We start from the raw sequence: 56,298 nt of genomic DNA, 5'->3' as shown, positions 1-56,298 counted from the left end.
GCCGGTCGGGACGCGGATCGGCTGGTTCTGCGTGTTCAGGACCGGATCGCCGTGCGCAGTGACCAGGCTTCCGTCTGCGGTGCGCTGAAACTGGCCGTCGCGGGTATAGCGGATGCCGGCTCCGGTCTGTATCGCGAAAAAGCCCTGGCCCTCGATGGCCAAGTCCAGAGGATTGCCTGTGGGCACGAGCGCACCCTGGCCGAGGTCCAGCCGATTGCCTCCCAGAACGCCGAAATCATTGATGGTGCGATTGAGCTGGGAGTTGAGGGCATCGGGTCCCATGATGGCGCTGCGAAAATATTCTCTCTCCGCACGAAAACCCTTCGTACCGGAGTTCGAGAGGTTGCTAGCCGCCGAGTCGAGCGCCTCGCTGCGCGCCAACAGGCCGGAAAAAGCTGCGTAATAGCCGCTGCCCATGGTTCACTCCGTTCGGTTGATAAAGAAGCAAGAGTCGAACCAAAGGAGCGGGATGAATCTTAAGAAACACTCAGGGTTGAATTGGTCAGGATTGGAGCAGCCAGGCATGAAGCGGCCAGGTATAAGACGACCAGAAGAGTGTGATCGGATTTAGCTTACGCAGGTCAAAATTGATTCCGGATTGATCTGTTTTCTACGTTGACCCGACTTAGGATGCGGCGGCAAAGGGCACGAGGGAGCAGACCACGTCTTCCGATGCGCTGCGGCGAAGCAGATTCGAAGATCGTATTCCCGCTACGGGCGCATGGGAAGGACCGTGGCTCGCGGGACGCCACATCTTGAGCCACAGGAATTGATGAACGCGGACCAACCTGCATTCGACCGGCTGCAGTTTCTCGACCAATCCTGCCAAGGCTGCGGCGAGGGCGTCCGCGCTGGCTGCCTCCATCAATCGAATGCGGGAAAAGTTGGCCACCAGCATGCGCTCCCGTTGACGGCAAAAGTCGGAGCCGCTCAGCAATCCCGCCTCCACTGTCTGCCCGGTCATCCGTTCCACGGCTAGAGACAGAACATGGTCGACCCGGTCTTCCCCGGCCAGATAAAGCGCTCCGCTGGTCGAGAAGCGCAACGGAATTACACCGAAAGCCTCGAGCAAAATGCGCGGAATGGGAGAGTTCTCAAACAGCCGCGGATCGGGCTCGCCGGAAAATACCGGACAGTTCCACTGCAGGCTCAGGGCCTGAGTAACATGCTGTTCGGACAGGCCGCAGTGCTGCATCAACCATTCTCCGATGCGCTGGGGATCGCCTTCTCTCTGGGCATGCAGCGCGCGCTTTAACTGCGCATGGTCAATCCAACCCTGGCGCAGCAGCATCAGCCCCAAAGGAACACGATGGGTGTGACTCGTAATACCCGCATGCCCCTGAAACTCGCGGCGCACGGCGGCCCGCATCCGGTCGAGGGCGCAAGCGGGGCTGCATACCCATCCGCCTTCAATGACCGGTGTGCGACGGTTGCGCCACAGGCGAAGCCGGCCGCCTGCACAGGCCAGGTTGGCGCACTCAGGGAAGAGCGGAGCAGGTCGACGCTCGGGTGATAGGCGGGGTACGGCCGCGGAACGTGGCGCGAAAGATGCGCCGTCTCTCCCGTCATTTCCGTCATAGTTGCGACCCGACCAATAACCGCCTAGAAGAGGCATCGGACACTCTCCAGGCGCATCTCGGCTTCGGCGACTTCAACCACGCTGAAGCCGAAGTTTCCGTTGACCAAAACCACTTCGCCGCGGGCGACAATCTTGTCTCCCACCAGCAAGTCGACGGGCTCGGCGATATGACGGTCGAGCTCGACCACGTCGCCCGGTCCCAGGTCGAGCACCTCGTTAAGCGACATTTCTCGAGAGCCGAAGCGCAACGAGGCCTCGAGCTCGACATCCATCAATAGCTCGACGCCGCGCGACGACTTGCCTGCTTCAGGAACCGGGTGCTGGCCTCCAGCAGGCCGCTCTGTCGGCGCTTCAGGCCAGTTCGCGGATTGAGTTGCGGAAGCCGCGGTGGCCCGATACGTCTGATCGGCAAATGCCATGAGCATCGTCGCCCGACCAAGAGTGAGCTGATAAGCCACGACGGGGATGCCCAGCCCCCATGTGGAGACCGTAAATGGCATCGCCTCCACTTCTCCCAGGGCGGAAGCCGCAGCATGAGCGATCTGATCGAATAGCCCTTGTAACATTTCGAACTCCCATGAAGCTTCTGCGCCCTCCTCCGCAACGTTCGCGGCAATCAGCAGCGAGTGCAGCGCGGCGCGATCGGCCAGGACGGCGAAGCTGCCTGTACACGCACCGGAGAGGGTGACAGTCAGGCTGATGGATCCAGCAGCTAGGGGCAATTGTTGGGCAGGAGTAAGCGTTGCGGAGAGCTCGCGTGTAAAGACCTGCTCCGCCTGCGATAACCAGCTTTCGAGAAATGTTTTCACTCCGCTGACCTCTTTCTGCGCCTGTCTATTCATTTGCAGGTAATCCCAACTTCGTCGATCCGTCCGGCTATTTATCTATCTACCGATCTATCTCATCCGATTCCCTCAGCCTCATTCGTATCCGGCCGGCCCACTGAGGCTGCCTGGTCTATTTGTGGAGCGTGGCCAGGTGCGCGCCGCGATGCTCCCCACGCCGTACCGGCGTGGCCCCGAAAAGAGGCACACCGGCCACGCGAAACTCGGCCGGACGGGAAGAAGCCAGGGGGAAGCGTAGAATCGCGCCGGGTTCCAGACCTTCGATCTCCCTAGCCAGAACACGAAAGGGAGGCAGCTGTAAGGCTCCTCCGACTGCCGCCTTGCCCACATTTTCCCGCATGCGCTTGCGGGTTTCCGGGTTATGGCTGCGCTGGCGGGTCCAGTCGCCGACCATGCGGTGCAGGATGGTGTTCGAGACGACGGCAGGAAAGGCCAGGTTCATCAGACCGCTGGCCTCTTCCATGCGCACCTCGAAATTGAGACACAGGGTCTTTTCAGAAACCGGCATGAGGTGGGCGATCTGGGTGTGCATCTGACGCTGCTCGTAGTGAAAGCTGAGGCCCACCGGCTCCCAGGCGGCGCTCAACTCGCGACATATCACCTCCACCACACTGGCCAGGATAGACTCCTCAATGTCGGTGAGTTCGCGCAGCTGTCCAGCCGCACCGGCGCCCCCCAACAGCAGGTCGATGATGGATGGAGCCGGCGCCATCTCCATCTGCAGAACGGAGACCGCACGCAACGGTTCTAGCCGGACGGAGCAGACGTAGGAGAGCTCGGGAATCCGCGCGATGAATTGGTTGAAGGGGATCTGTTCAGCCGAGACCAGAGTGACCTCGAAGGTGCTGCGCAGCCAGGCTCCCAGATTATGGGTCAGGTTGCGGGCGAAGATGTCATTCAACAGACTGATGGCCCGCATCTGCTCGTTGCTGATCTGGCCGGCGCGCGAGAAGCTGTAAGGCTGCGCCTTGCTGCGCGGGTCGGCAGGCGCGGCAGCTGCCGCGCCCTCGGCCTTGGGAGCCCGGGCGGCCTGAAAGAGGGCGTCGATTTCATCCTGCTTGAGCGTCTTGTCCTTCTTGTTGCCTGACATTTCCTGTCTCCCTGATTTGCCTGCCTGGCCGTTTCCCGGGCCCAGCTTTGTCATTTCGGTTTCGTCGGTTTGGCTTCGTCGTTCCAATCTGAATTGGCTATCGTCGAGTCGTCGGGTTATTACGGGTTCGCCCCGGCACTGCGCGACTACGTCTTTGTGTTCTTCCCGGTGTTCTTTCCGACTCCGCCTTCGTGGCGCAGAGCTCCCAGATGGCTGCGCAGATGGAGCACGGCCGAGGCGTGGATCTGCGAAACCCTCGACTCGACCACCCCTAAGGTCAAACCGATCTCTTTCATGGTCATCTCCTCGTAGTAATAGAGGGTCATCACCAGACGCTCGCGCTCCGGTAGCTGGTCGATGGCGTCCGCCAGACGGGCCTGCATCTCACCTTTTAGACAGCGGAAGAGCGGAACGTCCTCCGGCCGGTTGGGCACGTAGGCCAGCTCTTCCTCGCCCGAATCCTCGGAGCGCTCGGCGTGCAGCGTGCCGATCTCCAGCCCCTTGAGCTCGCCCAACAGCTGCTGGTATTCGCCCAGGCCCATGGCCAGCTCCGCGGCCACCTCGCTCTCGGCAGGAGCGCGCCCCATCCGCGTGGTCAGCAAGCGGATCGCCTCCTCGACGGCACGGCCCTTGCGGCGCAGATCGCGCGGGCTCCAATCCAAGGTGCGCAGGCTGTCGAGGATTGCCCCGCGAATACGGAACTGCGCGTAGCTGCGAAATTGGACCTTCTTCTCGGGATCGAACTTTTGCAGCGCGTCCATCAGTCCCAGGATGCCGGCGCTGACCAGATCTTCGATCTCCACATGCTGGGGCAGACGCTCGTGAATGCGCCGCGCCAGGAAACGCACTGTGGGTAGATGATCGATCATCATGCGCTCCTGTTCGAGGGTGATCGGCGGCGCGGAAGAAGAGCCGGCATAGGGCTCGGCGGCAGCCTCTCGCGGCTTGGTCTCGGAAGCTTGACCAGCCGTCGCGACGGAGCGCATCGCTCCCGCTTCCCGCCCTTCTGCCATCGTTTCCGGACTACGCCCGGTTCGCCCGGTCAGTCCGGTTGGCAGCTCCCGGTTTTCTTGGCTCCCCATGTCCTGCGTCACTGGCAACACCTCAAATCTTTTCCGGCAACGCCTAACGCACCACACCGATCGATCGCAGCCGCACATCGGAGGGAATCTCTGCAGGCGCAATCACCGCGACCCTGGGAAAGATGTCTTCGAGCCAGCGGTGCAGGTAATAGCGAGCCGGACTCTGGCATAGGAGCACGGGTGGGGCCGAGGAGGATGGGGGGCCGATTAGTTGTTTCAAAGAATCGGCGATGCGCCGCAGCTGCGGAGTGCTGTAAGCATGGCCATCAGAAAGCAGGCGAGCCGCGCTGGCCGGCTGCAGGCTGGATACCAGCTCTTCTTCAATGGCAGGGTCGAGGAGGATGACGCGGAGCGAGCCATCTGGATCGAGAAGCGGCTGAACCACGCGGCGGCCGAGCGCCTGGCGTGCGGTTTCTACCAGCGCAGGCAGGTTCTTGTGGACAGCAGAGGCTTCGACCAGGGCCTCGAGAATCGTGCCCAGGTCGCGGATCGATACCTGCTCGCGCAGCAGCTGCTGCAACACCTTTTGCACCTCGCCCAGGGTCATCATCTTGGGCACCAGTTCCTCGACCAGCTTGGGATGGGTATCGTTGAGCGCGTCTAGCAGCCGCTTGGTCTCGGCCCGGCTCAGCAGTTCATGGGCATGGCGGCGAATCAGCTCGCCCAGATGCGTGCTAATCACGGTAGCGGTATCGACAACGGAGTAGCCTGCCGCTGTGGCCTGATCCTCGAGCCCTGCTTGAATCCAGCGCGCCGGCACTCCGAAGGCCGGCTCCTGCGCTTCCTTCCCAGGTATGGGGCGGGTCTGCGCCTCGGCGCTAACTGCGAGCAGCGAATTCCCTTCTGTCTGCCAGCGGCCAATTTCAATGCCGCGGAGGGAGACAACGTACTCGCGGGGACGAAGGCGCAGATTATCCGAAATGTGAATCGGCGGAATCAGGAAACCAAGCTCGCCAGCCAGATGGCGGCGCAAGTTGCGCACCCGCGCCAGCATCTGTCCGCCCTGCTTCTCGTCAACCAGCGGGATGAGCTGAAAGCCGATTTCCAGGCTCAGGTCTTCCATCTTAAGAAGCGAGGCCAGGTTTTCACCCGATGCTTTGTCGATGGCTTTGCGCTCTTTTTCGACGGCCACGCCTTCCAGTGCGGTCGAAGCCGGGATGCGGCGGGCGCCCCAGGCCAGCAGTGCGGCGAGAGCAAGAAAGGCAGGCTTGGGCAAGCCCGGCACCAGGCAAAGCGCGGCCATGACGGCGCTTGCGACATAGAGCGTAGTCCTCTTGCGGAAGAGCTGAGTTCCCAGTTCGGAGCTGAGCGCGCCGGCCGAGGCGGCGCGAGTCAGAACCATGCCTCCGGCGACGGAGACCAGCAGCGAAGGGATCATGGTGACTAGCCCATCGCCGACGCTGAGAATGGTGTAGGTGCGGACCGCTTCGCCGATCGCGACTCCCTGCTGGATGGTCCCGATCAGCAGGCCGGCGACGATATTGATGGCAGTAATGAGGATCGTAGCCAAAGCGTCGCGCTGATTGAAGCGCGCGGCTCCGTCCATGGCCCCGTAGAACTCGGCCTCCTGGGCTACGGCCAGCCGCCGCGCCCGGGCCGAGGCTTCGTCGATGAGCCCGGCGTTCATATCGGCGTCGATGGCCATCTGCTTGCCGGGGAGGGCGTCGAGGGTGAAGCGCGCGGTGACCTCGGCGGTGCGCACCGCGCCGTGGCTGACGACCAAAAACTGGATGGCGATCAGGGCGAGAAAGAGGACGAAACCGACGACGTAGTTGCCCCCGACGACAAATTGTCCGAAGGATTCGATGACCTTTCCGGCTGCCGCCGTGCCCTCGCTTCCGTGCAGCAGGATGCGCCGGCTGGAGGCAATATTAAGGGAGAGACGAAAGAGAGTGAGGAGCAATAAGAGAGTGGGAAAGACGGAGAAGTCGACCGCCTTGCGCACCTGCACGGCCGAGAGAAAGACCAATACCGAGGCCGCCATCGATCCGGCCAGCAGCAGGTCCATCAGGGCGGCGGGGATGGGGATCAGCATGACGAAAATGACACTGATCGCACCCAGGGGCAGGGCCAGGTCTTTGGCCATCCTGAATGCTTTCTGGCGCGGCTTTTCTGCGGCACTCGCGTGCGAGGCGGCAGCGCGCGCGGTAGCCGGGGCGACGGCGATTGGGGTGCTCATATGGACTCCTGGCTGGACTGCTCGCCGGACGGCGGTGAAAGACTGGTCGCTGGTCTCATTGGTTTGCCGGATTTGCCAGTGCAGCAGCATCGATTCGGCGAGCGTTGGGGCTCAAACGTTCAAGATCGGGTTCTTCCTGTTTCTGCTTTTCGTGTTTTTGTTTTTCCGCGCGCAGCCGTTCCTCGACCTGCCGGCGATACAGATAGGCGAGGATGGCAGCGACGGCAGCGTAGAGGTCGTGGGGAATGGACTGCCCCGGCTCGAGATGGCGGTAGAGGGAACGGGCCAGAGGCGGGTTTTCGACAATCGGAACTCCCGCCCACCTGGCTTCGTCCTTGATCTGCGCCGCCAGCAGGTCGCGGCCCTTGGCCAGGAGGCGAGGCGGCTCCATGGTCTCGAAGCTGAAGCTCAGAGCCACGGCGTAGTGGGTGGGATTGGTGATCACTACCGAGGCCCGGCGGATGTCGGCCTTGAGCAGCCGCCGGCGCATCTGGCGGCGCAGGGACTTGATCTTGCCGCGAATCTGCGGGTTGCCCTCAGTCTGCTTCTGCTCCTCGCGCAGCTCCTGCTTGGACATCCGCTGCCGCGACTCCCAGCTGCGCCATTCGACCAGATAGTCAACTGCCGACCAGGCGAAGAGAATCCATGCGGTATCGAGCAGGATGTCGTAGGCAGCGGAAAACATGCCGGGGAGCTGCTCCACGCTCAACGGCGGGACGGTGCTCTGGTGCACGATCTTACGTATGGCGAGAATCGCTAGAATGGCCGCGGGCAGCAGCGATTTCAACAGCCGCGCCAGGCCGCGCAGGGAGAAGAGGTTTTGCAGATTCTGCACAGGATTGATGCGCTGCCACTTCCATTGCAGGGCCTCAGCATGGAAGGCCACGCCGCCGCCCTGACCCACGCCGGCCAGGAGCGCTCCCGCGGTGACGGCTCCGAACAGTAGCGCCAAGGGAGTCAGCATGACCAGAGCGACTTGGCGAATAGCACAGACTTCTTCGCCAACGCTATCGAGTTGCCCTGCGTGCGCCGATCCCATCGCCAGAAAACTCTGGAAGACCGCGCCCCACTGGCCGGCCCATCGACCGGTGAGCGCACCCAGCGCCAGCACTCCCGAGACCATGGCCGCCGCCGAGACCAATTCGCGGCTGCGGACCCGATCGCCTTTTTGGGCAGCCTGCTGGCGCCGCCGAGGCGAGGCCCGTTCGGTGCGCTCTCCACTCATGGCAGCCTCATGGCGTGGCGCATGAGGAGCTCGCCGCGGTCGAGAAAGAGCGAAAAGCGGCCTTCGAGAAAACGCGGCCACAAGGCCAGCGATCCGAGCAGGACGGTGTATCCGAGCAGGGTTTTGGCGGGGATGGCCACCATCATGACCGGCAGCTGCGGGGAGAGCTTGCCGAGAACGGAAACCGCGACTTCGACCAGCAGAGTGGCCGCGACCACCGGCGCGGCCAGCTGCAGGGCGGCAAAGAAGACTCCGCTGAGCATGCCCACAAGCGTGAGCGCAGCGGGGCCGCTGAGCCACACCGCACCCACTGGGGCTTCGTGAAAGCTGCGCAGCAGGGCGAGCAGCACATCGCGATACAGGCCGGAGCCGAGCAGCACGAGTGTGCCCAGAAGCGTGAACATCTGGCTGAGAAGCGGTGTCTGCAGCGGCGCGTTGGGGTCGAGAAGGTTGACCAGCGAAAAGCTGAACTGAAAGCCCAGCACCTGTCCAGCAAAGATCAGTATTTCGCTGAACATGGTGAGGGCGAAGCCGAAGACCAGACCGATACTCAACTCTCCGGCGATGGAGGGCAGGCCCAGCTCCGCATGGGCCAAGGGAAGCGCAGCCACCATGGGGGCGAGCAGGAGCGAGGTAATTAGCACAAAGACGGTTTTTACCCGTACCGGAATCGCTTCGGACGAAAAGACAGGAGCGAAGAGCATCAACCCGCTCAGCCGGATCATGACCAGGACCATGGCGGCAAGAAAGCGTGGCCAGTCGGGGGGAGCGCTTTTCAGCAGCGCGGAGAGGTTCATGGCGTTAACCGAGATACCGACGCAGGTCGGTAAAGAGCGTCACCGTGTACCAGACCAGCCGCTGAGCGAACCAAGGCAGCCCGGCCAGGATCAGGCCGACGACAATCAGCAGGCGCGGCACCGTAGTAAGGGTCTGCTCCTGAAGCGAGGTCAGGGTCTGCAGCAGGCTCAGCAAAAAGCTGGTCAGGCTGGCGGCGAGCAGGATCGGCGCGCTGATCAGCATGGCCTCGCGCAGCAGATGACGCATGATCTCGACCGCCTGATCGGTTCCCAACGGTGACCTCCTGTGATGACACCGACTTCGAAATGGCACCGGCCTCTGGTTGGTTCTCTGTCAACCCACTTCTGCCGGGTTCTCTTTAAAAACTTTTTAAGAGCGATCCCGCCAGCAGGTTCCAGCCATCGGCCATAACGAAGAGCAGGATCTTGAGTGGCGTCGAGATCACCACCGGCGGCAGCTGAAACATGCCGATCGAAGTGGTGATAGAGGCGACGATCATGTCCACCAGCAGAAAAGGCAGAAAAAGGACAGCCCCGATCTCAAATCCTGCCTTGAGCTCGGAGAGCATATAAGCGGGCGCGACCACGCGCAGCGGCAGGTCTTGAGGGCGGTTCGGCTTGGGGACCAGGGCCGCCGCAGTAAAGAGCGCCAAGTCTTTCTCCCGTGCATAACGCAGCATGTAGAGGCGGGGCGGATCGCAGCCGCGCTCGATGGCTTCGAGACCGGTGAGCTGTCCCTGCCGGAAAGGATCGACCGCCTGCTTCTCGACATCGGCCAGCACCGGCTGTATGAGAAACCAGGTCATCATCAGACCCAGGCCCATCAACACCTGGTTGCTGGGCGCGGTCTGTGTTCCGAGAGCCTGGCGGAGAAAGTGGAAGACCACCAGCAACCGCACCATTGGCGTCATGGACAGCACGATGGCCGGCAAGAGGGTCAGCAGCGTCAGCGTGAAGAGAATGGTCCAGGGAACGGAGCCGCTGTCGACGCCGCGCCCGAAAATATGCGGCAAAGGAGGCAAGGGCTTGGTGCTCAACAGAGCGAGGAGGATCACCGGGATATCTCCTCTTGCCGCCAAACGATGACTGGTACAGCGATGTCCCGAGATAGAGGCAGGACCTCGATGAGCGGAGCCATCGAATCACCAGAAGAAGCGAGAAGGAACCTGCGACCGTTGCAGGCGATGAGCATAATGGCTTTCTTGCCGCCTACGCCCAGCCGCTCTTCGATGCGCAGAGATCGCGCCGGTTGAAGACTCCAGCCTACCCGCTTCCAGAACCGGACAAGCCACGGTTGCAAAGTTGAACTGCGCGGCGCATGACCGCCGGGATGAGGACCGAATGCGGTCAGCTGGGGAGGCGGCGAGGATGAGGCGCTAAAGAACACGGGTCACCCTCACCGCCAGAACATCGTCGACAACCTCGAACTCAGTCCAGGTAAGCTGTGCGCCGCCGCACCAAATGGGCACGTCTTCGGCGTAGGGCCATGCAGTTTCGAGAACAGCACCTTTTTCGAGCGCCAGCAGATGACGGATACGGAAGTTAGGGATGGGCACCGACACGTTTAGCTGCAACGGCAGCCCGGCCAGCGCCGCATTCTGGCTGGGATCGGCCCAGCTTCGATTCTGCTCGCTCTGATCTTTCTCGCTGGCCGGCGTATGCAACAGAGCGGAGCCGATGCTTTGCGCCGGGTGCGGCGTCGGCGATGGGGCAGCTGGAGTATCGGCGGTCATGCCGGGAGGAAGTGCATTCGTGTGACCTGAAATAGGTCAGAGGGGATTAGAAGAATTTAAGAGAGCTATGAAAACGCCAAGACCTGTCACCACAGTTATCGAAAAAAACGCGGCTTCCGGTTGGGAAAGCCGCGCTAGCGAACCATAAACTCTGGGGCGATGAGTCCAGAACAATACCTTTCGAGGAGGGAGTTTTCTGCCCCGGACCATCCGTTAGTGAATCATGTTGATGGTGTCCTGAGAAACAGTGTCGAAGGTGGTGACGGCCTTCGAGCTGGCTTCATAGGCCTGCTGCGCGATGATCAGATTGGAGAATTCAGCCGAGATGTTGACGTTCGACTGTTCCAGAGCATCATCCTCGATAGTGCCCAGGCCGCCGGTTCCGGCCGTGGCCACAGAGGCCGAGCCCGATGCCAGCGTGGTTTCATAGTTATTGCCGCCGAGCAGTGTCAGGCCTTCCGGGTTGGTGACGTTGGCCACCGCCAGCTGCCCGATCGGCGAGGTTTGGCCATTCGAAAAAGTGGCCGAGATCTGACCGCTGGCGTCGACGGTGAAGCTCTGATACTGACCGCTGGTGAAGCCATCCTGGGAAGTTGCTGGAGCCGCCGAGGGCTGGGAAAACTGAGTGATCGTCGGCTGGCCATTCGCACCATAAAGATTCCAGTTGAAGGTTAAGTTGCTCGCTCCGTCGGAGAGCCCGGTAAAGCTGATTCCGGCGACATTGGCTGCGGGCGCGGTCAGATCGCCATTGCTATTGAAGGTTAGATTGCCGGTCAGGTTCGTTCCGCTGGTCGCAGCGCCTGCGGGCAGGGCGATGCTATAGCTCCAGGTATTCGTACCGGTATTGGTAAAGGTGACGGTGGCGAGCTGCGGGGTTCCCAGGGAGTCGTACAACTTAATCTGCGCGGGAAAGGTCGTTCCCACCGCCGCAGAGGAGTCGAGGTTCGCGGTAATCGACATGTTGGCGGTGGCCGCCGGCTGTTCGACCTGGCCCACCGGAATTTGCAGAGGAACCAGGGGAGAGTTGGTGTTGACCACGCCATTCGCGGCTGGATATCCCATCACCTGCAGGCCGCTCTGGGTGGTGAGAAAGCCGGTCGGACTCAGGGTAAAACTGCCGTCGCGGGTATATTCGCTGGTTCCGCCGTTTTGGAGGACGAAGAAGCCGTTGCCGCTGAGAGCCACGTCCGTCGGATTGCCGCTGACAGGGTTGATGCTGCCTCCGGAGAAATCGGTTGAGGTGGAGGCGATCTGTGTTCCCGCTCCTACTTCGAGCAGGTCCCCCGAGCCTGTCGTGCCGATCTGCTGGTAAAACAGGTCGCTGAAGCTGACGTTCTGGCTCTTGAAGGCAGTGGTGTTCATGTTGGAAAGGTTGTTGGCGATGGTGTTAAGGGCGGTCGACGAGCTCTCAAGACCGGTTAACGGGATGGAAAACGAGGACATAATCTCTCTCCTTAATTCGAAATTTGGATATACAGCTACTGCAGCCCGAGACCCTGGAACCGAGGAACATGGTTGATGTCGGCAGCTGGGGATGGATGTGCGGGGTCTCCGGCCTGCGGGGCCAGCGAGCCGGCGATCTCGTTGGCGGAGGCGGAGAAGCTCGGCGGATGGACGGGATTAGGGCTGAGGTTGCCATGCGCGGTAGTCCGTTGATGCACCGAGCCCGATCCTGAAGAGCCAGCCCCCGACGGACCCGCACCTGATGAACCCGCACCTGATGAACCAGATCCAGACGAGCCTGAGCCTGATGAAGAAGATGAGCTCCCTTCCGTGTTCTGGTCAATCTGGATCAGCTGTTGCAGGCTATTGACCTGGACCAGCTGATCGACATACTCGTTGGGATCTGTGTCGGCGGTGGGTCCTGATTTTGCAGCTCCGTGACCAGCAGTTGGAGAAAGTCATTGGCGGTGATGGTCGCCGTTGACGTTGGGCTCGAGTCCGACGAGCCGGACGAAGAATCTGTCGCACTGGATGCGGCCGCTCCTCTACCGGCACTCCCTGGACCTTTCGCCGAAGCGGTCATCGCGGAGGGCGTGGTCTGCAGTGGTTTCCAGGGCGAGGTCTGGGGTTGATGGGCTGCAATATGCATAAGGCTTCCTTTCTCTGCGTTGCTCAAGTACGAACATTGCCGGCCGGATAATGTGTTGGCCAGATTGGCCGGTCAGACACGAACGTTGATGTAGGACGGCAGCGGGCCGCTTTCACCTTCCTCAGCCCAGTCGGACTGAGACATTCGGGCGAGACCTGCGGAAAGAGGGGGGGCCGCGGGCGAACTTTCCGATGCCCTGCCTCCGGGGCTTTGTCCGCCCTCGCGCTGCGGCGCACTGCGATCGCCCTGCGGCATCTGTTGTTCCACTCCGAGATGGCTCAACCGCACCTGCTGGTCGCCTAGGTACTCGTGAAGGGATGGCAGCTGGGCGGCGAGGCTGGCATGGCTCAGAGCCGAGTTAGTTACGAGAGCGGCGGAGATCTGGCCGGCGGCGGAGTGAGCATCGATCTCGAGATATCCCAACGCCGGATCGTGGACGCCGACGGCGAATCGATTGGCAGTGGAGTGGAGGGTGACGGCCGGGGCCGCCTGATCGAGCCGCTGGTACGGATCGAGCCCCGCGACGGACGCCGAGCCATGAGCGACAGCGGAGGAAGCGGGACCTGTTGCAGCCGGACCTATTAGAGCCGGAACTGTTACGGTCGGACCAATGGTGGCCGAACCGGATATTGCCAAGTCCGACATTACTGGATCTGCCGTGAGTGGACCGTGCAATGCGGAGCCGGTTGTTCCGTCATGGGTGGCGATCGCGGCCATCCCTTCTGGGACAGGATGGCCAGCGAGCGCCCCCTTCCCGGGGATTGACTTCGAAGTGGCCGGGGGGATCTGGAGCGACATCTCTGCTCTGTCCTGCTGGGAAATCGGCATCGAGCCGGGCAAGCTCGATGCACCTCCTGCAATCGGAGCGTTGCGATCTGCGGATGACGAAAGCTGGGCGTCAGTAACCGGGACGTCAGCCGGGGCTTTGCTACCCGTTGTCTCATCCGCTCCGGCGATTTCGGGGACGGCTTGATCGTCCGGTGCAGAAATCGTGGAACTCTGAGGAGTCGACGCCAATCCGCTCTCCGCGGCCCGTTGGGCACCGTTGTCGACGCTATGCGTGGCTGCGGCAATCTGGGCGCCGTCCGGCCTCAAGAATGGCTCTGTATTCGTGAGCAGTACAGCAGAGCCTGTCGCTGTGACTGAGGCAGGAGGGTGGGGGGCCGTTGCCGCAAAAACAGAGTCCGACCCTGACACTTTAAGAGAGGCCAATTTGCCCACCGCAGAAGCGGATTCGAGTGACGCGGAAAGACTTGCCGAAGACGCTCCGGTTCGCGACGCAAGCGGGGTTTTCGACGGGGCATCGGCCTCTTGAGGCGCTCGCGCTTCGTCAGGAAGAAGCTGAGACGAAGCGTGTGCCGATTGCGCCGGTGACGGCGCGAGCCACGGACGGATGGCCGCAGCGCCACCGGAGTTCCCGTTCGCGATCGAGGGAAGGTTAAGGCCTGGAATCGCATTTGGGCTCACACTTCGGGTTGCGTCGCCCGCCAGCGCCGGAGCTTCGAGCGGAGAAGTTTCGAGTGACGCGCCTTTGAGTGACGCGTCTTTGTATGACAAATCCGGTGACAGATTCAGCCGCAGGTCGTGAAGAACAGAGTTAGCTTCCTTGCTATCCGGTGCAGCCTCGTCCGTCTTTTCCTGTTTGTCTTGTTTCTCCTGAACGAGTTGACTGCTTATTTGGCTGGCCAGCCGGGTCGATGGCAGGCTGGAGGCGGTATGGCCTGTCAGCAGCGTGGCGAAATTCGGGGCGGCGCCGGTTCGCGGAGTTGGGGACTGGGCTGAGAGAGCGCCCTCGTGGAACTCCAATGCAGCCGCGGGGTTCGATGCTGTGACGGGCTGCGGCCCGCTGGCCAGTCGCATTGCTTGCACCTCGATTGCGTGAAGTGCAGGAGAGGGACCGAAGGAGCGGGTGAGGAGATAAGAAAAATCTCATGATGGCGCGCCATAGGCGAGTTTAGTGATTGGCCGTTCCCTGCAATCATTTTCGAGTCAATTCCTACCTATTCGTCTCGACCAGTCTTGATCCATTCCCTTCCGGCGCATCCTCAGCGACGCGGACGCGATCGTGAAGCCGCGTACCAATCATCAAGCGCGCGCTGTTCGCGCCTCGCGGCTTCGAACCGGCGCTGTAAGGCCATGCCCTGCTCAATCTTCTCGACTTGCTGCCGCTCCTTGCGCCGGGCCAGGAACTCTTCGCGCAGAAGCAGCATGTGCTGTTCTTCCCAGCTGGCTATCCGCTCCAGTTGATGCCGCCGGACGAGAGAGGCCTCGCGTGCCCTCCCGGCGAGAGATCTTCGCTCGCTCTCTTCGAGCGTCTCCTGTACGAGAAGCTTTTGCGGTGCGAGCAGCGGAGCGATGCTCTCCCGTAGCAGCTTCTGCTCCGCTCCCGCTTGCCGCCTCCCGGCTTCCTCTATGATTTTGGTCCGGGCCACCTGTCTCTCCAGATCCGCGCGTGCGGCCTCCTCGAAGAGCGCACGCAGGCGCAACAGCCGCTGATAGGCGCCCGGCACGCTAGAGCCTGCCCGACAGCGCCAGCAGATCTTCGACCGCCTGCGGAAAGGTGATGCGCTCGGCGGCACCCTGCTCGAGGTAGGCGCGAATCGCGGAGCGGGAAGCGACCGCGGCATCGAGAGCGGCATCGGTCCCCGGCTTATAGGCGCCGATGCGAATCAAATCTTCTGATCGGGTGTAGACGGCGAGCATGCGGCGGACCGCTGCTGCGGACCGCCGGTGTTCGGGAGTAACCACGGCCGGCATCAGGCGGCTGATCGAATCCAGCACCTCGATGGGAGGATACCAACCCTCGGCGGCCAATCCGCGGGAGAGCACGATGTGCCCGTCGAGTAGGGATCGTACCGCGTCAATGAGCGGATCCTGCTGGTCGTCGCCCTCCATCAGCACGGTATAGAAAGCGGTGATACTGCCGCGGGAGAACTGGCCAGCCCGTTCGATGAGGCGGGCCAGTTTCTGAAAGACAGAAGGCGTGTAGCCCTTGGCAGTTGGAGGCTCGCCCGCAGCCAGCCCCACTTCCCGCGCCGCCATGGCGAAGCGGGTGAGCGAATCGAAGACCAGCAGCACGTGCCTTCCCTGCCCGGCAAAATATTCGGCCACGGCTGTGGCAGCCTGGGCTGCGCGCATGCGCAGGATGGGCGACTGGTCGGAGGTCGAAACGATCACCGCGGCGCGGCGTCGGCCTTCTTCGCCAAGACTCTCGTCCAAAAACTCGCCCACCTCGCGGCCCCTTTCTCCGACCAGCCCTACGACGATAATTTCGGCTTCGCTGTTGCGCGTCATCATCCCGATCAGAGTGCTCTTCCCTACGCCCGAGCCGCCGAAGATGCCGATGCGCTGGCCCCGGCCCACGGTCAGCAGGCCGTCAATGGCGCGCACCCCGGTGCCGATCGGGGTCCGGATGGCGACTCGATCGAGCGGTTGAGGCACGCTCCCCTCAAGGGGCAGCGCGATGGCCCGGCCCAGTCCGCCCTGGCGGTCGATGGGCCGGCCGAGAGCATTCAACACCCGCCCCACCAGCCGATCCCCGGCCTCGAAGCAGGGGATGGCGCCGAGGCTGCCGATCTCGTCCCCGAAACGAATTCCCTCGGAGGAGTCGACGGTCATCGATACCACGTTGCGGCCGTGAAAGCCGATGACCTCGGCCAGATGACGGCCTCCAGAGCCATCGACAATCTCACAGGAGTCGCCCAGCGAACAGGGTGGACCGGTCGACTCGATGGTCTGCCCCGAGGCCTCGCAGATTTGCCCCTTCCAGCGCAGCAACGGAAGATGCGGGAGGCGCGAAAAATAGGCCTCCAGCATAGGAAACTCTTCGGGCTGGCTAAGAAGTGCCGGCATATGAAGTCTGCGTTCCCTGTTCGGACATAGTGTGGGCCCCGGAGGTGGCGTGGGATCTGGATATCACGCTTGGACCGGCGATCACACGAGCGCCGGATAACGCGTGGAATTGCGGCCCCATCCGCCTGTCTCTAGCTTTACTGACTCCATCGGTTCTGTGGGTTTCATCGGAGCCGTGAGTTTCATGGGGACCAGGAACTGCATTGGCTCCACGCTGTTCCAAAAGATCGAAAAATCCTCGGTCAATCTCTTGCAACTGCGCACGTACGCCGAGGTCCACGCGGCCCAACTCGGTTTCGAGCCGGCAGTCTCCCGCCTGCATTTGGCTGTCGGAGATTACGGCGAGGCGTAGAAGCAGATCAGGCGTAAGATGCATTCTTTCGGTCCACAACTCCGCTTCTTCAGAGGGCACGCAAAGACGAACCTGGGTCGCCTCGGAGAGCTGTCCCAGAGCCACCCTCACCGCCCCGGCGAGGAGCAGCGGATCAATTTGGACCTCGCGATGGAGGACGTGCGCAGCGATGGATAGCGCCAGCTGCACGACCTCCCGCTCGACGCGGGCGAAATAGGATTTCTGCTCGCCCGCGAATGTGTCGACCGCTCGCACCAGAGCCCCAAAGGCGAGCCGGCGTTGATCGTCACTCCGCGATTCTTGCTCGGTACAGGCCGCCTCGTAGCCCTGGGCGCGGGCAGCCGCCAACTGCTGGTCGATACTGGCGGAGAGTGCGTCCTTCTCCGCCTGCAGACGCCCGATTCTGGTCAGCAACTCTACCTGGTCCGGGGGGATCCGCTCGATCTGTCCCATCTGCTCTAGAGAAAAATCTAGCACCGACGGCTCGCCGGGCAGAGCGCCCATCGGCGTGTACTCCAAGGGCACAATTTTGACGCTCTTCGTGATCAAGACTCTCTCCCTCTCAGCTGATGGCTGCTGTCTTTCCGCTTCCCATGCTCCGGCGAGGTTTATATCATCACGTCGTCGCCCTGCTCCAGCTTGAGGATGACCTTGCCTTCGGCCTCCAACTGGCGGGCGAGGTTCAGGATCTCCTGCTTGGCCGCCTGCACCTCGCGGGTGCGCACCGGCCCAAGGACTTCCATATCGTCCTTCAGCATATCGACGGCGCGCGAAGACATGGCGCGGAAGAAGTGGGCGCGGAGATCCTCAGCCGAGCCGCGCAGCGCCAAGGCCAGCTGCCGCTTATCCACGGCGGAGACTATTTCGCGCATGCTGACGGCGGGAATGGTGACCAGGTCGTCGAAGGTGAACATCAGGTTGCGGACCTTCAGCGCCATCTCCGGATTGTCGTCCTCGATCTGCTCCAGAACCTTCTTGGCTTGCTCGGCTTCGAGGCGATTGAGCAGGTCGGCCACGGCTTTGAATCCCGAATAGGCCTTGCGACTGCTGTCACCGACGTTTTCCAGCCGCTTGTGGAGGATGAGAGCGACCTTTTGCGCCATCTCCGGCGAGAACTGGCGCATGGCTCCCAGCCGCTTGATAGCCTCTACACGATTGGCTTCCGTCAGGCTGTTCAAGACCAGGGAGGCGCGCTTGGGATCGAGGTGCGCCAGCACCAGGGCCACGGTCTGCGGATGTTCGCCGTCGAGAAATTTGCCCAGCTGCAGTGGGTCGACCTTCTGCAGCATGGCCAAATTGCCGTGGCTGGCATCGTGCGCCCGCTTGACCATCTCCATGAGATCTTCGGCGCGCTGTTTGCCGAAAGAGTCGACGAGAAGTTTGGTGGCATAGTCGAGACCTCCGTGCATCATGTACTGCTGGGTCTCGAGCATCTCGTGAAACTCCTCGACCACGGCGTAGGAGAGGTCGGGAGTAATATTTCTGAGCTGCGAAAGCTCCGCTGTGAGCTTCTGTACATCTGGCTCGGGAAGGTTCTGGAGAACCTTTCTGCCCAACTCGTCGCCCATAGCCACCACCAGGATGGCGGCCTTGCGAATTCCCGGAAGACTGGCCACCCGCGTTCGCAACGTCGGATTGGGCGCGGTAAGGCCGGTCGGCGGAGGCGTCGGGGAGGTAGCGGGCGCTGTACTCATGGTTCCCTCACTCCGTATGAATCCAGCTCTGCAGGAGCCGGGTGCTTTGTGCTGGCTCACGACGCAGCCGCTCGGTCACCGATTCGAAGATTGCCTGGGCCTCCTCACGCTGCTTCTCCGCAGCCAATAATGCAGGATCCGGCGCCGGCATCGCGTGGGTTGCTGCCAGGGCCGAGTCAGCGGGTGATGGCAGCGCCTTTCCCGCAATCTGCAGATTGCGCATCACGGGCCGCACGACGAAGAACAGCAGCCCAAACATCCCCAACAGCACAACACCGAGTTTCAGCAATGGCTGGGAGGCGGTAGCACTCTGCAGAAGTCTCTCCACCAGCGGGGGCGACGGGGCTGCCTGGTCATCAAAATAAAGATTCTCGACGTTGACTATGTCGCCCCGCGCCGCGTCGTAGCCAACGGTGGCCTGGGCCAGCTCGGCCAGATGCTTCATCTCCTCGGCGGAGCGCGGCTGCCAGCTCACTTTCTTGCCATTGATAGCTTTCCGATAGTTGATGAGGATGGCGGCAGTGAGGCGGTGCAGCTTCCCTGCTCCCTGAGTTGTATGACGGACTCTCTTTGAGGCTCCATAGGTTCCACTCTCCTGTTTCTCGCTCTGCGTCTCGGGAGTGGTTTTCGGATAAAGGGGCGGCTGCACGTTGGGCGCGTTGCTGGCCGTGCCGGGCACCCCGGCAGGCGTCGCTGCGCCCGCGGTCTGCTCGGAGCGTTGCATGGATAGGGTGACAACGCCATTCGGATCGTATGTCTCGTCTACCTCGTCGGCGATCGAGGTGTCGTATTCGACGTTCACCGAGGCGTGGACATTTCCCGAGCCGGCCACTGGCTCCAGCGTCTCCACCAGCTTGGCAGCGAGCTGTTGCTCATAAGCCGCAATCTCTGCGCTGCCGCTGCTCTTTCCCAGCTGGCGTCCTTCCGCATCCACCAGGACGACATGCTCGGGGTGGAGATCGTCGACAGCGCTGGCCACCAGGTTGCGCACCGCCTCGGCTTCGTCCTGAGACAAGGTTCGATGACGCAACTTGAGCACTACTGAAGCCTTGGCGTCGCGCTGCTGCTCGTTGAAGAGCGAGTCGTGGGGCAGAACCAGATGGACGCGCGCGCTTTCGACATCGGCCAGGGTGCCGATGGTGTGTTCCAGCTCGCCCTCGAGGGCTCGTTGGTAATTGACCTTTTCGTCGAACTCGGAGCCCACCCAGTTGGGTTTGTCGAAGAGATCGAAACCCATGCGACCGCTGCGCGGGCCACCTTTGGCAGTAGTTGTCAGACGAGCTTTGTCGAGTGACTCGGCGGGAACGCGAAGCGCGGTGCCGTCGGAGGAGACATCGTAAGGGATAGACGCAGCGGTAAGCTCCGCAGCCATCTCACGGGCATCGCCGGCATCGAGCCCGGCGTATAGGGTGCGCCAGTCTGTACGCGTGGCATACCAGACGATGGCAGCAACGCACACCACGCTGAAGGCTACGGCGATGGCCAGCCACTTTCGCTGTGCGGGCGGAAGCTCTTTCAGACGAAGGCCAAGATGGGAGAAGAGCGTGAGGGCGCGCTCTTCCAGTCCCTTGTTTCCTGATGCTGCCGCCGGCTGTCGATTTTCGTCCATTTGTTGTCTTCCTGATTCTGCTGATTAACTTTTCCCAGAGCTCAAGGACTGAGAAAAGACTTTAAAACTGCATCTGCATCACCTGCTGATACGCCGTGACTGCCCGGTTGCGTACGGCCAACGCCATCTCGAAGGCCATCTGCGACTTTTGGGTGGCGATCATGGCCTGATGGACGTCGACTCCGGCTCCGCTCATCAATCCCTGCACGGCAGTGGTGGCCTGACTATCGAGCTGATTGACATTGGCGATCGCACTCTGGAGTAAATCGGAGAAGGGCGGGGCACCGGCCGCTCCCGAGCCCAGCGACGGCGAGGCCGAGAGTGGAGACTCAAGACCTGCGCTCAGCGTGGCCATAGCACTCGATAACGGATCGGCTTGCATGTCGAATTCCTCCTTAAATAAAAGATCAAGAAGCTTCTTCAAATAAAAGATCAAGAAGCTTCTTCAGAACGCCTCTCGGGAAGGCGTCCTACTTCAGAATGTCCAGCGAGGCGCTGATCATGCCTTTCGTCGCCTGCACGGCGGAGCTGTTGAGGCCGTAGGCGCGGGAGGCGCTGAGCAGATCGACCATCTCGGTGAGCGGATTGATGTCGGGATAAGAGACGTAGCCGTTTTCGTCAGCGTCCGGATGCTGGGGATCGTAGCGGCTCAAACCAGCAGCCTTGTCCGCGACTACCGCCGATATTTCGACTCCGCCAATATCGCCGTTGGCTTGCGAAGGAAAGGAGTCGGCAAAGCTTTTGAGCTGGGGAGCCTGCGATTGAAAGACCACATGCTGGCGCTGATAAGGACCACCCTCGGGGGTGCGCGTGGTTTCGGCGTTGGCCATGTTCGACGCCACGACTTCGGCCCGCAGCCGCTCGGCGGCGAGAGCGGTGCCGCTTACCTCCATCACTCCGAACAGATTCATGATTTTCCTCCTCGTGTCTTGCGATGAACCGGCTGGCTAAAAGCCGGTTAGCGGTTAGCCATGGTGACGGGAAAAGTCTTCTGTATCTGGCTCACTTGCTGTCGGCGTGGATGGCATCGAGGATGGTACTTACCTCGTGCTTCAAGAGTTCCACCCCGGCGCGGAACTGGAGCTGTGCCTCGGCCATCTTCATGCCCTCGCGGTCCATCGAAACGTTGTTGCCATCCGGGCGCTCAAGCAGGCCGTCGACCTTTTCGACCGCGGCGCGTTTGCTTGTGAGAGAAAGGTTTCCGGCCGAGTCCTCTTCCCGACGGCGTTCAGCAATCACTGCGGCGATCGACCGCTCCATCTCGGCTCCGAAGTCGATACCCATGGTGCGGTATCCCGGAGTATCGATGTTGGCCATATTCTGCGCGGTCAGCTTTAACTCCAGACTGGAGAGATCGAGATAGCTGGCCAGCTGGTCGGTCAATGACGTGGTGATCTGCATCGTTTCTCCTATCGTTGTCCGTGAATCGTGTTCGATCCCTGCCATTCCCACCGCTTTTGTCGTTTGCACCTTCTGTGATTTCAGCCTTTGGTATTTGGTGCGGGGCCGCCGCCGCAGAGTGTTGCATGAGGCGATCCCATGTTGGCGGGAGCAGCATTAAAAGATCCTCATTCGCCGCTCTGCTCCTTATTCGGTGACGTACTCCTCTCCGAACTCGATCTCGGCCGCGCCGATCCGAGGCCGGTCTTCGGCCAAGATCCATGCACGTTCGAGAACATGCTCGAGCTCCCTCACATTGCCTGGCCAACTATGGCCGAGAAGACGCGACTGCGCCTCTTCGGATAAGGATTTGGCGGGACTCTGCTGGCTCATCCGTTCCAGAAAGTGCGCGGTGAGCCGGGGCAGGTCATCAATATGCGCAGATAGAGACGGAGTATGGAGAAGAAATACGGAGAGCCGGAAATAAAGGTCGGAGCGGAAGGCGCCCTCGTTGGCCAGCCGGGCCAAGGAGCGATGGGTGGCGGCAATCAGCCTCACATCCACCTTGACCAGCTCGTTGTCGCCCACCCGCTGCAACTCTCCGCTTTCGACAAAGCGCAGCAGCTTGGCCTGGCAGGCGAGCGGCATCTCTCCGATCTCGTCCAGAAAGAGCGTTCCTCCGTGAGCGGCCTCGATCCGTCCCACACGGCCCTGCACCGCGCCCGTGAAGGCTCCGCGAGAGTGGCCGAAGAGCTCCGCTTCGAGCAGGGCCTCGGGGATGGCGGCGCAATTCAGAGCGACGAAAGGACGGACGGATCGGGGACTGAGCCGGTGCAACGCGCGAGCCACCAGTTCCTTGCCGCTGCCGGTCGGCCCCTGCACCAGCACAGAGGTCCGATGGCCTGCGACCAGGCGGATGCGCCGGCTGACTTCGAGCATGACCGGATGAGTGCCGATGAACTCCGGGAGACGGCAGGCGGAAGAGGGCCCGGACCTCAGAGGGGCAGCGGCGAAATCTGCGCCACTAAAATTTTCACTCTCGATCTGGCGACGGGTAGCAATGATGACGGGCGGGGCCAGCATGCGCACTGGCGCCGAGGGCTGCGCTTCTATCTCCCGCATTGGCATGACCGGAGCGCAGTTCGCGGATTCTCCGCTGGGTGATTCACAGCTTACAGACCCGCTATTCATAGCCTCATCACCTCCAAGAACTTCATCGCCTTCCTGGCCGTGGCGCAGGGCGAAGAGGACCTCATTCCGGCGAGGGCTGCGCATGCTTCGCGAAGATGCCGCGAGATCACCTAGCGCGACCAGATCGATACCCGGGTGCAGTTTTTCGAACTCGGCAATGAATTCGCCAATTTCAAGGTCGGGCAGCCAGGAGTCGAGGATCACGGCTTCGGCCGGCGCTGCGTCCAGACAGGCCAGAGTTTCGGCTCCGCCATCTGCTTCGCGAACCTGCCAGCGCAGCCCGGTCAAAGCGTCGCGCACTCTTTGGCGAAACGAGAGATCGGCACTGGTCAGAATTGCGGTGCGCGGCGGTGCGAGCGGCCGTGGCAAAGATTGCGCCCAGGAAGCTGTCATCTGTTTGCCTTTCTGTAATCAAAATGCGACACCGTTTCAGGCAGCGGGTTTCGCGATCGCGCCTTTAATTACGAAAACCGATGGCGTAGCCTTCGCCGCGCACGGTCTGAATGAGGGGTACATCTCCTCCGTCGCCCAGTTTGCGGCGGAGATAGTTCACGTACACGTCGACAACATTGGTGCTGGCGATGCGCATGTCCCAGACGTGCTCAAGCAACGTGGAACGGGAGACAGGCTGGCCGCGGTTGAGGAGCAGATATTCGAGCAGCGCGAATTCCTTGTTGGTGAGCACTACCGGCTGGCCGTCGCGGCGTACGCTCCGCTCCACGCGGTTTACCTCGAGATCTTTCTGACGGAGGATCAGATTCGGATCGCGCCTGCGACGCAGCAGTGCGCGACAGCGGGCACGCAGCTCGGCGATCGAAAAGGGCTTCAACAGGTAGTCATCGGCGCCGAAATCCAGACACTTTATGCGAGTTTCCATATCGCTGCGCGCGGTGAGGATGAGGATGGGTGTGTCATAGGTGATAGTGCGCATGGCGCGCAGCACTTCGACCCCATCTTTCCGGGGCAGGTCGAGATCGAGGATGGTGAAGTCCGGAAGCTGATCCACGAAGCTCTCGAGGGCCGCTAGGCCGTCCGCGGCAAGGCGTACGGAGTGACCGTCGGAGTTCAGGGTTCGTACCAGCAATGTGGCTAATGACCGGTCATCGTCGGCGATCAGAAAACGCATGGCATATGTCCTTGCCCTCACCTTCTCCTGTGCGGCTTTCGGACACAAGAAGCAAAGAGGGCAAAGATGAGGCCTCATTCCGAAATGAACTGGGCCGCATTTCGCTATCCCAAAATGGCTCTGAGAAGAAATAATTTGGCGTTGCCTATTGCGGTCGATGGCTGTTGCTGGTTCGGTTACTCACAACAGTTCGAGAGCCGAAATTTCTTCCAGATTCCCTCGTCGGTTCGCTTTTTATTCGCTACAATGCAAATATGGCCGTGACTCGACGACAGAAAGAAGTGCTGGACTTCATCTCCAGCTTCGTCCAACGCAACGGGTACTCCCCGTCCTTTGAAGAAATTGCGCACGGGCTGGACCTGCGCTCCCTGGCCACTGTCCATAAGCACATCACAAATCTGCAGAACAAAGGCTTGCTGCAGCGGGCTCATAACCGCAGCCGGTCGATCGATGTGCTGCCGCCGCGGGCGAAGAGCCGCCCCGGCGAGCGCTTCCCGCTGCTGGGGCGCATCGCTGCCGGCCTACCCATCGAAGCGGTCGAGAACCAGGATTCGATCTCGCTCAGCGATGTCGTCGGAAACCGCGAGGTCTTTGCGCTGCAGGTGCGGGGCGAATCGATGCGCGACGAGCATATCGTCGACGGCGATTTCGTCTTCGTCGAACGCACGGCCACGGCGAACGAGGGCGAGATCATTGTCGCTCTGGTAGGTGGCATTGAAACCACCCTGAAGCGCTACTACGTGGAGGGTTCCACGATCCGTCTGCAGCCTTCCAACTCCGAGATGGACCCGATCTACGTTCCGGCGGCACAGGTTGCGATTCAAGGGCGCGTGGTTGGGGTTTTGCGGAAGTATTAGGTCCTGTTTTCAGAACGACTCCCGCGAAGAGAGTTCGCTTAATGAGCACCGGCTGGAGCCTTCTTGCCGGGTTTTACTTTCTTGAAGAGCCAGACCAGCGCTACGCAGGCGAAGCACAGCAGCGACATCCAGCGAAAGACGTCTACGAAGGCCCAGAGCAGCGCCTGCTGCCCGAGTTCTCCGTAAAGCTGGCTCGCGGCCGCTGCTGCAGTATTCGGGGCATTGGTGAGATGGCTGAAATAACTTCTCAGATTGGCCGTCTGCTGCTCGAACCAATATCCCGAGATCGGCACCGAGTTAGTGATTTCGTTCTGATGCACGTCGGCGCGGCGGGTGAGCAGGGTCTGTGCGACCGAGATACCCACCGAACCTCCGATATTTCGCACCAGATTGAAGATGCCGCTGGCGTTCCCGATCTGCTCGTTGGGAAGCGTGCCGTAGGCCTGGGTGGTAATGGGAACGAAGACGAAGCTCAGCGCAAATCCGGTCACGACGATCGGCAGCAGCAGCGTCGTGGGACCGATGCTGAGGTCGATGTTGCCGAAGAAGAGCGACGTGATGCCAAAGACGATGAAGCCGAAGGTAAGCAGATAGCGGGCGTCGACTTTGCCGCCCAACCAGCCGATGACGGGCATCCCTAAAATCGATCCGATGCCGCGGGGACCGACCACCAATCCTGCCGTAAATGCCGTATAGCCGAGCAATTCCTGATAGAAGAGCGGCAGGACAGTGATCATCGAGTAAATACAGACACCGAACATCATGATGAGCGCGCAGCCGACGGCGAAGTTCCAGTTCTTCAGGGTGCGCAGGTTGACCAGCGGTTCTTTCTTGCGCCAGGAATGGACGAGGAACCAGACAAACGAGGTCACGAGGAAGAAGGCCGCCCAGCGGATCCAGACCGCTCCGAACCAGTCGTCTTCCTGGCCCTTGTCGAGAATCACCTGCAGGCAGCCGGTCCAGACGGCGAGCAGGCCGAAGCCCAGGTTGTCGAACTTTCCAACCTTGGCGTTCGCGATATAAGGCGGATCTTTGACGAAGCGGCTGATCATGAAGACGGCCAGCGCTCCGACCGGGATATTGATGTAGAAGGCATAACGCCAGCTGTAGGTATCGGTGAGCCAGCCGCCCAGTGTGGGTCCGAGAACCGGGGCTACGACCACCCCGAAGGCGAAGACGGCCATGGCGATGCCCCGCTTTTGCGGCGGAAAGCTCTCCAGCAGGATGGCCTGGGAGAGCGGCTGCAGGGCTCCTCCGCCGGCGCCCTGAACGATGCGGGCGACCAGCATCAGGGCCAGCGAGGGCGCTGCTCCGCAGAAAAAAGACGAAACCGTAAAGATGATGACGCAGGTGACCAGGAAATTCTTGCGTCCGAACTTGAGAGCAAACCAGTTGCTGGCGGGCAGGATGACGGCGTTGGCGACCAGGTAGCTGGTCAGGACCCAGGTGGCTTCATCGTTCGACGCGGAGAGCGAGCCGGCGATGTAGGGTAGCGCCACCGACGCAATTGCGGTGTCCAGTACCTCCATAAAGGTCGCGAGCATTACGGAAATGGCGATCAGCCAGGGATTGATCCCGGCGTTTTGCGCCTGCTGGTTGCTCTCGTCTGCCATGGTTCCGCTTCAGGTTAGAAAAAGCTGGAGAGAAAGACGGCGCAAAGCCGCCTGCCGGGATTCCGTTCAATTGCTGTGAAATCAGTTGGATACAGGAGTGCTGAATATGGATGCCGCCGGGTTTTCGAAGCCCCGGAGTGCCTGTCTTGGCCAAGCTAAGCCGCAGATTACAGGACGCTTACAACTTTGCATCCCTTGCTATGCTCCTCGCATCAGATACATTGACAACAACTCACTCAAGTGCGAAGCTGATGCTTGTAGCGGAGTAGTCAGATTTCAGGAGCACCTACAAATGGCAAAGATTATCGGTATTGACTTGGGCACGACCAATTCGGTCGTCGCTGTAATGGAAGGCGGCGAGCCGAAGGTCATCGCCAATGAAGAGGGCGGCCGCACCACCCCCTCCGTGGTTGGATTCACGAAGAGCGGCGAGCGTTTGGTGGGGCAGGTGGCGAAGCGCCAGGCCATTACCAATCCGCAGAACACGATCTATTCCATCAAGCGTTTCATGGGACGCCGCGTGGATGAAGTGAACGACGAGATGAAGATGGTCCCCTACAAGGTGAAGCAGCAGGGCGACCACATCGTTGTCGAGGCGCAGGGCAAGGACTACACCCCGCCCGAGGTTTCGGCCATGATTCTGCAGAAGCTGCGCAAGGCGGCGGAAGACTATCTCGGCACCACGGTGACCGAAGCCGTCATCACCGTTCCGGCTTACTTTAACGACGCGCAGCGCCAGGCGACCAAGGATGCCGGCCGCATTGCCGGTCTTGACGTGAAGCGCATTGTGAACGAACCGACCGCGGCAGCACTGGCCTACGGACTGGACAAGAAGAAGGAAGAGACCATCGCCGTGTATGACTTCGGCGGCGGCACTTTCGATATCTCCATTCTTGAAGTCGGTGAAGGCGTCATCGAAGTGAAGTCGACCAACGGCGATACGCACCTGGGCGGCGACAACATCGACCAGCGCATCGTGGATTGGCTCATCGACGAGTTCAAGAAGGACGAAGGTCTGGACCTGGGCTCGAAGGGCAACGAGATGGCGCTGCAGCGTCTTAAGGACGCAGCGGAGCGCGCCAAGATCGAGCTTTCGACGGCGATGGAGACAGAAATCAATCTGCCCTTCGTCACCGCGGATGCAAGCGGACCTAAGCACCTGGTTAAGAAGCTGACCCGCGCCAAGCTCGAACAGCTGGTCGAAGACATCCTGCAGCGTTCGATTGAGCCGTCGAAGAGGGCTCTTTCCGATGCCGGTGTCGACGCCAGCAAGATCGACGAAGTGGTTCTGGTGGGCGGACAGACGCGCATGCCGCGCATTCAGCAGATCGTCAAGGAGCTCTTCGGCAAGGAGCCCCACAAGGGCGTGAATCCTGACGAAGTAGTGGCGATCGGCGCTGCGGTGCAGGCGGGCGTACTGGCAGGCGAGGTTAAAGACTTACTCCTGCTCGACGTGACGCCGCTGACTCTGGCCATCGAGACACTGGGCGGAGTGGCGACACCGATGATTCCGCGCAACACCACGATTCCGACCAAGAAGACTGAGACCTTCTCGACGGCGGCCGATAGCCAGACTGAAGTTGAAGTTCACGTTTTGCAGGGCGAGCGCCCGATGGCGGGTCAAAATCGCACGCTGGCCAAGTTCAAGCTGAGCGGAATTCCTACTGCTCCGCGCGGCGTTCCGCAGATCGAGGTCACCTTCGACATCGATGCCAACGGCATCCTCAACGTAACGGCGAAGGACAACGCCACGGGCAAGGATCAGAAGGTAACTATCACGTCATCTTCGGGTCTAAGCAAGGAAGAGGTCGATCGCATGGCCAAGGAAGCGGATGCTCACTCGGCCGAGGATAAGACGAAGCGCGAGGAGATCGAGGCCCGCAACGGGCTCGACAGCCTGGTCTACAACATCGAGAAGATGCTCAAGGACAACGGAGATAAAGTCTCCGGCTCCGAAAAGCTGGATGTTGAGACGGCACTTGCCGATGCTAAGAAGACGCTGGAAGGACAACCCAGCGTGACCGACCTGAACGGAGCGCGGGAGAAGCTGACCGCCGCTTCGCACAAGCTGGCTGAGGCCATGTACAAGGCCAACGCCGCTCCAGGCGCTCCGGAAAACGGCGCGGCTGCGGCTTCGGGAACCACCGAAGAGGCGAAGAAGGACGAAGGCGTGATCGACGCCGAGTATGTCGACGTCGACGAGAAGAAGTAACGCAGCAGCAAACGCGGAAACGTGGCGTAGCACCGAGGGGCAACTCGTAACGAGTGCCCCTCGCGCTTTAAGGATGGGATGGGGGGGAGCAAAATGACCAACACAGTCTGGAAATTCGAGCAGCTGAGGGCCGGGCAGGTGTATAGCAGCATGACCTTCGATACGCAGGAAGAAGCGGAGCACTTCGCCGCGCAGATGCGCAAGGCCGAGCCCGATCTTTTCTGGCGGATCGAGCCGATCGAGGCTCGGATGGTTTGGAACTAAGCGGTGCCGGAAGGAAATGAGATCCATCGTTTTGCAGAACGGCACGCGGCGGCTCTGGCCGGCAAGCGCCTCCGCGTGGATTCTCCGAATGGAGCGTTTCCCGATGCGGAGATTCTGGATGGGCGCACGCTGAAGTCGGTTGAGGCTGTGGGCAAGCATCTCGGGTATGTGTTTGGGCGCGATCTGATCGTGCATGTCCATCTCGGGATGTATGGGGATTTCTGGGAAGGCCAGATGCCACTGCCGCCGGAAAAGGGCGCATTGCGGCTAAGGATGTGGAGCAAGACGGATTGGGTTGAGCTGCGCGGAGCAACGGATTGCTCCATCTTCGACGAAGAGAAATGGCAAGCGCTGCTGGCGCGGCTGGGACCCGATCCGCTACAAGAAGAGAGCGACCCGGCGCCTGGGTTCGCGGTAATCGAAAAGCGCGCCACACCGATTGGGCTGCTGCTGATGGATCAGACGATCTTCTCCGGCATCGGAAACATCTTTCGTGCGGAGCTGCTTTACCGGGCGCGGATCAACCCGATGCGTCCAGGCAAAGAGGTTGGGCGAGATGCGCTCAAGAAGATCTGGCGGGAAGCAAAGACGCTCATGCGCGCGGCGATGGACGATCGCCGAATTGTAACCACCAGGGCGACAGATAGGCCACACCCGCGGGGCGCGGTGCAGGACCAGGAAGTGCACTATGTTTATCGGCGCCACGGGAAGCCGTGCTTCGTGTGTGGTGCGACAATCAAGAAACAGGAGATGGGCGGACGCACCGTTTACTGGTGCCCCGAATGCCAGAAAGTTTGAGAAGCTGACGACGCTATGCCACCAACCCAGCAAAAAGATTACTACGCCCTTCTTGGCGTGAAAAAAACTGCGACGCCGGATGAGATCCGCAAAGCCTTTCGCAAACTGGCGCGGAAGTATCATCCCGATGTCAATCCCGGCGATAAGAAGGCCGAGGAACGCTTCAAGGAGATTTCGGAAGCCAACGATATCCTGAGCGACGAAAAGAAGCGGAAGGTTTTCGACCAGTTCGGCTTCTACTCCGATCAGATCGACGCCGCGACGGCCGAAGCTGCGGCACGCGGCGGGTATGGACCGGGAGGCGCGGGGCGCACGACCACGCAGGAGGTTCCGTTCGATTTCGGAGGCTTCGACTTCTCTGACTTTGCCTCGTCGGCCGGATCGGGATCGCCGCAAGGCCAGCCGGCGGGCGGTTCAGGCTGGGGCGGCTTCCGCGACATCTTCTCGGGGATCTTCAACCAGGGCGGAGGAGGAGGTCGGACGCAGGAAGGACCTCAACCCGGCACCGACCTCGAATACCAGGTTCAGGTGGACTTCTGGACCGCAATCCAGGGCGGCCCGATGAAGCTGCAGATTCAGCGCCAGGAGGTCTGCCCAACTTGTAAGGGCAAGGCATCGACGGGCGGCGCGCAGCCTTGTCCCGAATGCCATGGCAGCGGCCAGGTGACCCAGATGGGCGGCCGGATGAAGTTCAATATTCAGTGCCCGCGCTGCGGAGGATCGGGGAAGGTTCAGAATGCCTGCCCCACCTGCCACGGCGATGGCACAATGACGCGCACCGAAACCATCGAGTTCCGTATCAAGCCGGGTACGCGCGACGGCCAGCGGATTCGTCTGGGCGGCAAGGGGAATGCGGGTGTGAACGGCGGAACGCCGGGCGATCTTTTTCTCAACATCCGCGTAGGCAGCCATCCGGTCTTTACCCGGCAGGGCGACGACATCTACGTCACGGTGCCGGCGACCGTTGCCGAAGCCGCGCTGGGAGCGAAGATCGAGGTTCCCACCATCGACGGACGGGCGCAGCTGAAGGTTCCTCCGGGCACGCAGAGCGGACAGAAGCTGCGCATGCGGGAGCGCGGCGTGACTTCGGTGTCGGCTCCCGGCAAGCGCGGAGACGAGATTGTGACCATCGAAATCGTGGTTCCTAAGGTTCAGGACGAACGCTCGAAGGAGATTCTGCGCGAGCTTGCCAAGCTGAATCCGGAAGATCCGCGCGAGGCAATCTGGGCCAAGGTCTAATGCGCGCGCCGATTGAGACAGACCGGCTGCTGTTGCGACCTCTGACGAGTGCGGACGAGCCGGCACTGGCCGCTATCCTCGGGGATGCGGAGACTATGCTCTGGTATCCCCATCCGCTCACACGCGACGAAGTCGGTGAGTGGATCGAACGTCAACTGGGCCGGTATGAGAACGGCAGCGGGCTGCTGGGATTGGTCGAGAAGCGGACCGGGGAGTTAATCGGAGATTGCGGAGCCGTATGGCAGGACGTAGAAGGTGTTGCCGAGCTTGAGATTGGCTATCACGTGAAGCGCCAGCTCTGGAATCGGGGCTTCGCTACGGAAGCGGCGAAGGCCACGATCGACGATGCATTCCGGCGAATCGGAGCCGGCACTGTGATTTCGATGATCAGGCCGGGGAATGGAGCATCGCGACGCGTAGCTGAGAAGAATGGCTTGACGCTGGATCGAGTGGTCTTCTGGCACGATTACCAGCATTGTGTTTACCGGCTATCGAAGAAGCGGAACGAAGATGAGTAGCGAAGAACAAATCCGGGACGATGCCAATGAGCTGCTGAACTCCTGCGTCTCCTATGCCAAGCGGATGCTGCGAAAATACGGGGAGTTCGGGCCGTTTGGCTATCGCATGAACGACGAAGGCGACGTGGTGATGGAGCGGATTGCGCAGCAGGAGATGCCAGCGGACGGAGCGCTGCTGCTGGATCTGCTACGCCAGCAGTTGACGGAGAAGGCGCATCGCGGCATTCTCAGCGCCATTGCTATGGCCTCGAATGTCACTACGACCAAGGCTTCCGACGAGGGATATGCCGATGCGATCATGATCGAGATCGAGCATCGGAGCGGCTACTCGGTGAAGGCGTTTGTGCCGTACAAAGTTACAGGAGGACAACTGCGCGGATTCTTCCCCCGGGTGGTTCGATTTGGCGCGATCCGCACGCAGCTCGCGGAAGCGCAGCTTTTTGCGCACTGAGAAAATTCCATGCCAACGAAACGTAAATCCAAAGGCGCGTACATGATCTCGGCGGTGGCCGAGATGTATGAGATTCATCCCCAGACGCTTCGTCTCTACGAGCGCGAGGGACTGCTCAAGCCGTCGCGCACCGACGGCAATACCCGCTTGTACACGGATGAGGATCTGGAGCGGCTGGAGTTCATCCTCAACCTGGCTCGCGATCTGGGCGTCAACATTGCCGGCATCGCGATTATCCTGCAGATGCGCGAGCGCATGGAGGAGATGAATCGCCAGATGCAGGGATTCGTCGACTACGTCCGCACGGAGATGCTGACCCGGATGCAGGGCGTTCCGCAACAGGGAGCCGCAGCCATGGTTCCATTACGGCGATCGGTGATGGTGGTGCCGCACGCCAAGGGCAAGCGGTAGCCGGTGGCGTTACACCCGGCCAAAAGGATGGCTGCGCAACTTTGGCCAAGCTGCGCTAGTCTATTAACAAGCCCCCGCCCCTATTGCACAGTTCAAGGTGGAAGGCACACGCTTGCATGATTAAAGTCCTGCTCGGCCTCGGCGTTTTGGGCCTGCTCACGTCAACGGCATTCACTGTTTTGGTTCTGGCTGGAATCCGGCGCTTCGCGCGCCGCCGTCGCACCGTCCATCCAACCTTCCGCGAGCCTGTCTCTCTTTTCAAGCCGCTGCATGGCAATGAGCCTGACCTCGAGGCGCATCTCGAGACGTTTTTTCAGCAGGATTATCCCAGCTACGAAATCCTCTTCGGCGCGCGCGTTGCTTCCGACGAAGGATTAGAGGCAGCACGACGAGTGGCGGCGCGATATCCGCATATCCCGGTGAAGTTTGTGCTGACCGGCGAGCCGTGGCACATCAACGCCAAGGTTTCGACGCTGGAGTTGATGGAGAAGGCCGCGGCGCATGACATCTTCATCGTCAGCGACAGCGATGTGCGCGTGACCCCGAACTACATTCGCGAAGTTGCAGCGCCTTTTGCGCGGCCGGAAGTGGGCGCGGTTACCTGCCTATATCGCGGCATCGCCGGCGGCGGCCTTTGGTCGAAGCTGGAAGCGGTGGGCATGTCGGTCGAGATGACGGCCGGGGTGCTAGTGGCGGACCTGATGGAAGGCATGCAGTTCACGCTGGGTCCCACGATGGCGGTGCGGCGGGCCTGTATGAAAGAGATGGGCGGCTTCGGTGAACTTGGAGCCTACTGCGCCGACGATTTCATTCTCGGCAATCGAGTCCATGAGTCCGGACACACTGTCGTTCTGTCGACGCACGTGATCGATCATCTGGTGCTCAATGTGAGCTTCATGGATTCGCAGAAGCACCAGGTTCGCTGGATGAGGTCGACTCGCTTCTCGCGACCCAAAGGGCATTTCGGAACCTGCCTCACTTTCAGCGTCCCCTTCGGCATACTTGGTTTCCTGGCAGCGTTGCTGCTACATCATCCTCTGCTGGGCTTAGCGCTTTTGGGCTACAGCGTGACTACGCGCGCGCTGATGGCAGCCTCTCTTGGCGCCTTCGTGGTGCAAGAGCGGAATCTGTTGCGCACCTCGCTTCTCTTCCCTTTGCGCGACCTATTCGGCTTCTTTTATTGGGCGGCGAGTTACGCCAGCAATCGTATCGTGTGGCGCAATCAAATCTACAGGCTCAGCGCGGGTGGATTTATGCTCGCAACCAATCCTGAAGTCGAAGCGAAGAGAGCGCCGGCTTTCACCGCATAGGCTGCGCACCTCGACCGCCGATCACGACGGAAGACGCTTCGCTTCCCTAACCCGTTCACGCTCGAACAACGAAATGTACTTTTCTGGAAGGCGCGAAAACACGCTGATGCATCTGCCCGATCTGAATTTCTGCCAGTCTCTCTCTTTGGCCCAATCTGTTGGTGTGATTCGATGAGTTCAGGCAAGACAGCGTTGATTATCGGTGCGGGACCGGCTGGCTTGACGGCGGCATTGGAGTTCCTGCGCCGCAGCGAGATACGTCCCATTGTCCTCGAAGCAACGCAGCTCATTGGCGGCATCTCCTGCACCATCGAGTACAAGGGCAACCGCATGGACATCGGCGGCCATCGCTTCTTTTCCAAGGTCGACCGCGTGATGGACTGGTGGACCGAGCTGATGCCCATTGCTTCGACCGAGGATGGCGCGGGATCGGAGGCCATCTCCTATCGGAATCGACAGCGCGTTGTGGAGACGCCCGCGACTGACGCGGATTGTGACTTGGTGATGCTGGTCCGTCCGCGTAAGAGCCGCATTTACTTCCTGCGCAGCTTCTTCGACTATCCCCTGGCATTGAACGCGAAGACGCTGGGCAAACTAGGCGCAATACGGATGGTGAAGATCGGCGCGAGTTACATCCTTGCCCGGCTGTTTCCGCGGAAGCAGGAAAATACGCTGGAAGATTTTCTGATCAACCGCTTCGGCAAGGAGCTTTACTTGACCTTCTTCAAGTCTTATACCGAGAAGGTCTGGGGAGTTCCGTGCGATCAGATCAGCGCTGCGTGGGGAGCGCAGCGAATCAAGGGGCTTTCGCTGCGCACGGCGATCGTTCACTTTTTCAAGAGCACATTCAGCAGGCGATCTTCGCAGGACATCGCGCAGAAGAAGACCGAGACTTCGCTGATCGAGAAATTTCTCTATCCGAAGTACGGTCCGGGACAGCTTTGGGAACATGTCGCAGCGCTGGTTACACAAAAGGGCGGCGAAGTGCGGCTTGGCTCCAGAGTGGATCGGCTGAACGTCGTCGGCAATCGGGTGACATCTGTTGAAGCAGTTTACGCGGACGGTTCACGCGAGACCATCGAAGCTGATTATGTCTTCTCAACGATGCCGGTTCGCACCTTGATCCGCAGTCTCGACATTCCTGCTCCAGAGAGCATTCGCGAGGTTGCCGATGGGCTCATCTACCGGGACTTCATCACTGTTGGATTGCTAGTAGACAAGCTGACAGTGACCGAGCCGGATGGATCGACGCTGAAGGACACCTGGATTTACGTTCAGGAGCCGGACGTGCTGGTGGGGCGGCTGCAAATCTTCAATAACTGGAGCCCGTACATGGTCGCCGATCCTTCGAAGGTGTGGATCGGACTCGAATATTTTTGTTACGAGAGCGACGAGCTGTGGAAGATGAACGACGATGCGATTGCCGAGTTCGCTATCGGCGAGGTCGAGAAGATCGGGATTCTGAAGGCGGAAGATGTTCTCGATGCGCATGTGGTGCGTGTTCCGAAGACCTATCCCGCATATTTCGGCACGTACGACAGGTTCGACGAGTTGGTTGCGTATTTCAACCGCTTTGAGAATCTCTTCCTGGTGGGCCGCAACGGCATGCACAAGTACAACAACCAGGATCACTCCATGCTCACTGCGATGACCGCCGTCGACAATATTCTGGCAGGAAATCTGGAAAAAGAGGCGCTCTGGAAGATCAACACCGAGCAGGAGTACCACGAAGAGAAGTAGGCGAGTCGCCCGGCTCAAGGGAAACTGCAGGTTCCTCCACTTCGCTTCGCTACGGTCGGGATGACAAATTTATTTTGGGTGTGAGGGGCGAGAAAGCCGGACAGCCTCTAGGCTACTCCCACTTTGCAGGATGACGTCTCAGCCACCAGCATGGCGTGGTTCCGTGAGGGAAATAGGAGCGGGCACAGGTTACAGGCTGAGATCCCATGTAGTCGTACTCGGCTTTGTTCCCTTTCAGCGGCGTGGAAAGATATTCGTCTACCTGCACCGTGCTATAGCCCTGGCCGCGCGCAATTCTCACGCGCAGAAGCGCCCAATCGCAGAGATAGACAACGATGGTGAGCACCACTACGACACGAATTACCAGCCACAAAATACGCTTCACGGTTTCTCCGGGGCGGATCTTTCAGCGCGAACGATAAGGCAGATAGGGCAGCACGTCTTCGGGCTCCGGCCGCACGCGAAAGTCGGCGTGGGCTTCGGCGAACAAGACCGTTCCATCGCGATCGATGACGTAGGTAGCAGGAATGAGCAGCTTCCAGCTCTGATCCCCATTCACAAAAGGGATATTCACGAGCACACTGCGGTAATGCTGCTGATGGTAGGGCGGAACCTGGTAGGCCAAGCCGAATTGCGCGGCCACGCTGCAGCCGGCGTCATGAAGCAGTGCGAACGGGATCTCGTGCTGATCCTGCATGAAGTCACTCTGCCGCATGGTCTGCGGAGAGATGGCGACCAGCAGGCCGCCGCGTTCTCGAACGATGGAATAGAGATCGCGCCACGCCTCAAGCTCAGTCACACAGTAGGGGCACCAGCGTCCGCGGAAGAAATCAATGACCAGCGGTCCAAGCGCCAGCAGGTCGGAGGACTTAACGACGCGCCCGGTTGCGTCTGGCAGCGAGAACTCGGGCATCTTCGAACCAACCGCCAGGATTTGTTGTTCGATGCCGGTGGCGAACAGCTCTTCGACCGCACGTTCACTCACAGCCAGCCGCTCAGGTTGGACGAGCGTGCGCGTATTCGAGGTGATCTCGTCGAGTTGGTCTTGAAGGTGTGGCATGGAATTGTCTGCTTTTCCTATATTAAAGCGTCGGAGATTCGATGAGCGATTCGCATGGCAGCGAGATCACATTCCGAGCAGAACAATTTTTTCTTTTTTTGCTGCCGCTCGCATTTCGCGGTCGAGTGTCGCCAACGGCAGTCCACGCCTCTGCGCCAGTTCCAAATAGGCCGCGTCATACGCTGTCAATTGGTGGCGCGCAGCCAGCCGCGCGGTTGCACCCCATGCATGCCGTTCGGTCTCGAGATCGATATTGATCGGCAGAAGCGCAAGGTCGGCCAGCGTAGCATCGCGGAAAGCTGCGGAATGGCGGCGACGACGGATGCCCATCTCGAGGATATTAGCGACTTCCAGACGCCAGAGGGAGGGCACCAACGCACCTCCGCGTATCACGAGCGACTCGACCTCACGGACCTCCTTGGTCGTTTCTTCGATGTAAATCCAGGCGAGCGTGATCGAGCTATCGAGAACCAGGCTCAAGGGCGACCCGCGTCACGATCGGCTTTGAGCGCTTCCCACTCGAACGGCGCACCTTTAAGCTTTATCGCTCGCTTGCGGATGCGCTCGGCTGCCGCAAGCGCCTGCGACCGGTCGATTGCCCCGTCTGTTGAAACCAAGCGGGCCACGGCTCTGCCATGCCGCGTTATGATGATCTCCTCGCCCTGCTCGACACGATCAAGAAGAGAGCCTAGTGTGTTTTTTGCTTCAAAAGCGCCGATTTCAGTCATGGCAGGTTACTCCATCTAAGCTGGCTTAAGCTAGATTACCGCAATTCACTTAAAAAACAGAGGGCGCTTCGTCTGAAGCGCCCTCCGCTCATTGGTTCTTTTTCCGTAAAGCGTTCCACTCTCTTAAGCGCTTTTCCTTTCGCACTCCTGCGCCGGTGCTCAAAACTCCAGCTCCCTCCAATCCGCTTCGCTACGGTCGGGATGACAAACTTTTGCAAGGAATCGCCGACTTGGGACGCTAGCGCCCCTTCATGCCGCCGAGCATGCCCATGGCGCGGCGTTGCAGCAGTCCGCCCTTGCCTACGCCTTTGAACATCTTGCGCATCTGCGCGTACTGCCGCAGGAGCTGATTTACTTCCTGGACGCTGGTTCCTGATCCGGTGGCAATGCGCTTGCGGCGGCTGCCGGAGATGATTTCGTGGTTGTTGCGTTCTTTCTGGGTCATGGAGTTGATGATGGCTTCGACGCGAGTGAACTGTTTTTCGTCCACCTGATCGGCCATTTGCTGCATGCCGGCAAAGGGGCCGACGGAAGGCAGCATCTTCATGATGCTTTGCAGGGAGCCTAACTTGCGGATCTGGCGGAGCTGATCGCGGAAATCTTCCAGCGAAAATCCGTCGCCGCTGAGCGCCTTCTTGGCGAACTCCTCGGACTTCTTGCGATCCAGCGTCTCCTCGGCCTTTTCGATGAGCGTCATGATGTCGCCCATGCCCAGGATGCGGCTGACGATGCGGTCCGGATGGAAAGGCTCGAAGGCATCGGGCCTTTCACCTGTGCCGATGAACTTCACTGGCTGGCCGGTCACGTGCCGAATCGACAATGCAGCGCCGCCCCGTGCGTCGCCATCCATCTTGGTGAGGACGACGCCGGTGAGCGCGAGCCGTTTGTGGAACTCCTCAGCCGAGCGCACCGCGTCCTGGCCGGTCATGGCGTCGGCCACGAAGAGGATCTCCTGCGGTGCGAGCAGCGACTTGAGCTTCGCCATCTCGTCCATCAGGTCGGAATCGATATGCAGGCGGCCGGCGGTGTCGACGATAAGCGTGTCGCAGCCGCTGATGACGGCTTCGCGGCGAGCTTCCTTGGCCAAGCGCTCTACCAAAGGCGTGCCTGCGGCTTCGCCCTTGGTGTCGCCCTCGTAGATTTTGGCCTTGATGGACGCGGCCACGACCTTCAACTGTTCGCGCGCCGCAGGGCGATAGACGTCCACAGAAACCAGCATGGGACGATGGCCGCCCTTTTGCAGCCATGCGGCGAGCTTTCCGGAGGTGGTCGTTTTACCCGAGCCCTGCAAGCCGGCCATCAGGATCACCGTTGGCGGTTTGGACGCGAACTGGAAGCGCGCGGTGTCTTTGCCCAGCAGCGCGACCAACTCATCGCGAATGATTTTGACGACCTGCTCGGTGGGCGAGAGCGCCGTCATCACTTGCTGGCCGACGGCCTTCTCGCGGATGTGCTCAATAAGATCCTTGGCGACGTTTAGATTAACGTCGGCCTCGAGCAGTGCGATGCGTATTTCGCGCAGCGCTTCCTGAATGTTCTCCTCGGTGATGGAGCCCTGGCCGCGAAGATTTTTGAAGGCGCGCTGCAGTTTTTCGGAAAGATTTTCAAACATGGCTTGTTATAGAGTTTATCAGCCTGCAATCGTGGGTGACGGCTCGCTCCAGGGCCTGAGCCTCACGGTGTAAGCTGGCTTTCAAGACGGATACACGGTTTGAAGGAGACTGAATGCGCATTCGTAATATGGTCCTGGCATCCTGCATTGGTACCGCTTTCATTGCCGCACTTCCCTGCCTCGCCCAACAGCCCGACGCGGACGATCTGGTCTGGCAAAAATCGGTGGCCAAATATGACCACGCCCGCGAAGAAATTCTGAAGTCGGTCGATAAGCAGGCGGGGGAAGGCCCGTTCCAGCCCAATTGGGATTCGCTCAAAGGTTACAAGATCCCGGAGTGGTACCAGGATGCGAAATTCGGCATCTTCATTCATTGGGGCCTCTATTCAGTGCCGGCCTTCGGCAATGAGTGGTATCCGCGCAATATGTACCGCCAGGATTCGCCCGAGTTCAAGTATGAGGTGGAAACCTACGGGCCGCAGACGAAGTTTGGCTATAAAGATTTCATCCCCATGTTCCATGCCGAGCACTTCGACCCGGCAGCCTGGGCCGCTCTCTTCAAGGAGTCGGGCGCAAAGTATGTGATTCCGGTGTCCGAGCACCATGATGGATTTCCGATGTTCCCTTCGAATCTTACCGACTGGTCCGCGGGCAAGATGGGGCCGAAGCGAGACCTTATCGGAGACTTGGCGAAGGCGATTCGCGCGGAGGGGCTGCACTTCGGCGCGTCGAACCATCGCGCCGAGCACTACTGGTTCATGAATGGCGGACGGGCGTTCCCCTCCGATGTGCAGGATCCGAAATACGCCTCGCTTTATGGGCCGGCTCACGTCGGCATCGATCCGGAAAAGAACGGCACTGGTCATCCCGATGCAGCTTATTTGAATGACTGGCTGGCACGCGCTGGCGAGATGGTGGAGCGCTACCATCCTGAGCTGGTGTATTTCGACTGGTGGGTGGAGCAGAAGGAATTTCAGCCTTACCTGCAGCGCTTTGCGGCCTTCTACTACAACGAGGCGTCCAAGCAGGGACAGCAGCCGGTGCTCTTCCGCAAGAACGATGCCTTTCCCGACGGCACGACCGTGCTGGATATCGAGCGCGGCGGGCTGGATGAGATTCGCACCCAGCACTGGCAGACGGACACTTCCATCAGCCAGGCCTCGTGGGGATTCGTCAAGGGCGATACCTACAAGTCACCGCAGTCGATCGTGTGGCATCTCGTGGACGTGGTCAGCAAGAACGGAAACCTGCTGCTCAACATCGGTCCGAAGTCGGACGGGACGATTCCCGACGAAGCGCAGACTATCCTTCGCCAGATCGGTGCATGGCTGAAGATTAACGGCGACGCGATCTACGGCACGCGGCCATGGACTATCTATGGGGAGGGTCCGACGAAGATTGTTGGTGGCTCCTTCCACGATGATGCGGCGGGAACCTTCACCGCCCAGGACATCCGCTTCACGACAAAAGACGGCGCGCTCTATGCGATTGCACTGGGCTGGCCGCTGGATGGGCAGCTGATCGTTCACTCTCTGACCCCTGCGAGCAATTTTCAGGTAGGAGGGGTTACTCTGCTGGGCTCTGACGGAAAGGTGTCATGGAAGCAAGAGGCTGACGGCCTGCACTTGCAGCTGCCTGCGAAACCAGCAGGCGAGTATGCCTATAGCTTCCGCATCGCCGCGGCGCGATAATGCGCGGGAGCGGCGGAGATGTGGCTCGGGTATTTCTCCACTGCGGCTTATAGCGAGCCGCAGTAGCCACTTCCCTCTCTGCTCGAGTATCTCTCCAGTCGGACTTGTGCTCGCTGGTTTCCACCTTTGGTGCTTGGGTGATCGGGGTCCAGTATGCGGCGGCCTTGGATCCAGTAATGGGATGAGCAGGAATTTCAACAGCCGACCTCGATTGACCCACCCCGAATCGGTTGCTATTATGAAAGTGCGGGGTGGAGCAGCCCGGTAGCTCGTTGGGCTCATAACCCAAAGGTCGTAGGTTCAAATCCTACCCCCGCAACCATCTGTGGCGCAAAGGCAGCGCCGAGCAAGTCCCACTCCCCCTCAACCAGATAGGTGCCGTCCGGTTGAGGGCACATAGTTATGCGATCCAAATGCTCTGCCAGCTTAGCTTTGGCCAAGAGTGGATCGACCTTGAAAAGTGCAGGGATGTCCTGAAGTGCTTCCTGCACTTTTTTTGCAATTTCGGCCGGTGAAAGTTCCTTGCGGTTGCTCTTGAGTGCCTGAAGACCTCTCAGTTCCTCCTCGCGTTCGCGAATTGCCGCTCGCAATGCCTGGGAGCCTCCTATCTGGGCCAATTCGCCAATCAGATTGCGGAGTTGAGTTTCGATCTCCTGGATCCTTTTGGCAGATTTGGTGCCGGCGAGCAATTCCATCTGGAACTGGATCAATGATTCAACAAGCGAATCGAAGACTTCCGACGTATTGAACGCGGTATGCAATTGCGCGAAGAGTTTCCCTTCAAGATGAGCTTCTTTGATCTTGGCCCGATTGGAGCACACCGCCCGGTTGAATGCACGAGAACATCCGTAGGTGGTGTACTTGCCAGTGCCCGAAATCACGATAAGCTGGCCGCCACATTCACTGCAGATCAGGAGTCCACTCAAGAGATGGGCTGAATGAGCGCCACGAGACACCCTCCCGCTTTTGGCATAACGCTCTTTCAGTATTCGCTGGCGCTGTTGAACCCGGGCCCAGAGTTCGTCAGATACGATTCGAAATTCGGGGCAATCCTTCCAAATCCAATCTCCTTCCTCTCTTGCCCGCGCCACGCGCTTGTTCGTACCTGGACGCTTAATGTACATTTTTTGATTCCATTTGCGCCTGCCGATGTAGATCTCATTTCGCAGCATCTCGCGGATACAGGTAGGCGCCCAACTATTAATGGTGTTATTTTTCCGCCCGCGGGGTGGAGGGAGAGCTCGCGAATTAAGAACGGCCACAATCCTCTTGAGGCTGTACCCATTCGCACTCATCGTGAAGATTTCAATTACAATTTTTGCCTCTTCGGGGTTGACCGTCCAGATCTTACCAGCGTTGTATCCATAGCATCGTCCACCTGTACTCGTCCCTCGCTCAACACATCCCAAAAGACCGCGATGTGTCTTCAATCCGATTTCTTGCCAATAGATCTCATCGACAAGGCCGTGTACCGTAATAAGCAACTTGCTCTGCTTACTGGTTGAGTCAATTCCCTGGGAAATTGCAATCAGGCGGATGCCATGAAATCGCAGCAGGTTATGCAGACGAAGCGTCTCTTCCAGATCGCGGCCGGCCCTGCTCGTATCGTCTACCAGAACAACCGTAAAAGGGCAGTTCGGACTTGAGATTGCACGAAGCAATTCTTGATAGTCTTTGCGGTCTGCGCCTGCCCCTGAACTCGCCTTGTCGGAATACACTCCAACCTCAATCCAACCGCGAGTCTGAGCAAATTTCCGGCAGACACGAAACTGGTCTTCAATCGAGAGCGCATTTTGTCCCGCCATACTGTATCGTGCATAAATTACATATCGTTCAACCAAGGAGTTTCTAGAACATTGTTCAGGCATTAAAAATCACTTTCTTCAATATTGGTAGGACAACTTTATTCAACCAGTCCTGTACCTCGGGAGATATTTCATTTCTTACCTTTGCTGTTGCGACTTGCTGATCGGGCACTGCATGTGCAGCGGATTTCACTCGCTGGCTTATATCGGGATATGGTCCCTCCGCGGCTTTCGACTGCCTACCAGATGCGGCAGTATTGCGCGGCCAGTTATTCCGGCGCAGCCCCGAACCGATTTGTGCTTTGTTCCCCACACGCACCCGTATATTTCGCGCGATCATGCGCGGCTATTTAACCCAGCATTGCAACAAGAAAGTAGAGTCCTTCGCTAGCTTTTGTCTGATCGCTGACTTACTACTTAGCCATATTGTGGCGATGTTTTAGCAGCGTGTGCCACGCGCTCAGAACTCTTCCTTTTCCGCAGCACACACAATGGAATCTTGATGTCGATGGGGATGGTGCAGTGCTGTCCGATCTGGTTTACCTGTTCGGACAGCATCTCCCCCTCCGCAGGCGAGAAAAGACCAATACCTCCGGTGACGCAGAAGACGCGCCCTTCTTTCTCGTCAACTGGTGTCACAGTCAGAGCCGGGGAGATCCGGCGCTGAAACTCGATCTTCAGAGCCTCCGCGGCCCCGAGTAGAATTTGTTCGAACGAATCAGTATGCCGATCGACAAACTTGCGGATTTCGTTAAAACGGGCATCCTTGCTCGTCGTTGGAGGCGTAAGTTCTGCGAGTTTCTGTGCGAGAACTTCGATCTCGCTTTCGCTGCCAGCAAGAGCATCTACAAGCGAGCGCATATCGCCACCTACTGCGATCGCATGCACAAGGTTGTCGCGGCGGCCTTCCTCGACTTTCAGTGCCGATTCCAGTTGTGCCTTGCGAGAGCCGACATGGTCGTGACTCTGCCTGCTTCGCGCCTTCTCGGATTTCAGAAACGTGAAGACCGATTTAGCCAGGGACTCGCGCAGCTCCGGGCTACGGAGCTTGTTAGAAAGGGCAGAGATCAGAGACCTCTCAACATCCTCGCGCCGGAATGTCGCGGAGTTCGAGCAGCCGTCGCGCCACATATAGTTCGAGCAAGAGTAGCGCCCATGGCTGCGAAGATTATAGTTCGCCCCGCAGACGCCGCATTCAAGGAGACCACTCAGAAAGTATGTCCTGCTCTTGTCGGTACGGTTCAGTCCCCCGGCGCGGGCGAGGCCGACACAGCTCCGCCTCGTCCGCTCCACATTCACCCTTCCCCAGAGATCTTCGTCGACAATACGAAGCTCCGGACGACACGAGCGGCGCCACTCCCTCTCCGGGTGTCTGCGCTGTGTCATTTTTCCGTTTTCGGGGTTGCGAATCTGCGTGGTACGCCCGTAGACCAGAATCCCTCTGTAGCGCTCGTTTTTGAGGATGTAATCGACGGCACTCCGCGCCCAGGAGCACGATTTAATCTTTCTGCCGCATTTGCGCGGAGGTGGCATACGATCGGTGTTTAGCCGTACCACGATCTGGCGCAAACTCAATCCTTGCGAATACCACATGTAGATAAGGACTACGATCCTGGCCTCTTCCGTATCAATCTCCTCCTTCATACCAAGCGTGGCAGCACGACCACGAGCATCTGGATTGGTTTCGTTGTGGAGCGGTACGTTGCGATAGCCGTAGCAGGTCCAACCAGGGTTTAGCCCTTTTTCAAAGAGGCCAATCCTTCCACGGCGCACTCGCTTCCCATGTGTTTTTGAGAATTGCGCGTCCTGCCTAGCCTTGGCAGAAAAAGCGTCACGGAACCATGGGTTCTGCGAGTCGAGACCATCGCTCGCAAAATAGATATGGATGCCATAGTATTCGAGTTCGTCGAGGACGCGATGCACATCGGCTTCGTTGCGTCCCATGCGCGAGGTGTCGTCGATGATGATCCTCCTGAAAGGAGTATCCGGTCGTTTGTATGCAGCACGTAGAGCCGCAAAACCTGGCCGATCAAACATCGTCGTTCCGGTCTTGCCCTCGTCGCAATATGTGTGTTGTTTACTGATGCTCCAGCTCTTTTCTTCTGCCATCTCATGGCAGTTTCGGATCTGGTCATCGATGCTAGCTTTTCTCTGCTGGTCGTCCGACATACGAGCGTAAACGGCAGCCGGTTCCTGGCCTGAATCAATAAGTGCGGATTTGGGATTGCGTTGTTTTTTCTTCATATTATTCGTCGGTTATTGTTGGGTTGTGGGTTTAATGTGCTCGGGTATCCTCACTGCTCAATAACTTGTGCGTCTGAAGAGCCTGGCTGCTGGTGAAGGATCGACTTGTGCGCTAAGACACTGTGTTGTATCCCAGCTTGGCGCGATGGAGATGATGCGCCGCACGCAGATGGAACCGCACCATTCAGTGGAGTGGCGTGTTGTATTGCACGGATGGTCGGTCGTCACCAGCATCTTGTGCAGACGCTAAAATAGTCTCGACTTGATTTGGGCCTGGGGTGTTGTGGGAATCTAAAAGGCGCGTTTGCGCAGCATCGCACACGTTTTCAATGGAATGGGATGAGGATTCTTCTGGGCGGACGCACCACAACTATCTGACCGCGAGCGCTAACAGACTAAGAATAACTGCCACAGCTTCCGCTGGTCAGTAAGCGTGCGAAGCTCCCATGTTGACGGGCTGGACCGACCCTTAAATAGGTGTCCGCTTATTTAGGTGGGCACCTATTCGGGTCTTAAGCCGCTTCTGCGGGGTGTGATTGGAGGGTTGCAGTCAGGTTCCAGGGCAGCAGATCGGCGATGCGGTTGATCGGGTGTTCGGCTATGCGTGCCAGGACGGCGCGCAGGTAGAACGAGGGGTCGATGCCGTTCAGCTTGGCGGTGCCGATCAGGCTGTAGAACGACGCGGCCCGCACACCGCCGGAGTCGGCGCCGAAGAAGAGGTAATTCTTCCTTCCGATGGAGACCGCACGCAGTGCTCTCTCGGCCGCACTGTTGTCGATCTCCAGCAGGCCGTCATCGACGTAGCGCGTGAGAGCACGCCAGTGCGACAGAACATAGGCGATTGCGCCGGCAGTATCGCTCTTGCGCGACAACGACTGTCGCACCTTCTCCATCCATCGGCGTAGGTCCTGGAAGAGCGGTCTGGCCTGGTCCTGGCGAACAGAGCGGCGAAGATCGGGCGGCCTGCCTCGAACTTGCTCTTCGATTCCGTAGAGGGCACCGATCCGGTTGAGCGCTTCAGTGGTGATAGGTGATCGATGAGTCACGTGGATGTCGTGGAACTTGCGTCTAGCATGCGCCCAGCACGACACTTCGTAGATCCGGCCACCCTCATACAAGTGCCGCAGGCCGCTGTAGGCGTCTGCTTGCAAAGCACCGGAGTAGTTCTTCAGATGCCGCTGCGGATGCTCCCCCTTGCTGTCTTCCGAGTAGGCGAACCAGACGGCGGGGGCGGTGATCTGTGCAGCCGGCCTATCATCGCGGACATAGGTCCAGAGGCGGCCAGTCTTCGTTTTACCGTTGCCTGGCGCAAGTACTGGAACCGGCGTGTCATCGGCATGGATCTTCGATGCGGTCAGGACATGCTTGCTGATCTGATCCACCAGCGGAGCGAGCAACTCCCTGGCCGCACCAACCCAGCCGGCCAGGGTCGAGCGATCCAGATCGATGCCTTCTCTTGCGAAGATCCCGGACTGTCGATAGAGAGGCTGGTGGCCGCCGAACTTGGATACCAGTACATGCGCCAGCAGATCAGGTCCAGGCAGACCGTATGCGATCGGCCGCGAAGGCGCAGGAGCTTCGACGACGCGATCGCATGCAGAGCACGTGAACTTAGCCTGACATGGCGAATGACCTTGAACGTGGCGGGGATGCGCTCCAGTTGTTCGGAAACATCTTCTCCGAACTGACGAAGTTCACCTCTACAGCACGGGCATGAATCGTGCTCAGGCATGTGCGTGATCACTTCGCGTGGAAGATCTTCTGGAAGCGGCCTGCGCCTTGGACGCGTTCCTGCTGGCTTCGAAACGGAACTGGGCGGGCCCGGCTGCTCAGCTTCAGCAGCATCTTCAGCTGGCTGATCCGCGGCTTGAGTCGTCTCCAGTTCTTCGAGGCGAAGTTCCAGCTGCTCAAGCTCTCTGGTGAGCTTTTCACTCTTGCGCCCGAAGATCATCCGCCGGTACTTCTCGATCACAAGCTTCAGATGCTCGATCTCTTGCCAAGTCGAACGCAGCCGCTTGTGCTGCTCGACGGACTCGTTATGCTTCGCGATCAACAGCGCCTTCAGCGCCTCAGGATCGAGCCCATCGAGATCTGGCAGCGGAGCGGGAAGCATGGCAAAAGTATGCCATCGATCGAACACCAACGCATCCACTACGCCCGTATAAACACGGGGGAATCTGCGCAATCAATCACACCGCGATCTCACGGTGTCCATGTTCGCTGAGGGCGCCGCCAATCGATGCCCTCCAGCAGCATCGAAAGCTGGGCGCGGGATAAGCATACAGCGCCTTCTGTTGCCTGCGGCCAAACGAAGCGTCCCTTTTCTAAGCGCTTCGCGAAAAGACAAAGTCCGTCGCCGTCAAACCAGAGGCACTTTACGATGTCACCTCTGCGCCCGCGGAACAAAAACACATGGCCGGAGAACGGTTGCTGCTGCAACACCGTCTGAACCTGTGCACTGAGCCCATCGAAACCTCGACGCATGTCGGTGATCCCGGCTGCCAACCAGATCTTCGTTCCTGCTGGAAGATGGATCACTTGCGCAAGCTCTCCAGAACACAGCGCAACAGGGCTGCATCGGCTCCACTCTCAACGCTGATGTTGGCTCTGCCGGCGAGCTCGATGTGAATGGCGCCGCCACTCGGCGCTTGCCGGGGACCAGCTTCTTCGCTCGGTTCCGGCGCGGCTTCTACTTGTGCGGAAATCGTCACCGGCAGTAACGCCGCTCTTCTGCTTGCGCCGTCAACCAACTGGCCTCTCTTGAACAGCAGACGCCACTTGAAGACCTGGTTGGCGTTCACTCCGTGTGCGCGTGCGATCTCAGCGACACTGGCGCCCGGCTCCATCGTTAAACGCACAATCTGAAGCTTCTCCGACCCAGACCTGCGTCTTCGCGCGCGCCGCGCTGCATCCCCGTCCTCTGAATGGATCATGCAACATGCACATCCGCATAACCGGTCGGCCGCCAGATGGGAACTCCGGACGCTTACGCTGGTCACACGTTTAGCACGCAAATAATAAAGAGCTGCTCTGGACGAGTAAAACGATCTCGTTATCCAGAACAGCCCCATTGTTTTCTGTGAATGCTACAGGAGAAAGTCCATATTTCCCCATTGGTCCATCGGACGATTCTTGGTCAATGCTTGGAATGCACGCTTGTAGGTCCCAGTCTGCGCTCGCTGCTTGAGCATACTTACGGTGAATTCGGTTGTTATCAGATTGAAGTGTAGACGACCAAATTTCAAGTGCTGGTGCGCCGCGTTCTGTTTGCGTCCATGATTAAGCACTTTGACAAGCTCTTTTAGGTATGCCCGCTCGCACATTTTCTTAACGGAGATAACGAGCGCAGCGATTGCTCCAGATCGCATACTATCTCTGGCCTCAATGGCCGCGCGGTCAGTCGGTGCTTCCAGATTAAGCGTTACTCTCGTGTTTGGTAATCCGGGCAACGTGCTCAGCAGTGCTGCATATGGTGCTTCCACCTCCACCACAAGACACTCATAGATCATTCTTCCCAGGCACGGAATGCACTGACCCTCCCGCGACAGCTTTGTGAGGGCATTGTCCACATCCGTATCGAGAGATTCGCAAAACGCTTTTACCCAATTGAGGTATCTGCGTCTGTAACCCTTCCGATATACATTCCGTTCCGGATCCGATGCAGCTGTTACATGCGTATCCCAATACACACATTCGCACTCGCCGTGAGCCCACGGTAGAGGTGTGCAGCGGCTGAAAGAACGGGAGAGCACAAGGTGCTTTCGCCATTCCGCCTGTCTTCTTTCTTCGTTACGTGAGGCAGGTTCAAAAGCTTTATCCATGTTCCATCCGAGAATCAGACCCAGCATCCTCCTGATGGACGGATACCGGCTATGTGCTTCATCGTAAGCGACGAGCATCGGTTTAGGGCAGTCCATTTCGTATGGCACGAGCAGTCTGCTGTGACCACATTGCAACAATCGAGAACTAAATCAACAATCTAAGCGTGTTATGCAGGAATCATCAAAGATACTCCCTCGAGTGCAAGACCAACGACGATAGACGGTGCGAAGTCCCAATAAATGCCGGCGGCACAACCCCAGAGAAACAGGGATCGGCTATAGCGAAAGATCAGCAGTGGATTCGCTAGTTATATTTCCACCTTCATATTTCAAGCTTTTTATAATTGGTATGAAGTCATCTGTTAATCTTCCAGCCACAGGGGCCATGTCGCTCCCAGTGCGCTACTTCAAGGCACTTTGTTGGTGCCTCATGTGGAAGTGAAGGACTCCTAGGCCATGGAGCACGGCCACTGGAATCCTCCGCTATCAGGGTTATGTGGAAAACCGACCCACATCCGAATTATGCGTCGGCAGATCGAGCTAAGACTTCTGTCCGTCCACACATTCGACGGCGATCCTCTGCCAATCAGTCACGTCCGCTACGTCCGGTCCGAAGATGGCGCCGTACGATAGCCCGACGGGTTTGCGATTGAGAACCTGATTGCCCTCTGAGATGGTGAGTTCTCCGTGGTAATCGTCGGTGCGTGTCACGTTCACCTCATACCTGCCGTCGGGGGAAGAGGTCCACGCTACGTTGTCTTGCATTGATGACTCCTTTACTAGGTTGGGCCTGTGTGCGTGCTGCGTCAGGCAAGGGGTGGCACAAGTGCATTGCATGATCCCGCCAAGGCCAGCGATTTCTGTCGGCTGGTTGACGCTCGGGCACGCGAATACACGAGCTCCCAGTGCAGGGCGTCCGCATTCACACGCGAGTTTGGCGGAGAACATTTGAGAACTTAGGGGGCCTACCCTACGCGGCGATCAGCTTGTTGTACTGTTCGGAGGTGAGATTCAGCAGGACACTGCCGTGACCGATTTTCATTTCTCGATAGAGACGGACATGATTTTCGTAATTTATGATTGCTCCGCCGCGCATGGCTAGCGAAACGACCGTATCGCTGGAACGGTAGATGAGCGTTTCACGAATCCTTGCAACTCCAGATGACTCATAAAAATCACAAAACCAACGGTTGCCCTTCCGCTCAAAGCGGAGGACTACACACTGGACAACATTCGGCAGCCGGCTAAATGTAAGGAGCTGGACCCCTCCGTACGTGTGGGCCCCCTGGTGAATACGTTCCATCAGCCACTCGGACGCAGGCAGGGCTAGGGCTTCCCTGTCAGCGTACTCACGGTGCAGATATATCTGCATACCTGGACCGGGAATGGGGGCATAACTCTTCTCCGCCAGAAGGCAAGCGCCGGGCGCAATCATGCCGCAAGTGAATGTCGGCAATCCGGCTGCTGGCCATTTCAGAAATGTGAGAAGCTCATTTGTGCCGCGGACCTGCAACGTGCGAGAGATGCCAGGATCACGTTCGCCAAACTCCCGCATGGTTGCTGAACCGGTATCGAGAGAGAACTTGATGGCGAATACTCCCGACTCCTCTCCGGTTGCCAACGCCCAGTTGACTCGGGATATTGGTTCTCCCAATGTTCGATTTGCACCTCATCCGAGGTGGCGTCGTGCAGGAGTGGCTGCGACACCGCAAAGCGGCTGCTATACACGAGCGGAAATATCTTCCACCCGCGCATAGCAGCCAACGACAGATCAGAGTTCATAGGGCTCCTTCTATAAGGGATAGATATTCAGGTTGAGTTCTTCGGTGTTTCCCATGCCCTAGGTGAGTTTGGCAACTAATATTGGCCCACTTGCGGAAGTTAACTTCGGCCCATCTAGGGAAGTTTGAAGGACCAGGTTCATGGGTTGGAGAGGCGATGTGCTTCGGGCTGAAGCGTAGCGGAAGCCCAAAGTACATCGAGGGCGTTGATCAGCCCGTCGGTTTGCTCTTGTCCTTCTCGACCGTTCGCCGGAAGCGGTAGCTATCGGTGCCGGTTTCGATGATGTGGGCCCGATCGGTGATGCGATCCAACAGTGCCTTGCATAGCCGGGCGTTGGGGATCACCTGGGTCCACTCGGAAAAGGGCAGATTGGTTGTGAGGATCACCGCAGCCTTTTCGGCCCGCTCCGCGATCACCTGGAAGAGGAACTCGGCGCCCAACTCGGCCATGGGCACGTAGCGGACTTCGTGTGATTTGAAATATTGCAGTTCTGGCACGCTGGGGAGCGCTATGAGTTGATCGCCATCGACCAACCAACTCGCGGCCGCCGCTTCTTGCCCTCAAGGGCTTTGAAGCGACGGGCTTTCGTGCTACGGAAACGTAAGCTTCCGTTTCTACCGATACACCGTCCCGTTGTTTGCACAGAATCAGGGCTCACTGGTTTAGCTAGTAATCAGCGATGGCCGAGATGCCAATAGCCTGGCTGATATGGACAACGGTAGGAGGAGAGATCGGGATCGTTCTGTAGAATGCGCGACTCCTCGGCCGCTTCACGGCTGGGCCAGGAGCGCTTGGGAAGGACGCCGCCGATCCGGCACTCCAAGCAGGGCGGTGTCTCCGGCGGCCACGCGAGTATGCGAATGAGATGCTTCTCATAACTTTCCTTCCACGGACCAGTGATCGTCGGAGGAAGCCTCGGCTCAGGCAGCAGATGAGCGGCTGCGGGCTCAACACCGCCGGCTTCTTTGATCAACCTGCGGCCTTCCCGGCGAGCTTCTCGCCGTAGTTCGCAAGGAATTGCGCAATAGAGCGATGTGAGTTGCGAGAGGTATTCTCGGTAGCTCTCACCGCTGACATGCGGGTCAATACCGACCCGATAGAGATAGAGCACCAGGCGGAGGGCCTGGTTTCGCAGGATGTTATTCATGGGTTTCCTTATGGGTGAGGTTGGATTTACAGCGAGGAGTGGCTCGGAAAGTCTCTTCGGAGCGGGAAGCAGAGGAGCAACGGTCGAGGAATAGTCGCGACTAGATGCAGTCCGGCGCAGGCGGACCAGAGGCTATTTGCAGGAGCGGCGAAGATATCGGAACGGGCGTCCCGTTTCGATGTTCGGAGCGACACGTGAGATTGCTATCTCCGGAACGGCCGAGATCAGTTCCTCCCACAAGGGCCACTCCTCGTCGCAATCCCACTTGCTTTGCTGTCCCAGAGAGAACCCGGCATGAAGCAGTTGCAGCCAGAGCCGGTCCTGGTTTATGCCAACCTTGTAAAGCGTGCCCGACGGTGTTTTAGTCTGCTTGATCCACTCCTTCAGCATGGCTTCAACCTCTTCGAGGTTGTCAGCGACATTCAAGAGGAATTCCTTCCGGACCATCTCCGTGAGCACGGCACGGGCAGCCTGAATGTTGACAGCATCGCGCAGCATCGTGGCGGGGGACTGAGGAGTTGGCTGAGCGTCCAGGTTGCCCCAGAGGAACGCCTGCGCGACAACGTCTCCAGCAACCAGTTGGCATCTGGTCCATATTGCGAGTACCAAAACTCGATCGCGAGACGATCGCAGGAGGGTATGCCGACCGTCGAGGCACTCGAAGCCAGTGGTGAACGGCCCAGTACCGGCTGGATCATCAGTTGGTTTCGTATTGCTACCCCCAGAGCCTCGGGCAATTGGAGGTCGGGGGAAGGCAGGAAGCGGGCGAGCGCACTGGCCTATTCGCGCCTCCGTTGTTCCTGGAGTTCGGCGAGAAAATCGGAAACATCAATGACATGAAGTCCTCCGTAAAAACAGAAAAGCCACGCGATGTGCGTGGCGGCGGTGGGATGGAATTTATAGGGTATAGGCTTAAGGGTCGGAAACTTTCTCTTCCCGGCCTTTACTACCCCAGTTGCGCGCTGGCGCCGAAGGCACGACCGCCGTGGATATAGCGGCGAACCATGTCAACCGAATGGTGGCCGGTCGTTCGTGCGATCTCACGTTCTTCGGTGCCGTTCATTGCGGCCTGCTCGAACAAGACGCCGAGTTCAGGGCTGCGGGGTACAGAAGAAATCTCGAGTTGGGTCATGTTTGTTCTAGGGCGTGTTAACACTATTTCCATCCAGTTGCGATAAGTTATGCCGAGATGGAGATCAGCGAAGAGCAGTACGCGCGAATCAAGGACAGCCTGCCTGTGCAGCGTGGGAATGTGAACTTATCCAATCTGCAGTTTCTGAATGCGGTGTTGTACGTGGCCGAGCATGGATGCAAGTGGCGTGGGCTTCCGAAGCGGTTTGGCAACTGGCACACCATCTACACAAGGATGAACCGGTGGTCCAAGAGCGGAGCCTTGGATCGTGTCTTTGAGAAACTGCAGTTGGAACAGATCGTTCGCATTCGTATCGAAGCCTTCAGTCTAGACTCAACTTCGGTGAAGGTGCATCCAGATGGCACCGGGGCATTAAAAAAAACGGACCGCAGGCCATCGGCAAATCTCGCGGCGGATGGACCACCAAGATTCATATGGTTGCCGCGGATGCTCGGACCGCAATAACGTTCGCGCTCTCTCCGGGCAATGCTCATGATGCGCCGGAGGGCCGTGAATTGCTTCGCGACCTGGGCTCTTTCCCCGGCATGCCCGTGATCATGGATCGTGCCTACGAAGGCAACGAAACCCGCCAGCTCCTGCTCGCCCTGGACATGGTTCCCGTGGTCCCGCCCAAATCCAATCGCGTCGATCCCTGGAGATTCAACCGGGCACTCTACAGAAAACGCAACGAAATCGAACGTCTATTCCGAAGGCTGAAAGGCTTCCGCAGAGTCTTCTCCAGATTCGAGAATCTAGACTGAATCTTCCTCGCCTTCGTCTCCTTCGCTCTCATCGTCGAAGCTCTCAGATAGTGTTAACACGCCCTAGTTGACTGAAAGTTTATGTGAGAGTCGAAATTGTTTTTACTTCTGCTCTCCCGTAGCCTTGTTCCGCTGCGCGAACGCAATAGAGATCAGGAAGATCGTGATCGTCATCGCCGTATCGTGGATCAGCATCAACAGGGTGGCCGCAAGGAGCCACCATCCAGCGGTGCGTGAATGACCCCACTCGGCGCCGATGGACCAACCAAGAGTTAGCAGTACGGCGGAGTACAGCAGGATGTAAAAGGGATTAGCAAAGGTAACGCGGACATTCATTCGTTCGTTTCTCCAATGTTCTACGTGCAGACCCTCGATCCACGCTCTCCGGCATTCCGAGCATGGATCACGTTCTCGTTGCTCCCCTCGATGCGTGGAAGAAAGATGCCCAGGTACCCCTTAGGGTTCTGGTACAGATACTCGTCGGAAACTCGCACCGAAGTCCATGCTGGCACCGGGAGGCCTATGAGAGGTAGGAGTTGCACGCCCACGGCCTCGTTAAGCAAGCTTCTGTCGACGAAGAGCCTGCGACTCTTCATGACGTAGAGCGTGTTTCATAAACAGATTCGGCCTCAAGCTGTGGACTTCTGCGAGAGACGAGTGATTTGATGAACTTTTTGCATGAGCAAGAAGCGATTTGAGTTGTTGAACGATGCGCAGTGGGTGCTGATCGATCCGCTGCTGCCTGAGCCGAAGCGCCGCAAGGACAAGGGGGGTCGTCCGTGGGCATCGAACCGTGACTGCCTTGATTGAGGGCATTCTGTGGGTGTTGCAGACGGGCGCGGCGTGGAGGTTTTTGCCCGACAAGTATCCCTCTCCGGCGACCTGTTGGCGGCGGTTGAAGCAGTGGGAGGAGCAGGATGTATGGCTCGATGCCTGGCGAGCGTTGCTGGGCGCGCTCGACGGCGAAGGTCTACTGAAGTGGGAAGAGGCGTTCCTGGACGGCAGCTTCGCTCCGGCGAAAAAAGGGGCTCCGCCGTCGGTAAAACCAAGCGTGGCAAGGGCACGAAGTGGATGGTACTGGTCGACGGTGGCGGTCTTCCGCTGGGAGTTCGGCTTGAAAGTGCCTCTCCGGAAGAGGTTACGCTTGCGGAAGCCACGCTCGCCGAGGTCAAAGTCCCTCGCCCCAAAGGCCGACTGCGAACGAAGCCGAAACGGGTGATCGCCGACCGCGCCTACGACTCCGATCCGCTGCGCGAACGGCTGAAGAAACGAGGAATCGACCTCATCGTCCCCTATCGAAAGAACAGCAAGAAACGGAAGCACGAGGACGGCAGGAAACTCAGACTCTACAAGCGCCGCTGGATCATCGAGCGCACCAACGCTTGGCTCGGCCAGTTCCGCAGACTGCTTGTACGCCATGAGCATCTCCTCTCAACCTACAGAGCCTTCTTCTACCTCGCTTGCCTATGGATCACGCTGCGGAAGTGTTTATGAAACACGCTCTAGAAATTGCCGTCGGATGCTCTGATAATCGATGGCTGGTTTGCGCCGCGTACTTTATAGAGAAAACTAACCGGCTCGACAACGTCAGGACTTCCCTCAGTCCTTTTGCTTGTATGCATTGCGCACCTCCGCAGAAATACGATCCACACTAGGGAAAATGAAACAGTCCGGCAGGGTATCGTTGCTCACGATGACGCTAGTCCTATGTGCAGGGGTAGGCAGCGTTACGAAGGGACTTTGAATCCAATAAATCACGAGAGGGTTCCCAATCTGGAACACGTATCGATCGGGTTCTGAAACGAAAAAGTCCAGGCACTTTGGCCTGGACTTTTCTCCTTGGCTTGATGGAACTCGACTACCTTAGCCAAGCGCCGCGGTCCGGGCGCCACAAAGTAAGCCGGGAACGGCCCTCAGAACGACACTAAAAATCGAGCCCTTCAAAAAAATAGCCAAAGACTCGCTACAGACTTAGCATGGAAATCATGGTTCGACCCGGACGAGGCACAGCCAGAAATGGTGTCAAACCAGATGCAGCTGACATGTCGCCCGGTACTCTAAATTTTTCCTCAGAGTACGCATGGCGGTCCGTCGGCAGCTGTAAGCGATCGTCTTGATCGCGCGTCCACCTGCGGACCAGAGCAGAAGAAAGGAATCGAGCGATGAATCCGAATGATTACCTGCATGGCCTTTTTGAGGAATTACAGCGTCTCAAGCCTTGTGAAAATTGTCCCGTCGCGCACGCGATCTATTGGCGCGACAATAAACTTTTCGCGCTTGTCAGTGTCGGTGACTTTCGCGAGCGGGTGCCGTTAGATTTTTTAGATTCGAATCCGAAGATCGCAGCAGCTACGATCTTTGCGCGTTGGCAGGAGAAAGCGGCACGGGACGGGAATCGAAAGCACCCAAGCGATTTCGAGTGAAGAGCGTGCAAATGCAAGATGTCATGAGTCTACACAAACTGCAGAAATATTACCTAGTCCCGCAGTTCAAACGCGGCGATGATGCGATGTCATGTACTGTTACTTACATCTCGAGGGTCTTGCGGAAACCCTGGAAACCGTGCGCGCAAAACCCTTTCGAAGATCTTGACCAGCAGGGGTTCGTCCTCCCATGAATAAACAGGCTTTTCTTTCACTATCTTTTGGCTGATAAGGCATATCGTAAACAGAAGGATCGAGGAGAGTTGCATGGAGGACCAAGAGCATTCTGCGTGGCAGGAAGCATTGATCCTATGGTTTGGAAGCCATAGAAAAGAGTGGCAGTTGCGTGCGAGGCCGAAATTGCGAGTTAATGTATCCGCGGAACATTACCAGATTCCAGACATCACACTTGTTCGAAACGAAGAATTACAGGATCAGATCCTAACTCGGCCGCCGATTGCAGTGTTTGAAATTCTTTCCCCTGATGACCGGGTGTCGCGCTTGTTCGAGAAATTGGAACAGTATAAACGAATGGAAATTCCCAACATCATCCTTGTCGAACCCGCCGGGGCAAGGCTTCATCGTAAATATGTCGATGGGGAGTTGATTCCTTGCAATGAGGATATCCTTCGTTTGGACAGAACTGAGGCATTTGTGAACTGGAAAGATGTCGAAGCACTACTCGCGTCAAGTTGAGTAAATCCTAGCTCGTCTGACCAAACAGTAATGAATGGCCGCGTAAAATTGATCCGCCTCGGGATACTGAAGGGCCTGGAATGATGGGCCTGGAAAAACAGTGCCACTTAGATGGTTAGCCTTTGGCCTGTTTTTGATTCAGTCAGATCGCGGCTAG

At 59.0% G+C, this 56,298-nt stretch carries 58 protein-coding genes, 1 tRNA gene and 3 pseudogenes (1 of these 62 only partly in view); 18 read left to right on the top strand and 44 right to left on the bottom strand.

The genetic code is table 11. The features are described from left to right. The 25 genes from XX99_RS14900 to XX99_RS14780 all read right to left on the bottom strand — a co-directional run. On the bottom strand, window positions 1–417 hold the 5' portion of the coding sequence (locus XX99_RS14900; protein WP_050060210.1) for a flagellar hook-basal body protein. 318 nt of this gene lie to the left of the window's left edge; 417 of the gene's 735 nt are visible here — the first part of the coding sequence; the start codon lies at window positions 415–417; its stop codon lies off the left edge, out of view. A 208-nt stretch (window positions 418–625) separates the two neighbouring features. Further along, the gene (locus XX99_RS14895; RefSeq protein ID WP_082125597.1) at window positions 626–1,615 is read right to left on the bottom strand and encodes a GspE/PulE family protein; all 990 of its coding nucleotides are present in this window, start codon (window positions 1,613–1,615) and stop codon (window positions 626–628) included. Further along, window positions 1,603–2,421, bottom strand: coding sequence for a FliM/FliN family flagellar motor switch protein (locus XX99_RS28120; RefSeq protein ID WP_231581394.1), 819 nt, complete (start codon window positions 2,419–2,421; stop codon window positions 1,603–1,605). The genes XX99_RS14895 and XX99_RS28120 overlap by 13 nt, the downstream gene beginning before the upstream one ends. Before the next feature lie 115 nt (window positions 2,422–2,536). Next, window positions 2,537–3,514: a flagellar motor switch protein FliM gene (locus tag XX99_RS14885; RefSeq protein ID WP_050060208.1), complete on the bottom strand. Its 978-nt coding sequence runs from the start codon at window positions 3,512–3,514 to the stop codon at window positions 2,537–2,539. Window positions 3,515–3,660: 146 nt separating this feature from the next. Further along, entirely contained in the window at window positions 3,661–4,527 is an 867-nt protein-coding gene (locus XX99_RS14880; RefSeq protein ID WP_082125595.1) for a FliA/WhiG family RNA polymerase sigma factor, read from the bottom strand. A gap of 112 nt (window positions 4,528–4,639) precedes the next feature. Next, on the bottom strand, window positions 4,640–6,775 hold the full coding sequence (gene flhA / locus XX99_RS14875; protein ID WP_082125612.1) for a flagellar biosynthesis protein FlhA: 2,136 nt from the start codon (window positions 6,773–6,775) through the stop codon (window positions 4,640–4,642). Window positions 6,776–6,830: 55 nt separating this feature from the next. After that, a complete protein-coding gene (locus XX99_RS14870; RefSeq protein ID WP_050060207.1) occupies window positions 6,831–8,000 on the bottom strand; it encodes an EscU/YscU/HrcU family type III secretion system export apparatus switch protein in 1,170 nt (389 codons plus the stop codon). Continuing rightward, window positions 7,997–8,797, bottom strand: coding sequence for a flagellar biosynthetic protein FliR (locus XX99_RS14865; protein WP_050060206.1), 801 nt, complete (start codon window positions 8,795–8,797; stop codon window positions 7,997–7,999). Before XX99_RS14865 ends, XX99_RS14870 begins: the two co-directional genes overlap by 4 nt. 4 nt (window positions 8,798–8,801) lie before the next feature. Continuing rightward, the gene (locus tag XX99_RS14860) at window positions 8,802–9,071 is read right to left on the bottom strand and encodes a flagellar biosynthetic protein FliQ (RefSeq protein ID WP_050060205.1); all 270 of its coding nucleotides are present in this window, start codon (window positions 9,069–9,071) and stop codon (window positions 8,802–8,804) included. 85 nt (window positions 9,072–9,156) lie between these two features. Continuing rightward, window positions 9,157–9,852, bottom strand: a complete 696-nt coding sequence (gene fliP / locus XX99_RS14855; protein WP_050060204.1) for a flagellar type III secretion system pore protein FliP — start codon at window positions 9,850–9,852, stop codon at window positions 9,157–9,159. A gap of 321 nt (window positions 9,853–10,173) precedes the next feature. Continuing rightward, window positions 10,174–10,530 (bottom strand): FliM/FliN family flagellar motor switch protein, encoded by a 357-nt coding sequence (locus XX99_RS14845; RefSeq protein ID WP_050060202.1) that lies wholly within the window; start codon window positions 10,528–10,530, stop codon window positions 10,174–10,176. A 213-nt stretch (window positions 10,531–10,743) separates the two neighbouring features. Further along, on the bottom strand, window positions 10,744–11,973 hold the full coding sequence (locus XX99_RS14840; protein WP_050060201.1) for a flagellar hook protein FlgE: 1,230 nt from the start codon (window positions 11,971–11,973) through the stop codon (window positions 10,744–10,746). Window positions 11,974–12,008: 35 nt separating this feature from the next. Further along, window positions 12,009–12,191: a hypothetical protein gene (locus XX99_RS28115; protein ID WP_231581391.1), complete on the bottom strand. Its 183-nt coding sequence runs from the start codon at window positions 12,189–12,191 to the stop codon at window positions 12,009–12,011. Between the two features lie 131 nt (window positions 12,192–12,322). Continuing rightward, the gene (locus XX99_RS28110) at window positions 12,323–12,556 is read right to left on the bottom strand and encodes a flagellar hook capping FlgD N-terminal domain-containing protein (RefSeq protein WP_231581407.1); all 234 of its coding nucleotides are present in this window, start codon (window positions 12,554–12,556) and stop codon (window positions 12,323–12,325) included. 138 nt (window positions 12,557–12,694) lie between these two features. Then, complete coding sequence (locus XX99_RS14830) at window positions 12,695–14,482, bottom strand: flagellar hook-length control protein FliK (protein ID WP_050060199.1); 1,788 nt, start codon at window positions 14,480–14,482, stop codon at window positions 12,695–12,697. 185 nt (window positions 14,483–14,667) lie between these two features. Beyond that, a complete protein-coding gene (locus tag XX99_RS14825) occupies window positions 14,668–15,132 on the bottom strand; it encodes a hypothetical protein (RefSeq protein WP_050060198.1) in 465 nt (154 codons plus the stop codon). 1 nt (window position 15,133) lies between these two features. Further along, window positions 15,134–16,474, bottom strand: coding sequence for a FliI/YscN family ATPase (locus XX99_RS14820; protein ID WP_082125594.1), 1,341 nt, complete (start codon window positions 16,472–16,474; stop codon window positions 15,134–15,136). Next, the gene (locus XX99_RS14815) at window positions 16,458–17,375 is read right to left on the bottom strand and encodes a FliH/SctL family protein (RefSeq protein ID WP_050060197.1); all 918 of its coding nucleotides are present in this window, start codon (window positions 17,373–17,375) and stop codon (window positions 16,458–16,460) included. The genes XX99_RS14820 and XX99_RS14815 overlap by 17 nt, the downstream gene beginning before the upstream one ends. 59 nt (window positions 17,376–17,434) lie before the next feature. Further along, window positions 17,435–18,520 (bottom strand): flagellar motor switch protein FliG, encoded by a 1,086-nt coding sequence (gene fliG, locus XX99_RS14810; protein WP_050060196.1) that lies wholly within the window; start codon window positions 18,518–18,520, stop codon window positions 17,435–17,437. A gap of 7 nt (window positions 18,521–18,527) precedes the next feature. Continuing rightward, window positions 18,528–20,129, bottom strand: a complete 1,602-nt coding sequence (gene fliF, locus XX99_RS14805; protein ID WP_050060195.1) for a flagellar basal-body MS-ring/collar protein FliF — start codon at window positions 20,127–20,129, stop codon at window positions 18,528–18,530. Between the two features lie 61 nt (window positions 20,130–20,190). Next, window positions 20,191–20,511 (bottom strand): flagellar hook-basal body complex protein FliE, encoded by a 321-nt coding sequence (gene fliE / locus XX99_RS14800; protein WP_050060257.1) that lies wholly within the window; start codon window positions 20,509–20,511, stop codon window positions 20,191–20,193. Window positions 20,512–20,599: 88 nt separating this feature from the next. After that, on the bottom strand, window positions 20,600–21,040 hold the full coding sequence (gene flgC, locus XX99_RS14795; RefSeq protein ID WP_050060194.1) for a flagellar basal body rod protein FlgC: 441 nt from the start codon (window positions 21,038–21,040) through the stop codon (window positions 20,600–20,602). A 91-nt stretch (window positions 21,041–21,131) separates the two neighbouring features. Then, window positions 21,132–21,530: a flagellar basal body rod protein FlgB gene (gene flgB, locus XX99_RS14790; protein WP_050060193.1), complete on the bottom strand. Its 399-nt coding sequence runs from the start codon at window positions 21,528–21,530 to the stop codon at window positions 21,132–21,134. Between the two features lie 186 nt (window positions 21,531–21,716). After that, window positions 21,717–23,093, bottom strand: coding sequence for a sigma-54-dependent transcriptional regulator (locus XX99_RS14785; RefSeq protein WP_082125593.1), 1,377 nt, complete (start codon window positions 23,091–23,093; stop codon window positions 21,717–21,719). Between the two features lie 64 nt (window positions 23,094–23,157). Continuing rightward, window positions 23,158–23,826, bottom strand: a complete 669-nt coding sequence (locus XX99_RS14780; protein WP_050060192.1) for a response regulator transcription factor — start codon at window positions 23,824–23,826, stop codon at window positions 23,158–23,160. Between the two features lie 254 nt (window positions 23,827–24,080). On the opposite strand from XX99_RS14780, the gene lexA reads away from it, so the two are divergent. Then, window positions 24,081–24,683, top strand: coding sequence for a transcriptional repressor LexA (lexA, locus tag XX99_RS14775; protein WP_050060191.1), 603 nt, complete (start codon window positions 24,081–24,083; stop codon window positions 24,681–24,683). 38 nt (window positions 24,684–24,721) lie between these two features. On the opposite strand, the gene XX99_RS14770 is transcribed toward lexA, so the two are convergent. Beyond that, window positions 24,722–26,296, bottom strand: a complete 1,575-nt coding sequence (locus XX99_RS14770; RefSeq protein WP_050060190.1) for a DHA2 family efflux MFS transporter permease subunit — start codon at window positions 26,294–26,296, stop codon at window positions 24,722–24,724. Window positions 26,297–26,588: 292 nt separating this feature from the next. Between XX99_RS14770 and dnaK the strand changes: the two genes are divergently transcribed. The 9 genes from dnaK (at window position 26,589) to XX99_RS14730 (ending at window position 35,239) form a co-directional block, all read left to right on the top strand. Continuing rightward, entirely contained in the window at window positions 26,589–28,508 is a 1,920-nt protein-coding gene (dnaK, locus tag XX99_RS14765; protein ID WP_050060189.1) for a molecular chaperone DnaK, read from the top strand. A gap of 93 nt (window positions 28,509–28,601) precedes the next feature. After that, entirely contained in the window at window positions 28,602–28,772 is a 171-nt protein-coding gene (locus XX99_RS27735) for a PH domain-containing protein (RefSeq protein WP_184085283.1), read from the top strand. Window positions 28,773–28,775: 3 nt separating this feature from the next. Then, complete coding sequence (locus XX99_RS14760) at window positions 28,776–29,570, top strand: Fpg/Nei family DNA glycosylase (protein WP_050060188.1); 795 nt, start codon at window positions 28,776–28,778, stop codon at window positions 29,568–29,570. 15 nt (window positions 29,571–29,585) lie between these two features. Continuing rightward, window positions 29,586–30,809 carry a DnaJ C-terminal domain-containing protein gene (locus tag XX99_RS14755; RefSeq protein WP_050060187.1) on the top strand — a complete coding sequence of 408 codons (1,224 nt, stop codon included), beginning with the start codon at window positions 29,586–29,588 and terminating at the stop codon, window positions 30,807–30,809. Next, window positions 30,809–31,327, top strand: coding sequence for a GNAT family N-acetyltransferase (locus XX99_RS14750; RefSeq protein ID WP_050060186.1), 519 nt, complete (start codon window positions 30,809–30,811; stop codon window positions 31,325–31,327). The genes XX99_RS14755 and XX99_RS14750 overlap by 1 nt, the downstream gene beginning before the upstream one ends. Then, complete coding sequence (locus XX99_RS14745; RefSeq protein ID WP_050060185.1) at window positions 31,320–31,778, top strand: hypothetical protein; 459 nt, start codon at window positions 31,320–31,322, stop codon at window positions 31,776–31,778. The genes XX99_RS14750 and XX99_RS14745 overlap by 8 nt, the downstream gene beginning before the upstream one ends. Window positions 31,779–31,787: 9 nt before the next feature. Continuing rightward, window positions 31,788–32,189 (top strand): MerR family transcriptional regulator, encoded by a 402-nt coding sequence (locus XX99_RS14740; RefSeq protein WP_050060184.1) that lies wholly within the window; start codon window positions 31,788–31,790, stop codon window positions 32,187–32,189. A 116-nt stretch (window positions 32,190–32,305) separates the two neighbouring features. Continuing rightward, window positions 32,306–33,499 carry a bacteriohopanetetrol glucosamine biosynthesis glycosyltransferase HpnI gene (gene hpnI / locus XX99_RS14735; RefSeq protein WP_082125592.1) on the top strand — a complete coding sequence of 398 codons (1,194 nt, stop codon included), beginning with the start codon at window positions 32,306–32,308 and terminating at the stop codon, window positions 33,497–33,499. A 171-nt stretch (window positions 33,500–33,670) separates the two neighbouring features. Then, window positions 33,671–35,239 carry an NAD(P)/FAD-dependent oxidoreductase gene (locus XX99_RS14730; RefSeq protein ID WP_050060182.1) on the top strand — a complete coding sequence of 523 codons (1,569 nt, stop codon included), beginning with the start codon at window positions 33,671–33,673 and terminating at the stop codon, window positions 35,237–35,239. A gap of 112 nt (window positions 35,240–35,351) precedes the next feature. On the opposite strand, the gene XX99_RS14725 is transcribed toward XX99_RS14730, so the two are convergent. From XX99_RS14725 to ffh, 5 genes are all read right to left on the bottom strand, one after another. After that, window positions 35,352–35,624, bottom strand: coding sequence for a hypothetical protein (locus XX99_RS14725; RefSeq protein WP_156186004.1), 273 nt, complete (start codon window positions 35,622–35,624; stop codon window positions 35,352–35,354). A gap of 21 nt (window positions 35,625–35,645) precedes the next feature. Beyond that, window positions 35,646–36,299, bottom strand: a complete 654-nt coding sequence (locus XX99_RS14720) for a peroxiredoxin-like family protein (protein ID WP_050060180.1) — start codon at window positions 36,297–36,299, stop codon at window positions 35,646–35,648. Window positions 36,300–36,365: 66 nt separating this feature from the next. Next, on the bottom strand, window positions 36,366–36,779 hold the full coding sequence (locus XX99_RS14715; protein WP_050060179.1) for a type II toxin-antitoxin system VapC family toxin: 414 nt from the start codon (window positions 36,777–36,779) through the stop codon (window positions 36,366–36,368). Beyond that, window positions 36,776–37,027, bottom strand: coding sequence for a type II toxin-antitoxin system Phd/YefM family antitoxin (locus XX99_RS14710; protein ID WP_050060178.1), 252 nt, complete (start codon window positions 37,025–37,027; stop codon window positions 36,776–36,778). The genes XX99_RS14715 and XX99_RS14710 overlap by 4 nt, the downstream gene beginning before the upstream one ends. Before the next feature lie 238 nt (window positions 37,028–37,265). Further along, window positions 37,266–38,639, bottom strand: a complete 1,374-nt coding sequence (gene ffh / locus XX99_RS14705) for a signal recognition particle protein (protein ID WP_050060177.1) — start codon at window positions 38,637–38,639, stop codon at window positions 37,266–37,268. A gap of 113 nt (window positions 38,640–38,752) precedes the next feature. On the opposite strand from ffh, the gene XX99_RS14700 reads away from it, so the two are divergent. Both XX99_RS14700 and XX99_RS14695 read left to right on the top strand, forming a co-directional pair. After that, the gene (locus tag XX99_RS14700) at window positions 38,753–40,330 is read left to right on the top strand and encodes an alpha-L-fucosidase (RefSeq protein WP_050060176.1); all 1,578 of its coding nucleotides are present in this window, start codon (window positions 38,753–38,755) and stop codon (window positions 40,328–40,330) included. A 245-nt stretch (window positions 40,331–40,575) separates the two neighbouring features. After that, window positions 40,576–40,652 (top strand) — tRNA-Met (locus tag XX99_RS14695). Here XX99_RS14695 and XX99_RS28680 read toward each other — a convergent pair. The 12 genes and pseudogenes from XX99_RS28680 to XX99_RS14635 form a co-directional block, all read right to left on the bottom strand. Further along, complete coding sequence (locus tag XX99_RS28680; RefSeq protein WP_375782567.1) at window positions 40,609–42,198, bottom strand: recombinase family protein; 1,590 nt, start codon at window positions 42,196–42,198, stop codon at window positions 40,609–40,611. The two genes, XX99_RS14695 and XX99_RS28680, sit on opposite strands and share 44 nt — an antisense overlap. 354 nt (window positions 42,199–42,552) lie before the next feature. Then, window positions 42,553–44,379, bottom strand: a complete 1,827-nt coding sequence (locus tag XX99_RS14685; protein ID WP_050060174.1) for a recombinase family protein — start codon at window positions 44,377–44,379, stop codon at window positions 42,553–42,555. A 512-nt stretch (window positions 44,380–44,891) separates the two neighbouring features. Continuing rightward, a pseudogene (gene tnpC / locus XX99_RS14680) lies at window positions 44,892–46,492 on the bottom strand (IS66 family transposase). 89 nt (window positions 46,493–46,581) lie between these two features. After that, window positions 46,582–46,917 (bottom strand): IS66 family insertion sequence element accessory protein TnpB, encoded by a 336-nt coding sequence (gene tnpB / locus XX99_RS14675; RefSeq protein WP_050060173.1) that lies wholly within the window; start codon window positions 46,915–46,917, stop codon window positions 46,582–46,584. Next, window positions 46,914–47,273: pseudogene (gene tnpA, locus XX99_RS28370) on the bottom strand (IS66-like element accessory protein TnpA); the annotation flags it as partial. The gene tnpB and the pseudogene tnpA, both read right to left, overlap by 4 nt. 192 nt (window positions 47,274–47,465) lie before the next feature. Further along, window positions 47,466–48,200, bottom strand: a complete 735-nt coding sequence (locus XX99_RS27285) for a hypothetical protein (RefSeq protein WP_156186003.1) — start codon at window positions 48,198–48,200, stop codon at window positions 47,466–47,468. A 540-nt stretch (window positions 48,201–48,740) separates the two neighbouring features. Further along, window positions 48,741–48,965 (bottom strand): hypothetical protein, encoded by a 225-nt coding sequence (locus XX99_RS14660; protein WP_050060170.1) that lies wholly within the window; start codon window positions 48,963–48,965, stop codon window positions 48,741–48,743. A gap of 205 nt (window positions 48,966–49,170) precedes the next feature. Further along, the gene (locus tag XX99_RS14655; RefSeq protein ID WP_050060169.1) at window positions 49,171–49,821 is read right to left on the bottom strand and encodes a hypothetical protein; all 651 of its coding nucleotides are present in this window, start codon (window positions 49,819–49,821) and stop codon (window positions 49,171–49,173) included. A 370-nt stretch (window positions 49,822–50,191) separates the two neighbouring features. Beyond that, window positions 50,192–50,479 (bottom strand): ATP-binding protein, encoded by a 288-nt coding sequence (locus tag XX99_RS14650; protein WP_156186001.1) that lies wholly within the window; start codon window positions 50,477–50,479, stop codon window positions 50,192–50,194. A gap of 176 nt (window positions 50,480–50,655) precedes the next feature. Beyond that, a complete protein-coding gene (locus XX99_RS14645) occupies window positions 50,656–51,129 on the bottom strand; it encodes a hypothetical protein (RefSeq protein WP_050060168.1) in 474 nt (157 codons plus the stop codon). 132 nt (window positions 51,130–51,261) lie between these two features. Then, a complete protein-coding gene (locus XX99_RS14640; RefSeq protein WP_050060167.1) occupies window positions 51,262–51,738 on the bottom strand; it encodes a hypothetical protein in 477 nt (158 codons plus the stop codon). 337 nt (window positions 51,739–52,075) lie between these two features. Continuing rightward, window positions 52,076–52,261, bottom strand: a complete 186-nt coding sequence (locus XX99_RS14635) for a site-specific integrase (protein WP_050060166.1) — start codon at window positions 52,259–52,261, stop codon at window positions 52,076–52,078. 57 nt (window positions 52,262–52,318) lie between these two features. Between XX99_RS14635 and XX99_RS27280 the strand changes: the two genes are divergently transcribed. Continuing rightward, a protein-coding gene (locus XX99_RS27280; protein WP_156186000.1) for an IS5 family transposase occupies window positions 52,319–53,022 on the top strand; the annotation gives its coding sequence in 2 pieces (ribosomal slippage) (window positions 52,319–52,634 and window positions 52,634–53,022; 705 coding nt in all). A gap of 102 nt (window positions 53,023–53,124) precedes the next feature. On the opposite strand, the gene XX99_RS14620 is transcribed toward XX99_RS27280, so the two are convergent. Next, entirely contained in the window at window positions 53,125–53,358 is a 234-nt protein-coding gene (locus XX99_RS14620; protein WP_050060164.1) for a hypothetical protein, read from the bottom strand. A gap of 342 nt (window positions 53,359–53,700) precedes the next feature. Between XX99_RS14620 and XX99_RS28100 the strand changes: the two genes are divergently transcribed. From XX99_RS28100 to XX99_RS14595, 5 genes and pseudogenes are all read left to right on the top strand, one after another. Next, window positions 53,701–53,832, top strand: a complete 132-nt coding sequence (locus tag XX99_RS28100; RefSeq protein ID WP_221302554.1) for a transposase — start codon at window positions 53,701–53,703, stop codon at window positions 53,830–53,832. Next, window positions 53,816–53,890 (top strand): annotated as a pseudogene (locus XX99_RS28675) (hypothetical protein); the annotation flags it as partial. The gene XX99_RS28100 and the pseudogene XX99_RS28675, both read left to right, overlap by 17 nt. Window positions 53,891–53,943: 53 nt before the next feature. After that, window positions 53,944–54,516, top strand: coding sequence for an IS5 family transposase (locus XX99_RS14610; RefSeq protein WP_082125589.1), 573 nt, complete (start codon window positions 53,944–53,946; stop codon window positions 54,514–54,516). A gap of 668 nt (window positions 54,517–55,184) precedes the next feature. Further along, window positions 55,185–55,445 (top strand): hypothetical protein, encoded by a 261-nt coding sequence (locus XX99_RS14605; protein WP_050060161.1) that lies wholly within the window; start codon window positions 55,185–55,187, stop codon window positions 55,443–55,445. 216 nt (window positions 55,446–55,661) lie between these two features. After that, the gene (locus XX99_RS14595; protein ID WP_311732249.1) at window positions 55,662–56,141 is read left to right on the top strand and encodes a Uma2 family endonuclease; all 480 of its coding nucleotides are present in this window, start codon (window positions 55,662–55,664) and stop codon (window positions 56,139–56,141) included. Window positions 56,142–56,298: the final 157 nt, after the last annotated feature.

The sequence above is a fragment of the Silvibacterium bohemicum genome (assembly GCF_001006305.1).
Taxonomy (GTDB): domain Bacteria; phylum Acidobacteriota; class Terriglobia; order Terriglobales; family Acidobacteriaceae; genus Silvibacterium; species Silvibacterium bohemicum.
This window is presented reverse-complemented; position numbering and strand designations above follow the sequence as displayed.

Coding starts and splice junctions, on each gene's coding strand:
- XX99_RS14865 (WP_050060206.1), bottom strand. CDS start 8,797: ATGAACCTCTCCGCGCTGCTGAAAAGCGCTCCCCCCGACTGGCCACGC.
- XX99_RS14710 (WP_050060178.1), bottom strand. CDS start 37,027: ATGACTGAAATCGGCGCTTTTGAAGCAAAAAACACACTAGGCTCTCTT.
- XX99_RS14770 (WP_050060190.1), bottom strand. CDS start 26,296: ATGGCAGACGAGAGCAACCAGCAGGCGCAAAACGCCGGGATCAATCCC.
- flgC (WP_050060194.1), bottom strand. CDS start 21,040: ATGAATCTGTTCGGAGTGATGGAGGTAAGCGGCACCGCTCTCGCCGCC.
- XX99_RS14845 (WP_050060202.1), bottom strand. CDS start 10,530: ATGACCGCCGATACTCCAGCTGCCCCATCGCCGACGCCGCACCCGGCG.
- XX99_RS14720 (WP_050060180.1), bottom strand. CDS start 36,299: ATGCCACACCTTCAAGACCAACTCGACGAGATCACCTCGAATACGCGC.
- XX99_RS14685 (WP_050060174.1), bottom strand. CDS start 44,379: ATGAAGAAAAAACAACGCAATCCCAAATCCGCACTTATTGATTCAGGC.
- XX99_RS14780 (WP_050060192.1), bottom strand. CDS start 23,826: ATGCGTTTTCTGATCGCCGACGATGACCGGTCATTAGCCACATTGCTG.
- XX99_RS28110 (WP_231581407.1), bottom strand. CDS start 12,556: ATGACCGCTTCGGCGAAAGGTCCAGGGAGTGCCGGTAGAGGAGCGGCC.
- XX99_RS27735 (WP_184085283.1), top strand. CDS start 28,602: ATGACCAACACAGTCTGGAAATTCGAGCAGCTGAGGGCCGGGCAGGTG.
- fliG (WP_050060196.1), bottom strand. CDS start 18,520: ATGAGTACAGCGCCCGCTACCTCCCCGACGCCTCCGCCGACCGGCCTT.
- XX99_RS14730 (WP_050060182.1), top strand. CDS start 33,671: ATGAGTTCAGGCAAGACAGCGTTGATTATCGGTGCGGGACCGGCTGGC.
- XX99_RS14750 (WP_050060186.1), top strand. CDS start 30,809: ATGCGCGCGCCGATTGAGACAGACCGGCTGCTGTTGCGACCTCTGACG.
- XX99_RS27285 (WP_156186003.1), bottom strand. CDS start 48,200: ATGGATAAAGCTTTTGAACCTGCCTCACGTAACGAAGAAAGAAGACAG.
- XX99_RS14740 (WP_050060184.1), top strand. CDS start 31,788: ATGCCAACGAAACGTAAATCCAAAGGCGCGTACATGATCTCGGCGGTG.
- XX99_RS14660 (WP_050060170.1), bottom strand. CDS start 48,965: ATGCAAGACAACGTAGCGTGGACCTCTTCCCCCGACGGCAGGTATGAG.
- XX99_RS14820 (WP_082125594.1), bottom strand. CDS start 16,474: ATGCCGGCACTTCTTAGCCAGCCCGAAGAGTTTCCTATGCTGGAGGCC.
- XX99_RS14785 (WP_082125593.1), bottom strand. CDS start 23,093: ATGACAGCTTCCTGGGCGCAATCTTTGCCACGGCCGCTCGCACCGCCG.
- XX99_RS14605 (WP_050060161.1), top strand. CDS start 55,185: ATGAATCCGAATGATTACCTGCATGGCCTTTTTGAGGAATTACAGCGT.
- XX99_RS14885 (WP_050060208.1), bottom strand. CDS start 3,514: ATGTCAGGCAACAAGAAGGACAAGACGCTCAAGCAGGATGAAATCGAC.
- XX99_RS14620 (WP_050060164.1), bottom strand. CDS start 53,358: ATGAATGTCCGCGTTACCTTTGCTAATCCCTTTTACATCCTGCTGTAC.
- XX99_RS14610 (WP_082125589.1), top strand. CDS start 53,944: ATGGCTCGATGCCTGGCGAGCGTTGCTGGGCGCGCTCGACGGCGAAGG.
- XX99_RS14870 (WP_050060207.1), bottom strand. CDS start 8,000: ATGAGTGGAGAGCGCACCGAACGGGCCTCGCCTCGGCGGCGCCAGCAG.
- XX99_RS14645 (WP_050060168.1), bottom strand. CDS start 51,129: ATGAATAACATCCTGCGAAACCAGGCCCTCCGCCTGGTGCTCTATCTC.
- hpnI (WP_082125592.1), top strand. CDS start 32,306: ATGATTAAAGTCCTGCTCGGCCTCGGCGTTTTGGGCCTGCTCACGTCA.
- XX99_RS14745 (WP_050060185.1), top strand. CDS start 31,320: ATGAGTAGCGAAGAACAAATCCGGGACGATGCCAATGAGCTGCTGAAC.
- flhA (WP_082125612.1), bottom strand. CDS start 6,775: ATGAGCACCCCAATCGCCGTCGCCCCGGCTACCGCGCGCGCTGCCGCC.
- XX99_RS28120 (WP_231581394.1), bottom strand. CDS start 2,421: ATGAATAGACAGGCGCAGAAAGAGGTCAGCGGAGTGAAAACATTTCTC.
- XX99_RS14840 (WP_050060201.1), bottom strand. CDS start 11,973: ATGTCCTCGTTTTCCATCCCGTTAACCGGTCTTGAGAGCTCGTCGACC.
- XX99_RS14635 (WP_050060166.1), bottom strand. CDS start 52,261: ATGACCCAACTCGAGATTTCTTCTGTACCCCGCAGCCCTGAACTCGGC.
- XX99_RS14700 (WP_050060176.1), top strand. CDS start 38,753: ATGCGCATTCGTAATATGGTCCTGGCATCCTGCATTGGTACCGCTTTC.
- XX99_RS14880 (WP_082125595.1), bottom strand. CDS start 4,527: ATGGCAGAAGGGCGGGAAGCGGGAGCGATGCGCTCCGTCGCGACGGCT.
- ffh (WP_050060177.1), bottom strand. CDS start 38,639: ATGTTTGAAAATCTTTCCGAAAAACTGCAGCGCGCCTTCAAAAATCTT.
- dnaK (WP_050060189.1), top strand. CDS start 26,589: ATGGCAAAGATTATCGGTATTGACTTGGGCACGACCAATTCGGTCGTC.
- XX99_RS28100 (WP_221302554.1), top strand. CDS start 53,701: ATGAGCAAGAAGCGATTTGAGTTGTTGAACGATGCGCAGTGGGTGCTG.
- XX99_RS28680 (WP_375782567.1), bottom strand. CDS start 42,198: ATGCCTGAACAATGTTCTAGAAACTCCTTGGTTGAACGATATGTAATT.
- fliE (WP_050060257.1), bottom strand. CDS start 20,511: ATGCAAGCCGATCCGTTATCGAGTGCTATGGCCACGCTGAGCGCAGGT.
- flgB (WP_050060193.1), bottom strand. CDS start 21,530: ATGCAGATCACCACGTCATTGACCGACCAGCTGGCCAGCTATCTCGAT.
- lexA (WP_050060191.1), top strand. CDS start 24,081: ATGGCCGTGACTCGACGACAGAAAGAAGTGCTGGACTTCATCTCCAGC.
- XX99_RS14895 (WP_082125597.1), bottom strand. CDS start 1,615: ATGCCTCTTCTAGGCGGTTATTGGTCGGGTCGCAACTATGACGGAAAT.
- XX99_RS14755 (WP_050060187.1), top strand. CDS start 29,586: ATGCCACCAACCCAGCAAAAAGATTACTACGCCCTTCTTGGCGTGAAA.
- fliF (WP_050060195.1), bottom strand. CDS start 20,129: ATGGACGAAAATCGACAGCCGGCGGCAGCATCAGGAAACAAGGGACTG.
- XX99_RS14830 (WP_050060199.1), bottom strand. CDS start 14,482: ATGCGACTGGCCAGCGGGCCGCAGCCCGTCACAGCATCGAACCCCGCG.